Source organism: Sporosarcina cyprini, from assembly GCF_022048975.1.
Lineage (GTDB): Bacteria > Bacillota > Bacilli > Bacillales_A > Planococcaceae > Sporosarcina > Sporosarcina cyprini.
In genome coordinates, this window is sequence record NZ_JAKMHX010000038.1 from 1 (window position 1) to 57,671 (window position 57,671).

Genomic DNA, 57,671 nt, shown 5'->3' on the forward strand with positions numbered 1-57,671 from the left:
CATATCCATTCGCTAACCGCTCGTATAACCAGCCAACCGCTCATTTATTCCTGTAACCTCTCGTTTCTTCCTGCTAACCGCTCGTATCTGCTCTCTAACCGCTCGTATACTAATTAACTCTCCCATTCAACTATCTGTCACTTTCCTCTCCCCCTGCAGCTAATAAAAAGCAGCTCAGATGTTCTACGGACACCCCCCTGTTTATATTGCGAATCAAATGCCGTTTCTCGATTACAAAAAAAGACCGTACAGCAAACATGGCATTTCATCATGTTTGCTGACGGTCTCCTCACTATTAAATTGTTTCGCTTCTTTTGCTCCGTGCATAGAGACTGGCTGCCTTTTTGGCAGCTTCCTTAAAAAGCGCCTGTAATTGCTGGAATGCTTGTGGACTGCGCAGTTTTAATTTGACGAAATCAATCCGCTCTTTGCCGTTCATCGGTTCAATGGCACTTCTTTCATCCACTGCATCACAATATACGGCGAGCATTTCTTCGTATAATTGAATGGCTTGTCTCATCCATTGTCCGACGGATGGATTTTTCTCCGCTCGACCTTGATGGATGGTTTCCTGCAATGATGACCATGTCTTCATTGCATTGTCCACCTTACTTTTTGCAGCCTCTGCATTGTCATTCATTTTCTTTCATCCGTTTCTTTCCTTCTCTGCACATCGTGAGAAGTGGACATTCGGGACAATTCGGCTTTTGAGCCTTGCAATGATAGCGTCCGAAAAAGATGAGTTGGTGGTGGACATCACACCATCTTTCTCTCGGCGTCCAGCGCATGAGCTTTTCCTCCACTTGAAGAGGTGTGTCTTTCCAACGATTCATGGCGAGCCTTTTTGCTACCCGCTCCACATGGGTATCGACGGCTAACGCAGGAATGCCGAATGCATTGGATACGACGACATTCGCGGTCTTTCTTCCTACGCCTGGAAAGGTCGTTAGCAAGTCGCGATCTCCCGGGACAATTCCGCCGTATTCATCTACTAGCAACTTGCACAGTGCCTGGATGTTTTTCGCTTTATTTCGAAAGAGACCGATGGACCGGATATCATTTTGTAATTCTTCCAGCGGCACAGCCAAATAGTCTTCTGGCCTTTTATATTTCTGAAAAAGATCCGCTGTTACCCTGTTGACGAGCACGTCCGTGCATTGAGCGGATAGCAGCGTTGCAATGACCAGCTCGAAAGGGTTTTTATGAACCAGCTCACAATGGGCATCCGGGAACATTTTAGCAATTTCGTCCAGGCATACTTCCCATTGTTTTTTTGTTAACATGTCAGCATCACCCTATTCCCGTTCTTCCAACCAATTGTAAAAGTGAATTTTACCTGAAGTTGCCTCACGCTTTGGCATCGGCCGTCCGATTGAAGAACGGAACGGCTTCACATTGCGCTCGATATCCTCCAGTGATTTCACATTCTTTTTCTTCCATTCGAACAAAATACGGTCGATATAGCGCAAGCTCAATTTTTGCGCCAGCACCGCTTCTTTTAGTGCCGCTCGAATGACCTCCACGCGATGGCCATCTTGATCAAGCCACATGGAAATTGTTTCACATTCCATCGGCGAGAGAAGCCTGCCGAATTCCTGTTCAAACAGCGTAAAGATTTCTCCTTCTTCATTGCAATTATTCTGCTCTTCTGCCTGTCCCTCTTCTATAGCGATTTGCTCCATGATGCGGCTCCATAGTGGAAGCAGAGAGAACTTCTCATGAAGGACTCCTTTTTCGTCCTCACTTTGCTCAATCGCCAGGAAACCACGGCGCATGAGATGCTGAAGAATATCCGTCACTTCTTTTTCAGTTAGCTGCATCCGCTCTGCAAATGCGGGCGGGATTGGAAACATGACACCTGCCGATTGAAATGAAAGCATCTGCAGAATAAGCATGGCATCCACATCTTTTATGCCGAGTGATTTATAACGCTGAAAAAAAAGCTGGGAAATGGTTACATTTCCCTGCTCAATCCAAGTACGGAGCCGTTCTTCCTGTTGCATTGTCAGAACACCTCTCTTTATTATGGGTAAAGACGATTCAATAGACGTGGGAACGGAATGGATTCTCTGACATGTTCAGCGCCAGAAATCCATGCAACCGTCCGCTCCAAACCAAGTCCAAAGCCGGAATGGGGAACCGCCCCATATTTGCTAAGATCCAAATACCATTCGTAGGCAGTTTCATCTAGATTGTGTTCCTTGATCCGTTGCTTCATCAATTCATAGTCATGAATCCGCTCAGATCCACCAATGATTTCGCCATAGCCTTCTGGCGCGATCAAGTCGGCACATAGGACAACGTCATCACGGTCCGGATGAGGCTGCATGTAGAATGGTTTAATGCCGATCGGGTAATGCATGATGAACACCGGTTTGTCATAGTGTTCCGCAATTGCTGTTTCATGCGGTGCTCCGAAATCATCGCCCCACTGGATGTCGTCAAATCCTTTTTCGTGAAGGAATTTAATCGCATCATCGTATGTAATGCGTGGGAATGGAGCTTGCACCTTTTCAAGTTTTGAAATGTCGCGTCCGAGCCGCACCAATTCAAGCGGGCAGTTTTGAAGAACGGATTGAACAATATGCGTAACAAATTGTTCTTGAACCTCAAGGCTTTCTGCATGCTCAACAAACGCCATTTCCGGCTCAATCATCCAAAACTCGATCAAGTGGCGACGAGTCTTTGATTTCTCGGCACGGAACGTAGGACCGAATGAGAATACTTTTCCTAACGCCATGGCAGCAGCTTCCATATAAAGCTGGCCGGACTGGGATAGATACGCGTCTTCATCGAAATATTTAGTATGGAATAATTCAGATGTACCTTCAGGTGATGAACCCGTCAAAATTGGCGGATCAATCTTCACAAAACCATTCATATGGAAAAACTCATATGTGGCACGAATGATTTCATCACGGATTTTCATAATGGCATGTTGTTTTCTGGAACGCAGCCACACATGGCGGTGATCCATTAGGAATTCAGTGCCATGTTCCTTTGGTGTAATCGGATAATCAACTGCTTCATGTATCACTTCAATTTCCTTTACTTGCAGTTCATATCCGAACGAAGAACGCTCATCCGTTGTTATTTCACCGATAATATATAGGGAGCTTTCTTGCGTCAAAGACTTCGCTTTTGCGAACATGTCTTCTCCCACTTCTTCCTTCACTACAACACCTTGGACAAACCCGGAGCCGTCGCGCAGCTGCAAAAATGCAATTTTACCACTGGAACGTTTGTTGGCAAGCCATGCTCCCATTTTTACTGTTTCGCCTACATGATCAGGCATCTCGTGTATCATAATTGTTTTCATAAGGACCTCCAAATACTATTGCAGTTTTAGTGTGCTTTATTATTTACAGTTCTTTTCAACAAATTCACGCATCCGTTTAATTGCTTCCTCAATTAAATCGATTGATGTCGCATACGAAAGGCGGATTGTATCCGGAGAACCAAAACCGGAACCTGGAATGACGGCGACCTTTGCTTCTGTTAATAAAGCCGAAGCAAACTCATCGACATTTGAAAAGCCTGTTTTCTCAACCGCTTCCGATACTTCAGGCAGCAAGTAAAATGCCCCTTGAGGTTTTACGACTTTAAAACCTGGAATAGCGGCAAGTTGCGGATATACTTTTTCCAAACGTGATTCGAAATCTTGTCGCATTACTTCTACAGCATCTTGCGGCCCGTTATACGCTTCGATTGTGGCATATTGGGAAGTGGTCGTCGGATTTGATGTAGAGTGGCTTGCCAGGTTAGTCATCGCCGAAACGACTTCTTTATCGCCGGCAATATACCCAATTCTCCACCCTGTCATGGAGTGAGATTTGGAAACACCATTAATAATAAAAGTCCGCTGTTTTGCATCTTCTGATAGCTGGGCAATCGATGTATGCTTCGCATCACCGTAAATCAGTTTCTCATAAATTTCATCAGAAATGATCCAAACATCTTTCTCTTTGCAGACCTCAGCAATTTGCTTCAGCTCTTCTTCCGAGTAGATCATGCCTGTCGGATTCCCTGGCGAATTCACGATGACAGCCTTTGTTTTATCGGTGATGGCTGCTCGAATTTGCTCAGCCGTCACTTTGAAGTGCGCATCCGCTCCCGCTTCTACGAAGACAGGTTTACCGCCGGCAAGTTTGACTTGCTCAGGGTAGCTGACCCAGTACGGAACGGGAATGATGACTTCGTCACCAGGATTAATGATAACTTGAAATAATGTATAGAGGACATGCTTGGCGCCGACGCCTACCATGATCTCATTGCGGGCGTATGCAAGCCCTTGATCTCGCTGCAGCTTTTCAATGATGGCATCCTTTAGAGCGGGAAGGCCTCCGGAAGGCGTATACTTCGTCTTTCCGTCTTTCATCGACTCATACGCCGCTTCTAGGATGTTTGCCGGTGTATTATAATCCGGTTCGCCCGCTCCTAGGCCAATCACATCGATGCCGGCATCCTTCATTTCCTTTGCCTTCGCTGTAATAGCCAATGTTGTTGAAGGGGTTAATGTACTAACTCTTGATGCCAATTCCTTTGTCAATTTCATCCGCTCCCTTATGCCTCAAAGATTCAAGATACGTTTCCACCACTGTCCGTTTTCAAAAAACACATAGACATAATTCAACTTGCCGTTTTCACTGCGGAATGCCACTTCCCATATCGGGTGGTCTTCTTCCAAGCCTAACGTCACATGGAGAATCTTATCCACTTTCAATTCTTTTTTAACTGCCTCAATTGCTTTATCGGGTGAGATGCCATCTGCAAGTGCGACTTCGCCAACCACTTCCCCCTTATCGGTGCTGATGAAGACGGCCTTTTCTTTGCCTGCCTCATCTTTACCATACACGGTAACAAGAGAAGTTGTTCCATTATACGTTTCGGACCGTTCGGCAGTGGCCAATTTCCCCGAGGACAAAGCGACTTCAGAGCTTTTCTCGCCGACTGTAGCATACGGTTTGTTCGCATTATAGAAAACAAGGATAAAGATGGCGATTCCGAGTGCAAGCAAAAAAGCGGTAATAAATTTTATCCAATTCAGCAAAAACTTCCACATCCTGTCTCGGAAACATCTCGCAATTAATTATTTAATCCATAAGCTCTTTTGGATTCTTATTCATTATAACAATCTTCGAGCTCGTTCACCATACGTTCAAGCGACACTTTTTTTACGGGAACGGAAGGCAAGGAATTAAGAAAACGTCTGCCATACGACTTTGTTTCAATCCTTCGATCCAAAATGATGAAGAAGCCTCTTTCCCCAGAAGAACGGACTAAACGGCCAAACCCCTGCCTCAATCGCATGATCGCCTCTGGCAATGCATAGCCGGTGAAAGGATTAATACCCGAATCCGTCAATTTGTCCGCTCTCGCCTTGAATACAGGATCATCGGGCGAAGTGAATGGGAGCCGAACGATGATGATCGCTGATAACGCATCACCGGGAACGTCCACTCCTTCCCAAAAACTATTCGTTCCGAACAGGACGGACTGCTCAAATTGGCGGAATGATTTCAGCAGCTTCATGCGGCTGCCAGAGCTCACTCCCTGAGCAATTAACGCATATTCGGAAAGCAGTTCACTTTCCAAAATCAATTCATACGTCTGCCTTAGCATATCCAGTGAAGTAAATAACGCGAACAGCCTGCCGCCTGTCGCCATAACCGTCTGAACGATGGCATCCGCGACGGCTTCCACATATTCGCTTTGCGCAACCTGCTGGATGTCAGGCATATCTTTCACAATGAAGATATTCGCACCATCATAAAAATGAGGTGGTGCCTCAAATGTCATAAGCGGAACATTCTCTTCTATGCCAAGCTGGCGCAATACAAAACGTTTGTCCTCTTGAACAGACATTGTGCCGGAAGTCCACACAATCCCGACATGCTCTTTCTTTAGTTCCGAGATGAATTGGCTAATATGGGAGGAACCGTCGATCGGGCTTTTTACTACAGTCAAGCTGCCTGGGATGCTGCGTCGATCTTTTTCCAGCCAGATGGCGAAATTCTCCCTTTTTTCATCGAGAAAAATTTCGACCCAGTCCCCTGCTTTGATCGCTAATTCGCGAACCCAGTAGGCCCATTCGGAAAGATATGCCTTTTCCTTGTCTGTCATCTGATCCTGGACAGCAGATAAGGCACTCGTGTAGGACTCCGCAAATTTATAGTATTGATACATCGATTCTGCGACACGCGCCAACGGCTGGCTATCTATTTGCAAGGAAACCAGCGGCACCACAATGCGATTGCTCCTGGCACTGTTATGCTGCTCATTTGGTGATTCCGTCAACAGGCGGATCGCATCATCGAACGCATGCATGAAAGCATCATGCAATTCGAATAGCTGATCCTTAACATATTGGCTGAATGTCCCAAAACGTTTGTGCAGACGGTCGACTTCGAAAAGAAGCTGCCCCTCCGCGTCTGAACTGATTTGTCCGATGACATATTTCCAATTCGTATAGGAAAGGACCGTTTCATTCGAATGGTTAGCGATTTGAATCATCTGATGGGCTTCATCGACGATTAATCCTCCAATTGATTGGAATGCTTTTTTATCGCGATAGCTATCAGATAACAGCGTCGAGTGATTGGTAATGATCAGATCCGCATGTGGACAAGAAGCCAACATCCGATTGTGAAAATCGGCAATTTGTTCATCCGGCGAGAGAACAGAAGATTGCTTCCGTATCCTATCCAAGAACAATTGACCACCGCCGGAAACATTCAGTTCTGTTAAGTCACCCGTAGCGGTTTCGGTGAGCCATACGAGAATTTGCATGATTGCAAACGTCTCATCGTATGATTCATCGATGATCCGCATGAGTTCCTCAAGCTTCCCTAATGAAATATAATGTTCCCGCCCCTTTAGGATAGCAATGCGAAGATCGGCTTCCATCATCCGGCTGATCTTGTCGTAATCTTCAACCGCCATTTTGTCGATCAGATGATTCGTTCCCGTACTTATGACGACGGGTTTGCCCTTTTTCGCGGCATACATGGCAGCCGGAAATAAATAGCCTATCGTCTTTCCGATACCCGTCGGCACCTCCGTTGCTATTTCCTGTTTACCCTCCAAGGCATCCCAAACAGCATCCATAAATTGAAATTGCGCTTCCCTTTTATCTACTGGATGGAACACTTTTCCGAGAAGCTCCATTTTTGCTTTGTCGTCTTTGTAAGGAAAAGGCTTCACTGCAGCTTTGCTAAAAACCGAATAGGCTTCTTCCTGTCTGTAAGGAATTCCCCGAAAAACAGCAAGCTGAGTTGGAAGTTCTTGATCTCTGCTCTCGTTCAAGGCCTGGTACATCAGCATAGAAATATCGGATCGAAGTGAAAATGATCTGCGATGGAGCAGTTTCAATGTCAATGCAGGCAGCTTTCTCAATTTGTTAAGACAAGCTAAAAACAAATGGGCTGTCGCTTCCGCATCATCATCCGCACGATGAGCTACAGGCAAAGATATGCCCAGTTCTTCCGCAATATCTTGGAGCCGGTAACTTGGAGAAGTCGGAAATAGGATTTTCGCCAATTCAACCGTATCAATTTTTTTACCAGACCATTTGTTTACCCGGCATCGTGTAAATTCACTTTGCAGAAAGGACAGGTCGAAGTCCGTATTATGGGCAATAAAAACTTTACCCTCGAGCAACGCCGACACTTCCGATGCAATGTCGTCAAACAACGGTGCATCCTTTACATCTTCCTCTGTAATTGAGGTCAATTGTTGGATAAAGATCGGAATGTCCCTGCCTGGGTTAACAAATCGTGAATACTTGCTTGTTATTTTTCCATTCTCGATCAAAACAATCGCTATCTGGATAATCCGATCGCCTCTTGAAGGTGAATGGCCGGTCGTTTCCAAATCGACGACCGCATATGTATGTGTTGTCATTCCATCATCATCTTCCTGTTTGGATACTACACGGATTGTACCATACAAACGGTTCTGGATAGAGGATTTTGCTATATTAAAACTAAAAAAAGAGGACCGGCATTGTGGAAACCGCCTCTAATTGCCAGGTAAATCCGTCAATTGGAGGCTTACACACTGCCTGACATCCTCTACGCATCCGATTATACAGTCATGCTCGGTTTTTCCACAATTCGTTCTTTAATTCCATTGTTTTCGTCCATAATGAGGACGGTAGGCGCATGATGTTTTGCTTCTTCATCCGAAACATAAATATACGATATGACAATAATGATATCCCCCGGCTGAACAAGGCGTGCTGCTGCACCATTTACGCACATGACCCCGCTGCCGCGTTCACCTGCAATGATATACGTTTCAAATCGCGCGCCATTATTATTGTTGACGATATGCACTTTCTCGTTCGGAAGCAATCCTGCCGCGTCTAATAGATCCTGATCGATCGTAATGCTTCCAACGTAATTCAAATTTGCTTCCATCACAACTGCGCGATGCAGTTTGCTATTCATCATCATTCTGAACATGAAGTATCATCCTTTGTTGACATAATAATATTATCTATTAATCTTGTTTTGGAGAATTTTACAGCACAAGCTAAGATGAATTCAGTGACCTCATCACTTGCTGCGCCTAGATTTGGATACGACAGCACTTTGGCGTAATCGACTTTGCCGGATGTCTCATCTGTAATATATTCGGCCATCGCCTTTTCGATTTCATGTGGTGCAGCTGTGCCGACCATTCGCTGACCGAGCTGCAGTGCTTTATAGATGCTAGGAGCTTCGCTTCTTTCTATTTCACTCAAATTGACATTTCTTGAGCTTTTGGCGAGACCGTTTGCCTCTCGCACCGTCGGGACACGCACGATTTCTGTCCGCAGATTAAAGTCACGGACAAATGTTTCGATAATGGCAAGCTGCTGTGCGTCTTTCATCCCAAAATAGGACCGGTCAGGATCCACCATATTGAACAGCTTTAATAGGACTTTCAAAACGCCATCAAAATGGCCTGGCCTCGATGCGCCGCACAAAACATCCGCCTGCTGGCCGGGCAAAATACGGATTCCTCCGTCGGTCGGGTACATTTCCATAGCGGACGGTGTGAATAAGAAATCTACTCCCGCATCTTTGGCAAGCGCCATATCCCGCTCCAAATCCCTGGGATACGCTTCGTAATCCTCCCCTGGCCCAAATTGCGCCGGATTGACAAAGATACTCATGACTACGATGTCATTATCTGCTTTCGCCTTGGAAACTAGGGATAAATGTCCTTCATGCAAGAAACCCATCGTTGGCACAAAGCCGATTGACCTTCCATTACGATTATTTCGATCCAAGTGTTTTATGAGTTCGTTTTTAGTAGTGATTACATCCATCGCCTTTGTCCTCTTCTCTTTCAATTTCCGCCATACAAGGCTGCCAGCTCTTCTTCTTTCATTGTGAAACTATGCTTGGCTGCTGGAAATTCACCTTGTTTGACAGCGCGATTGTACGCCATAAGCCCATTCGTAATTTCGGAACCAATGCTGGCATATGCTTCAACGAATTTTGGCACATGGTGTTTTCCGTATTGGACGGTGTCATGGAAAACAAGCACCTGACCGTCAACCGCACTTCCTGCGCCAATGCCAATGACCGGCACAGAGACCGCTTTTGCCAGCTCTTCTGCAAGCTGGTGAGGAATGCATTCCACGACAATCATGCATGCACCAGCGTCCTCACACGCCTTCGCATCACGAATGAGTTGCTGCGCTGCTTCAGCCGTCTTACCTTGGACCTTGTAACCGCCAATGACAGCGGCCGATTGTGGAAGCAGGCCAAGATGCGCTACTACTGGAATACCTGTTGAAGTGAGCAGCCGAATGCCATCAATCACCTTGCCGGCCCCTTCCAACTTTAGTGCATTCGCACCCGTCTCCTGAAAAAGACGCATCGCGTTCTGAAGCGTGCGATCTTCCGAGCCATGGTACGTCCCGAACGGCATATCAACGACAATAAAAGTGTCCCTTGCTCCTCTGCGTACCGCTTTGCCGTGGTGGACCATATCTGCCACCGTCACAGAAACGGTAGAGTCGTAACCAAGAACGACCATGCCGAGTGAATCGCCAACGAGAAGAACATCCATTTCCGCCTCCTCTGCCAGTTGCGCAGATGGATAGTCGTACGCTGTCAGCATCACGATCTTTTCTCCATTTTGCTTCATTTTCAAGAAATCTGCCGTGCTCTTCATTTACTACCATCTCCCTCTCGATTAAGTTCAACACTGAAGGCCATGCGTTCGAACTGTCTCTTAGAGAAAACCGAAGTTGAATATCTATGCTGTTGTCTGCCAAAACAAATAAAAACCCTTCCAATCCAAAAAAGGACAGAAGGGTTGTGTTGTAAGCAGTAATGGTTTCCTCCGTCCCTGTCTTTTCCAAGATCAAGGCAGAACTTATAAAATTTCAAGACATGCCGGTTACTGGTGCAGTTCGGTGATGATACTGCCCTTCAGCCTAACTATAACAAAACGCATAATCGTTGTATACCGTTATTTTGCGATTTGAATATCTGCGGAATAAATTCCCCGAATTGTTCCATCATCGAGTTTCAGCTCCAACAGCCCTTCTTCGGAAATGCCGATTGCTGTTCCTTCAATCGTCTCATTCAACATGACGGCACGAACCCGTTTGCCAACTGTATTGGAATAGCTCTCCCAAAGTAATTTAATCGGCGCAAATCCATTCTTTACATACATTTTTGTATATAACTCCAAATAATAAAGAATGGCTGCAACCAAACGGGATCGATCGACCTTTTCGCCCGTTACCAAATGTAGCGACGTGGCAATTTCTTGTAATTCCTCAGGAAAGTCTGCCTGTTCCTGATTCGCATTAATGCCCATTCCAAGAATGATCGCTTTGACCCGGTCCATATCCGCCTGTAATTCCGTAAGGATGCCGGTCATTTTCTTGCCGTTTATCAGAATATCATTCGGCCATTTGATTGTCGGCTGCACTTCGGCCACCTCTTCCATTGCCCGGACAATGGCAACCGCCGCCACTAGTGTCATTTGCGGCGCTTGCTGCGGCATAATGGATGGCCGTATGATCAAGCTCATCCAAATCCCTTTTCGGGCCGATGAAGACCAAGGGCGAGACATTCTGCCTTTTCCGGCGGTCTGTTCCTCGGCAATGATCAACGTCCCGTCTGCTGCCCCATTTTGTGCTTCTTCATGCGCAATGGATTGTGTCGTAGGACAGCTCTCGAAATATTGGATATGCCGGCCGTAATCGTTTGCCTTCAAATGGCGCTGAATTGCCGCTGCATTCACCACATCCGGTGTATCCAGCAAATAATATCCTTTTTTTCGGACAGAACCGATTTGATAGCCGTCGGACTCCAATTCCTTTATATACTTCCACACTGCAGTTCGGGAAACACCCATTCGGTCTGCCATGTCCTGTCCTGAAACCGGTGTCCGGCCACTCATCATCAACTGTTTTAGTATTTCATCTTTGCCTCGTAAACTCATAGAGAAACCATCCCTTTATCTCTTCACTGTCGTTCCTGCAGTCACCCAGAATAACTGCCCGTTCGATTGTATCCAGCCACTCGCCGACCCAGCGGCCTCCCTTTGATTTGGACCAAGCAAGCAGGTCAGTACCTGTCACGGCCAGCTCTTGTTTTGACCGGATCGGCAATGCGGCAATCTTTTCCCGAATTTCATCCGGGCCGAGGAACGGATTATCCGGATGCAGGCATTGATAAATTGCTTCCGCTGCAAGGAGCACCTGCTCCCCCCATCGATAATAATCGATATTGGAATAAAATTGAGCCTCCCTTGTTTGGAGTACCGCATGTATAGATCGCAAAAAAGTTTTTTCCGCATTGGACATTTTATAGGCACGCGCTAGCTGCAACGGCTCCAAATCACCCGCCATCATCAAAGTAGCCCAACCTTCCAGCGAGGCTTGAAAAGGACCTTGCATACAGGAGGCTGCCCTGAACGTTTCAGGATAGGCCGGCAAATGCGCACCAATGCCCGTCTCACGAATGTACTCGAATGCCTTCGTCGGTTCCTTGCCAAGGAAAAGCTTGTCCCACTCGGCCTTTAAGCGCTCTGCTGCGATATGTTCGATCTCCTTAGCCAAAAGTCCAATTGCACCGCAAGTCGAATCTTCAATGGCAAAGCCAAGAACGGAGGAAAAACGGATTGCACGGAACATGCGGAGGGCATCTTCCTTGAAACGTTCCTCTGCTGCTCCAACCGCCCGGATCAAACGATTGTCGATGTCTTGTTTCCCTCCGAAAGGATCAATCAGTCTCCCGTCTAATGACAATGCCATGGCATTCATCGTAAAATCACGCCGTTTTAGATCTTCTTCGAGTGATCTGACAAATGTCACTTCGTCTGGCCTGCGATGATCCGAATAAGTACCTTCCGTTCGATAGGTTGTCACCTCAATCGGTTCACCTTCATACAGAACAAGAACGGTGCCATGTTGAATTCCAACATCTACAGTATTCGGAAAAACCTCCTTTACTTCTTCAGGAGTGGCAGACGTAGCTATGTCGATATCGGATGCCTCTTTTCCTAACAAGAGATCACGAACCGCACCGCCGACAAAAACCGCTTCATATCCCACAGAGAGCAGCTTCGAAACGACTCCTCTGCTGGCACTTGTCCCAAATGGATAGTTCATTTTCTTCCCGCCATTTCATAATAAAGGCTTTCATAACGTTCGACGATTGAAGCCGAATCAAAACGCCTTGGAACAGTTTGCAATGCATTCTGCCTGAATTCTTCGTGTAATGAGGCGTCCTGTAACAGGCTAAGTGCTTTTTCTGCAACACTTTTTGTATCGCCAAGCTCAACAAGAAAACCGTTCACCCCATCTTCTACTACTTCCGGAATGCCGCCAATATTTGTACCGATCGCAGGGACCCCGCATGCAAAGGCTTCAAGCAGGACAAGCCCGAATGCTTCCTTTTCAGATAGCAAAAGCATCACGTCGCTGATTGAAAGAAGCTCCGGCAAGTCATCTCGCTTCCCTGTAAAGACGACGTCTTCCAAAAGACCATGCTCCTTAACCAAGTCAAATATCGGTTTCCATTCAGGTCCTTCACCGACTAACAGGAGTTTCGCCTTTTCCTGCTGGCGTATCAGCCGGAAGCTTTCAATGATATCCGGTATTCGCTTTACCTTTCTGAAGTTCGAGATATGGATGAGCACCTTGTCCTCTTTGTCAATCCCAAGTTCCTCTTTTAGTCCAGGTGCATCAACCGGCTTGTATTTCTCTTCATCTATGAAATTGTAGATTGTGATTATTTCATTTGTTGGCTGAATCAGTTCCAGCGTCTCCTGCCGCAATGACGCGGATACGGCTGTTGTCACATTGGATTTGTCGATGCCGTAGCGCACCGTATTTCGGAGAGCAGGATCATGGCCAAGTACAGTTACGTCTGTGCCATGCAATGTTGTAATGACTCCGATATCCGAATTCGCCATATCCTTTGCAAGCGCAGCCGAAATCGCATGGGGCACCGCATAGTGTACGTGTAAAAGGTCCAGCTGTTCCGACTCGATTACTTGTGCAATCCGATTGGCAAGGGCAATGTCGTATGGTGGATACTTGAATACGGCGTACCCATCTATTTTCACTTCATGGAACTGGATATTCGGATGAATGTCCAGCAATCTGAATGGCTTGCTCGATGTAATATAATGCAATTCATGGCCTCGTTCCGCCATTTTCAAACCTAGCTCTGTCGCTACGACACCCGATCCACCAAGTGAAGGATAACAGATGACTCCCACTTTTAATTTTCTCAAATGACAACACCCCTCTCAAAAGCAGCTGGAACGCTTGCTTTAGTCTAAAATCTCTTCTAATCCATAAATTAAGCCGCTACTGCCGGCTACATGCCGGATGGCCATAATAATTCCAGGCATGAAACTATTCCGGTCAAATGAATCATGGCGAATCGTAAGCAATTCCCCTTCACCGCCAAGTAAAACTTGCTGATGGGCAAGCAGTCCAGGCAGCCGAACGCTGTGGATTTTCATGCCTTCCACATCTCCGCCTCTTGCACCTGCCAAGTGCTCCTGTTCTTCCGGATGTCCCTGGATATGACTCGGTCTGATGCTTTTTATCATGTTCGCAGTTTTTACCGCAGTTCCGGATGGCGCGTCCAATTTTCGGTCATGATGCATTTCAATGATCTCAACATCACCTAAGTATCGCGCCGCTTGTGCTGCAAATTTCATCATCAAGACCGCGCCGATTGAAAAGTTAGGAGCAATGATGGCACCAACGCCAGTTTCATTAACCAGTTCAGAAATGGAGTGCAGTTCCTCCTCGCTTAATCCAGAAGTTCCGACTACGGGATGGATGCCAAGCGAGATGGCTTCTTTCACATTATGAAAGACGGCGTCAGGATCCGTCACATCTAATAACACATCCGGTTGAACGTCCTTTGCCAATTCTGCTAAAGAGGTGTAAATTGGAATTCCGGCTGGGCCTTCACCGATGGAAGATCCGTTGATGTATTTCCCGCCGTGTTTATAATCTAATGCGGCAACTACCTCCGCATCCATCGCTTCCTCAATCGCTTTTCTGGCTGTAGTGCCCATTCTTCCTCTCGCACCTGCGATTGCTACTTTGATTGTCAATCCAATTCCTCCTTCTTCGTCCAGCGGTCTGCATCTCGATGTTTGAATTTATTTAAAACTGTTGTAAGGGAATCTTCCAGATCAATCCCTTGCGCATTAGCAAAGCAGATGAGGACAAACAACAGATCGCCCGTCTCTTCAGCTAGAGATTTTATGGCTTCCGTCTCTTTTTTCTTTTTCATGCCATACACATGCTGCACTTCCCTGGAAAGTTCGCCTAATTCCTCGGTCAGGCGTGCCAGTAATTCCATTGGCGGAAAATAGCCTTCCTTAAAACCGCTTATGTATTGGTCTACTTCATCCTGTAATTGTTTCATCGTTTTCAATTGTTCCATTTGCGTCTACTCCCTCCATTTGATATCGTATTCATTCAGGGGACTGTTGTCAAAATTTGAAGAATCATTGATAATAATATCGATAGTATTCAAAAGGAAAGGCGGGACAAGGGTTGTTGGCCGGCATAAAACTAAAAAATATCTTTTTCATCATCCTCGGAGCTGCCATATTCAGCTTTGGACTGGTTCATTTCAACATTCAACATGAGTTGGCCGAGGGAGGATTTACGGGTATTACCCTCATTTTGCTCTTTGCATTTAAATGGGATCCCGCCATTATGAACCTCGTCTTGAACATTCCGATGTTCCTGCTCGGTTGGAAGCTGCTCGGCCGTCGATCTTTTATTTATACGGTTCTCGGTACGGTGTCTGTTTCGGTATTTCTAAAGGTCTTTATGAAATACCAATATAACATTCATTTGGAAGGAGATATGTTCCTTGTCGCCCTGTTTGCCGGTGTTTTTATCGGCATCGGCCTCGGAATCATCTTCCGCTTTGGCGGAACGACCGGCGGAGTGGATATCATCGCCCGGCTTGGCCATAAATACAGAGGCTGGAGCATGGGGCGCACAATGTTCATGTTCGACGCAGGTGTCATTCTGCTGTCATGGATCGTCTACCTGGACCATCGTTCTGTCATGTACACACTCGTCGCTCTCTTTGTCGGGGCCCGTGTGATCGATTTTGTACAGGAAGGTGCCTACGCTGCGCGGGGAGCCTTTATCATATCAGATCATCAGGATGCCATTGCAACAAAAATTGCAGTTGATATGGATCGAGGGGTAACGGTTTTCAGAGGATATGGTCATTTCACCAAGTCCGACCGCGAAATTTTATATTGTGTCGTTGGCAAAAATGAATTGATGCGCCTGAAAAACATTGTCATTTCAGTCGACCCCCACGCGTTCGTATCCGTCACAGAGGTTCATGATGTGCTAGGTGAAGGATTTACTTTGGATGATCAGAAGCAACCATTGGAAAAGTAGTCAAAAAAACCGTCTTTACGAGTCGTAAGGACGGTTTTTCTGTGATCAGTCGTTCCGGTTCGTGAAAATCAACACAAGACGGAGCAATTCAAGCACAGCTACTGCAGTTGCCGCCACATATGTCATGGCTGCTGCACTTAGCACTTTCTTTGCGTGTGGCTCTTCTTCATTCCGAATAATGCCCAGTTCAACGATTTGATTCATCGCGCGGCTGGAAGCATTGAACTCAACCGGCAATGTGACGATTTGAAACAGCACACCGACAGCCATCAAAAGGATCCCAATACCCAATAAAGAGTTTAAGCTCGTTACAAACAAACCAATCATGATGAAAATCCAAGAAGCATTTGATGTGATGTTTGCGACCGGTGCTAACCGATGGCGGAATCGAAGGAAAGCATACGCCTCTTTGTCCTGTATAGCATGGCCAACTTCATGGGCTGCTACAGCAGTTCCCGCTACGGAAGCTTCATGATAGTTTTGTGGAGAAAGTGCGACAATTTTAGTGATCGGATTGTAATGATCACTTAGGAATCCTTGGCTTTCCACCACTTTTACGTCATGGAGACCATTATGATCCAATATCATGCGAGCCACTTCAGCTCCCGTCATACCGGAAGTTGAACGGATTCTCGAATATTTATTATACGTACTTTTCACTTTGAACTGAGCATAAAGCGGCAGCAAAATGATGATGCCCAGATAAACCAAAAACATCTTCGTTTCCTCCCCTTTCTCTATACTACTATTTTATATGCCACAAAGGCGGTCCGCAACTATTACGTCTATCCATTTACAAGGATGGTTCTTTTCTTCCAAACATAATAGGCTATGGATATACAGCCAATGGACAACCAAAAGGTGAAATAGCCGATTCGGTCCATATGACGCATCAAATCATGATAAATTGGCATTTGCCCAAATACATAGTCGATGACGTCATTATGTAATGTCCAAATAGCAGCGATGACCACATGCTTAAATTGAAAACGGTAGAACGGAATATAGAGGATAGCCTGCAGCGCCATGGCAGAATGTGACACAACCAACATCCAGCCGGCCCATCCGATCGATCCAGTTTCCACTAATGTTAGGAGATTCATGACTACTGCCCAAACTCCATATTTCACAAGTGTAATTAACGCCAGCGCTTCAATCAATTTAAAGTTTTTGCCGATTAGCCAAGCAAAAAGAGCAATACAAAAGAACAAGCTGGCAGTTGGGCTATCCGGCACAAAGATCCAAAAGATCGGCTTTGTTATTTCTAGCTGCCACATGTACCAATCATATCCGTATACCGTTCCAAGTATATTGACGAAAAGCAAAATCCATAAAAATGATCTATTTGACAATATGAGCCATAGCATATCTTTAAGCGTAGTCAATGACATCTCTCCAAACCGTCATTATATGTATATAGAGCAATTGTTTACGCGATCCTGCTCATTTAATCAACAATGGATAATAAAAAAAGAGTCAGTTTCCTGACTCTTTTTAATTATTCTTTGTTTAAGCCTTCGATGAATTCAGCAAGGACTTGCAAATCTTCATCAGATCCTGTCCATTGTCCTGCTGGCATGCCACCGATACCATTGTGAGCAATGTCTGCAATCTCATCAGCAGTTAAGCCAGTATTGACCAACGCAGGGCCGACGCCACCTTGGAACGCATCCCCGTGACAACCAATACAAGATGATCCCGCATAAATTTGGTATCCTTCAGAGTTCTCGTCAAATTCAACCTCTTCTACGATCGCACCTTGTGCTTTCGCTTTTTCCCAGTCATGGTTCACGACAGATTCCCAAGTCAAATAGAAAATAGCTGCGAAAGCTAGAAGCATGAATCCAGTAGGAAGCGGACGCTTGAATGGGCGACGCTCTTTTGAAGTATCCATAAATGGCACTAACATCAATGCTCCAACTGCAAGACCTGGTATGATAATAGCTCCGATGACGTTGTATGGTCCGGAAGCAAATTCATACTTCAGTAACTGGTACATGAAAAGGAAATACCAGTCAGGAACAGGGATGTACGTTGTATCCGTCGGATCGGCTTGACGCTCAAGCGGAGACGGATGGGCAACCGTTACAATAAGATATCCGATAAGGAAAACAGCTCCAACCATCCACTCCTTCAATAGGAAGTTTGGCCAGAAAGCTTCTGTTTTACCAGGATATTCTGAGTAGTCTTTTGGGACATTGGGTTTCCGATTTGCAGAAATCCGGGAATCCCCAACAAATTTCATACCTTTTCCGCGATGCATTTTGTCCCCTCCTTATTCTAAATATAAGACAAACAACATCTAAATCTTATAGTGGTCCAGAAATACCTTGTCTTCTGATCATGATAAAGTGCGCTGCAAGCAACCCAAGCAAAGCAGCTGGCAAGAAGAATACATGAATCGCGAAGAAACGTGTCAAAGTTTGTGCACCTAGGATTGTTGAATCACCCGCAAGCAGGATCTTGATCTGCTCACCAATGAATGGAACGGATGCTGCGATTTCGATACCTACTTTAGTAGCGAATAACGCTTTCATATCCCATGGCAATAAGTAACCTGTGAAACCAAGACCTAACATGACGACGAAAATAAGCACGCCGACGATCCAGTTAAGTTCACGAGGTTTCTTATAAGAACCTGTAAAGAATACACGCAGCGTATGTAGGAACATCATAACGATAACAAGCGACGCTCCCCAGTGGTGCATCCCACGCACAATTTCACCGAATGCAACTTCATTTTGAAGGTAGTAGACGGATTTCCATGCATTTTCGATATCCGGAGTATAGTACATTGTAAGGAACATACCGGATAAGATCTGAATGACCGTTACGAAAAATGTCAAACCTCCGAAACAATAAATGAATGCAGAAAAATGATGTGCAGGGTTTACGTGCTCAGGTACTTCATGGTCAGCAATATCACGCCATATAGGGGTGATATCCAACCGTTCATCAACCCAATCATAAATTTTATTTAGCACTTCGGTCGTACCCCCTTACATTTTAAACTAATGTGTTTGGAACAGTTTTTCCAAGATAAACGAAGCCATCCACTTCTTGGACTTGAAATTCATCAAGCGGACCTAGCGGTGGAGTTCCAGCTACGTTCTTTCCATTTTTCTCGTAACGTCCAGCGTGGCAAGGGCAGAAGAATTCGTTCTTATGATTGTCCCCTTCCCAGTTCACTGTGCATCCAAGATGCTTACAGACAGGAGAAAGCGCGATGACTGTATCGCCTTCTTTATAGACCCAAGCGGTATTCGAGACGTCGGATTTGTACCAAGCATCTTTCCGATCTTTGATCGTAAAATCGACACGTACTGGCACATCAGTCAATTCATCCACTTTTTGCGAGGTTGCAATAAAATCCCCGTCACTTTTCGCTTGCAATACCGGATCGATCGCAAAGCGGACCATCGGCATCACTGCTGCCGAAACCATGAATCCACCGACGCCCATCAAGGAATAGCTTAGGAATTGGCGTCTTGACACTTTGCTGCTCATCAGTTTCCCTCCTCTAACTCCAAAATCAGTCCAACGGACATACTATTGCTAATTGTAATACTAGGACATATCTATGATATATCAATATTGCCGTAAATTCAATCATGCATTCGACAGGAAAAACAGTTTGTGAACAAATGATGAATTTTGAAAAATGGCAAGACTGAAATGTCATCAAACAATCATTAACGCAATTCTACAACTGCTTGAAATTCAAGTTGAATTCACTTTTTTCAAGCATATCACAACTGGCGTGGAAAACGTTAAGCAGAAGCCCATTTTTCAGTGAACTTCGGCAAAACTTGCCGCAATTGGTCCTCCAAGATCGTTTGGCGAAGCTGGACATCCATACTTTCCACAGGAATCGAAGGCAGCCAGATGACTTGTCCATTGTCATCAGATGAAACCCATGCAGGATCGGTTGTCAGAAAGAAAATATGTTTAAATGGCGACTCCTTAAAAGAATCCAGTAAATCTGCCTTCAATTCAGTAATAGCTGTCGATCCGGTATAAGAAAACGGAGGGGCGAACATCATCCGTCCCTTGAATTGAGTCTCGATCATGGAAGACAGCAACATGGTGAACTCTGCAGCTGATGCACTCATCTTCATCTTTTCCAATGCCGGTTCGACTTTAATCAGGGGAATAACAAGCGTATCGATGTATTCTTTTTGCTGTAAATATGTATCCATATCTTTTCCGGTCCAATTCATAGACTATCTCTCCCTCATATCAATCATACATGCCCATCATAACATGAGGCGGACAATACCGTCCTTCACTAAGTATCCAAGGATTGCTAATGGTTCCATCAAGTCAAATGACCCCATCGGTGGATGGGGTCATTATTGTTTGGAAGTTTTCATTTCATTCAACATAGAAGACAGGACGAGGAACCGTTCGCGGTCGTTCTCATCGAGTGCTTCATCCACTCTTCTCATTAACATTTCCAATGACATGGTTGCAGCGCTTTCTTCCAGTAGCTGTTCCGCAATTTTCCGGTCTCGTTCACTGACCTGCAAATCATCGGGAAGGTACGGGTTCTCTTCCCGCACCATCGCATATTGAGGGCACGCATGACTGTTTGGAAAGTTTAATTGAATAAACATTTTTTCTTCCGGATGGAGACGTAAATCATGAAACGACTTCTCGGCATCAGCCGTCATCAAGTTTCCTTTATAGAAACGAAACGGAATACTTTCTGAATTAGTCGTGGAGATCACCATTGCTCTTGGACAATAATGTGCTTCGTCAGTAAAGTGGACGTTTTGAAGAAGCTGTTCATGGCTTAGAAGATAATTCAAAATCCAAACACATTCCCGGCGCTTTAATTTGTAGCGCTTTAGAAACCACCGTACAAAATCCTTTTTGGCAGCGACAGGAATCATGGCTGTCATATCACACCTCCTCGTCATTTGACAATTCAAGAAATGCGTCCCATTCATCATGGTGTTCGATTGCTACTAGTTGCTTTACTATTTCGATGGCTTCGCTCCGTTTTCCTTCTTCTAAAAGGAAATGTGCGTATCGATCAAGAAAAATCGGATCATCTTTCATTCCAACATATGCCTCACTATAAGATACGTATGCATCATCGAATTGTTCCACCCGCTCCAAAGCATATGCTTTGAAAGCTGTTAACATCGGCAGATCCATTTGTGCTTCGTCCGTTTCGGCCAATAGTGAAAGAAGTTCTTCATCTTTTTCTTGCTCGTTGTATAAAGAAGCTAAAGCGATTAGCGCATCGATATATTCCGGGTCTAACGCTAAGGCTTCACTAAGGTGCTCTTCCGCTTCATCAGTCTTTCCAAGTTTCAATGCGGATTTTCCTGCTGCCAATCTCAATTCTTTATCATATTCATCTCTAGTGATACCTCGTACAAATAATTCATACGCCTTCTCATCGTCACCTAACCTGGCAAAAGATTGACCTGCCAGCATGTAGGCAGAGAAATAGTCAGGATCGAGCTCAAGTAATTGTTCCATCAATTGAGTGGACCGTTTTGGCTGATCTGCTTGGAAATAAGCGAAGGCCGCCCCGAATAGATCATCAGGTGCCGATAAATCTTTTAGCAGCTGTTCATAATAGGGAATCGCTTCTTCATATGCAGCACCGGCACTATAGGTTTCAGCCAATCTGGAAACGATACGGATTCCACCGATATCGTTGACCCCTTCGTCATTCAATTCAGAATAGAGGGATGCCGCCTCGACATATTTCCCGCCGTCCAATAATAATTCAGCGTAGGCAAAACGAAGTACCGGTTCCTCCGGCATAAGGGCTAATGCCTCTTTCACTTTCATCACCGCGGCTTCGGACATGCCAGACATTTGGTAGTAATCCGCTAGAGACAATAAGGCTTGGACATATTCATCCTCATCGGGTGTGATAGAAGTTAAAAGTAATAACGCCTCATCTTCCTCACCCATTTCCAAGAGTGTTTCCGCCCGGTCGATTTTCAATTGCCCTTCTTCAGGCATCAGTTGAAGTAATTCTTCGTATAATGTATCAGCCAATTGCACATATCCATAGTCCATCATCATCCCAGCCAAATCATAAAGATTTTCTGGTTCCTCGGTTCCTTGCTGAAACATACTGATTATCTGTTCAACCTGCAGTCGCAGATCTTCTAGATTGCCTTCTCTGGCTGCCTGCATTAAATTCTCTAACTGACCCATATTTTCACCTGTTCTTTCGCTTTGTATACATGCGGGACATCGCACTTTTTAGGAACGGCCGGACAATCGATATAAGTCATCAAAGAAGTTTGGATAAGAGACCGCGATGCAAGAAGGATCCTCAATTTGAACCGGACCTTCCGAAACAAGAGCAGCAATGGCCGACATCATGCCAATACGGTGATCGCCATAGGATTGAAGTGTTGCCCCAGACAACTTGCTCGGTCCTGTAATGATCATGCCGTCTTCCGTTTCCTCGACTGTGGCTCCAAGCTTCTTCAGTTCGGAGGTGACGGCTGCAATCCGATCCGTTTCTTTTACACGCAATTCTTCTGCGTCTTTGATAACTGTCTTGCCAGTTGCTTGTGTCGCCATCAAAGCAATAATCGGCAATTCATCGATTAATCGGGGAATCATGTCTCCTCCGATTTCTGTGCCATGAAGTTTGGCGCTTTTCACAGTGACCGTTCCGTACGGTTCACCATTTTCCCCTTTTTGGTCAACAATTTCAACTGTCGCGCCCATCTGTCTCATCACATCTATCATTCCTGTGCGGGATGGATTTAAACCGACGTTGATGAAAGTTATCTCACTTTCCGGAACAATCGCAGCAGCGGCCATGAAGAATGCAGCAGACGAAATATCACCAGGAACGATAACATCACAACTTTTCAATGCTTGCTTGCCTTTTAATCGTATTTCATTGTCATTCGTCCCAATCTCTGCTCCGAACTGGCGCAGCATCCGTTCTGTATGATCCCGTGAACCTGTCTTTTCAATTACACTTGTTTCACCTTCAGCTTGTAGCGCTCCAAATAAAATGCCTGACTTCACTTGAGCACTTGCGATTGGCATTTCATACTGTATGCTTTTCAACTGATGGCCAGTAATTGTCAAAGGCAAATAATTTGCGTCTCCTTCCCCTGTAATGCGTGCCCCCATTTTTTCGAGTGGTGCAATCACTCTTTTCATCGGGCGCTTTGATAAATAGGCATCCCCGGTCAAAGTCGATTCCACTTTTGATCCTGCCAATATTCCAAGCATAAGACGGGCGGTCGTTCCTGAATTCCCTGCATAGAGCGGGCCGTCCGGTGTTTTCCAGCCGTCAATACCTGGGCTGTCGATGGAGACCTGGTCCCCTTCCCTTTCGATCGTTACCCCTAATTTACGGAAAATATCAATTGTGCAGAGACAGTCTTCTCCAGGGAGAAAACCAGATATTGTTGTTTTGCCAGCTGCAATTGATCCTAACATGACAGCACGATGGGAAATCGATTTATCTCCCGGTACCTTCAGTTCTCCACGTAACGTTGGATTCGTGAACTCTACTGTTTTCGTCTCCATAATGACGACCCCTCTTCTCAAATGATATGCATGCTATAATCTGTTGCTTTTGAAAGTACTTGTCTCGCTTTCTTTCGATCTTCCGCTGTTTGGAAACTGACGACTAATATACCGTACACGTCCGTCCGGGTCTCGACAATCCGAATATTCGTCAAACTGATCCGCTCGTCTGCAAGGATTTTAGTGATCTCCGAAATCACACCTGGATGATCAGGCACATCGATATGCAGATCAAACGGCATGTATAAGGCACCTTGAACTGCACCTTCCTTTGTAGAAGGCAAATGATCCCGATATTGTTTTGCTTCTGCAAAAAAATCAAAAATTCGTTCGGGTTCATTTGAAGTTAGCATGGACCGTACATTTTCCATTTCTTTCATCCAGCCATCGAGCTGATGTAAAAGCTCATCCCTATTCTGTATTGTGATATCTCTCCACATAATTGGATCTGCGGAAGCAATTCTCGTCAAATCTCTAAAGCCGCCTGCCGCCAAATTTTTCACAAAAGGTTGTCCTGCTTCCTGTTTTGCAAGCAACCCAACCATCGATGAGGCAACAATATGTGGGAAATGACTGACAATAGCCGTCATCCGATCATGCTGTTCCGCTTCGAGCACAACGACTTTTCCTTTGGTCGATGCTAAGATATCCTTCAGGGATTCCACTTTGGATGAATCCGTGGCCTCACGCGGAGTCAGTATATAATAGGCATTTTCAAATAAATGTGCTTTTGCTGCACTCACGCCACTTTTATGCGAGCCTGCCATCGGGTGCCCCCCGATGACTACAATGCCTCTATCTTCTAATTCTTTTGCCGCTTCCATGATTGGGAATTTCGTGCTCCCTGTATCAGTGATGATGACGTTTTCCTTAAATCCCCAATTTCTCGCTTCCTTCATCATCGAAACAGTAGTATTTACCGGTGTTGCGAAAAAGACAAAATCCGCTTGTTCGCAAGCGGACTCGGCAGATGGTGCGATCATATCAATAATTCCTCGACGATAGGCTTCATCTGCGGTTTTATACGAACGGTCAAACCCGGTAATATATAGATCCGGATTCCTTTTCATGGCCAATCCCAGTGATCCTCCGATCAGCCCTAAACCAATGATTGCAATGTTACGCTTCATGAGAACCACCTTTTTTCAGGAGCTCATCGAATGCCTCAAAAAACCCGTCATTTTGTTGTTCGGTGCCAATCGTCACTCTTATATATCCAGGAGTGCCAAGTGCATTGCCGCTCCGGACAATATAACCTTGCTGCAGAAGGAATTCGGATGCTTCATCTGCATCTACCGGCACTTGCATCAATACGAAGTTGGTTTGAGAATCAAACATGTGAAGACCATGTTGTTCCGCGAATTTAGCAAAGCGGTTCCTCTGTTGATCATTTAATGAACGGCATGTATCAATAAATTCTTCATCCAGTACCGCCACTTCAGCTACTGCTACTGCAAGCGAGTTATTGTTGAATGGATTTCTCACTTTATTTAACGGCGTTACAACTGCCGGATCTGCGATTCCATAGCCAAGACGCATAGAAGCAAGACCATATGCTTTTGAAAAAGTGCGCAGCACAATAATATTTTTATATTGCTCTAGCAATGAGATCGAATCGACATGTTGCTCATCCGTAATATATTCAAAATAGGCTTCATCCAAAACGACGAGCACATCTTCCGGCACTTTCTTCAAGAAATCTGCAACTTTGTCTGCAGGCATTAGATTTCCTGTCGGATTGTTTGGATTACAAATCCAGATGACTGCCGTGTCTTTCGTAACAGCATCCAAAAAAGCATCCAAATCATGCTGTCCATCTAGCAATGGGATTTCGGTTAGGGACGCCCCTTCGATTTTGGCATTGTGAGCATACTGGGGAAATGTTGGTGTTGCCATAATCGTATGTTTACCTTCATCCAATAAAGCTCTACAAATAATCGAAATGATTTCATCCGAACCATTGCCGAATAGGATGGACTCTTCAGATACACCATGTTTTTCCGCCAGCGTTTTGCGCAGGCGACTGGAATGGCCATCAGGATAGATTTCATATTGAAGCGGAGTTTGGTCCAAGTAATCCAAAACTTGCTGAGACGTGCCATAAGGGTTTTCATTGGACGCCAGTTTCACTATATTGGTCAGTCCATACGCACGTTTCACTTCATCAATTGATCTTCCCGGTTTATACGGTCTCATCTCTTCCAATACTGTCTTCCACTTCATATGTATCCCTCCAGTTAATTCGTCTGTAAATCCGGACGAAGCTTAATTGCATCATTATGATAAATATGCCGGATGTCTTTTTGAGGTGTTTCCAAATTGACATTCATCAATATTCTGATACATTGCGGCATAGAGCCTGGCACGTCCATTTCATGCGTACACATGACAGGGACGTATTTCCATCCATCGATCGATCGTATCGCCTTTGCCGGAAATACGGATTTTATATCTGGCGTCGTGGAAACAATGACGGATACAATATCTTCCGGTGGGAACTGATTCGCATTCGCCATTTCTAGAGCAAGTGCTTCTGTCTCTTTTAATATCGCATTTATATCATCGCAATGAACTGTTGTAGCTCCTCTGACTCCTCTAACTGTCATTCCTGCCTGCCCCCGTTCTATTCTTCAACTCTTCAAATACCAACTCGCATTCTTCTGCTGCAATAGGTTTTACATACGGTTTGCCAATTTCCTGAAGAAGTACGAAGTTCAACTGACCGTATGTTGCTTTTTTATCTTTCGCCATATAGTCCATGAATTGTGTAAAAGGATGCTGATGGATTGGTTCGAACGTGTAACCGTTACGTTGTGCAAATTCGATCAGACGATCCGCCATGCCAGCCGGCTGTAACCCATGACGCTCGCTAAGGATTAGACTGTACGCCATGCCGATCATGACACATTCCCCGTGGCTCAGCCCGCCGAAGCCGCAAACTGCCTCCACGCCATGGCCGAATGTATGGCCGAAGTTCAAAAACTTTCTCGTTGAATGCTCAAACTGGTCTTCCTCCACAATGTTTGCTTTCACTTCGATCCCTTTCATCAATTCAACAGAAAGCCATTCTGCCGAAGGGGAAACAAACTGTGGGTTCTCCAGAAGCTCTTCCGACCACGAAGCATTAGAAATGAGGGCGTGCTTGAGCAATTCCGCCATGCCCGAACGGATTTCCCTTGCAGGCAATGTTTGCAAAATCGGTGTGTGGAACAAGACGGCTGCCGGCTGGTGGAATGACCCAACCATGTTCTTTCCTTCCGGCATATTGATGGCCGTCTTCCCTCCAACCGCACTGTCATGCGCCAAAATGGTTGTTGGACATTGAATATAAGCAATACCACGCATGAAAGTGGCAGCGACAAAACCAGTCAAATCTCCGCAAGCCCCTCCGCCAAACGCAATCAGCAGAGAATTCCGGGTAAAGTGATTTTGGAGCAAGAAGCTATGGCAATCAAAAAAGACAGCCGGCGTTTTGCTCGCCTCCCCTTCCGGAATAATCTTGACGACGGGGTTCACTCCTAAAGAATGAATGGCGGCTGTTAATTTCTGCAAGTGAAGGCCCGCCACTTTTTCATCGGCAATGATGCCGATCTGATCCGCTTTTTTCAGTTGATCGGCATATGTCGTAGCTAACAGATCATAGGCTTGCTCACTAATATGAACGTCATATAGATGTCCAGGAATTTTAACTGTTAATTTCCCCATATTAAAACCCCTTTACATATTCTCTGTACTCGTCCAGCTCTTTCTTGAGCCCTTCCATTGTGAATGAACGGAATTCTTCCATAATCGCTTTCGCTAATTCCGTTGCGATTACATGCTCTGCTACGACAGATGCAGCAGGAACTGCACAAGGATCAGAACGCTCAATTGTCGCGACAAACGGCTCTTTCGTTTCAATATCGACACTTTCAAGCGGTTTATATAATGTCGGAATTGGCTTCATCACGCCACGAATGACGATCGGCATGCCAGTGGACATTCCGCCTTCCAAGCCGCCAAGACGATTAGATTTTCGGTAGTATCCCTCTTCCTCACTCCATGCGATTTCATCATGCACTTCACTTCCTGGGATTTTCGCCATTTCGAAACCGAGACCGATTTCGACCCCTTTGAACGCATTGATGCTCATCATCGCACCGGCCAGCTTGCCATCCAACTTCCTGTCGAATTGCACATAGCTTCCGATTCCAGGAGGACAGCCCTCGATGATTACCTCAACGACACCGCCAAGTGTATCTCCGCGTTCTTTAATGGAATCAATTGCTTCCACCATCTTGATAGAAGCCGCTGGGTCTGCGCAGTAAACTGGATCATTTTCAACAATTTCACGGAGTTTATCAGCAGAAAGACCGGCATAAGCAGCAGGATTCGTAGTAACACCACCAATTTCAGTCACATGCGAAACGGTATGTATCCCGAGTTCACTTAAAAATTGTTTAGCGACTGCTCCGACAGCTACGCGCATCGTCGTTTCACGGGCAGATGAGCGTTCCAAGACATTCCGCAAGTCCCGATGTCCGTATTTCATACCGCCAACAAGATCCGCATGGCCAGGGCGCGGCCGGGTGATACGGCGTTTAATATCACGCGGGTCCACATCTTCAGGCAAAGGCTCGATGCCCATAATGCCCGTCCAATGCTTCCAGTCATCATTCACGACCGTCAATGTGACAGGTGAACCAAGCGTCTTCCCATGACGCACGCCTGATGAGATAACGACTTTATCTTTTTCTATTTGCATTCTGCGGCCGCGGCCATGCCCGCCTTGCCGCCTCTTCAATTCTTTATTGATCATTTCTTCATGCAATTCCATTTGGGCAGGAAGCCCTTCAATGATGGCCGTCAATTGCGGACCATGTGATTCACCAGCAGTAAAAAATCTCATTTCCAAATTCCTCCTCAGCTAATCTAATCTCTGGATGATACAGTATCCGTTTATAGCACTTTACCAAACGAAAGGTTTTTTGACTATAGGCTATTATAAAAAAATATCCGGAAGAGTCCGGATAGGATGATATATTTTGAAGAAACTGAGCCATTTCGACCTTTTATATTTTCTTGTAGAAAAACGTATCTTCCGATTCAAAATGGTATTTCGAAGGATTGAATATTTGTTCCGTACTTCCAACAAAGAGAATGCCGCCTGGCCGCAAAGCTTTGGAAAAGTTCATATAGATTTGATCCTTTGCTTCTTCCGTAAAGTAAATCATGACATTTCGACAGACAATCAAATCAAAATCAGAGCCGTATGTATCATTCAATAAATTATGTTGTTTGAAGGTGACCGTCCGTTTGATTTCATCTTTGACTTGATAATATTGTCCTTCATTCACAAAATAATTTTGCAGAACCGGTTTAGGCACCTCTTTCAGCGAGCGATCGGAGTACAGACCGACTTTTGCTCGTTCCAGCACACCTTTATCCAAATCCGTTGCAAGAATGGAAATATCAGAACGCGGAACATGGCCGGACATGACCATCGCCAGCGAATACGGTTCTTCACCGGTAGAACAAGCTGCACTCCAAATCTTCAATTTCTTTTTATCTTGCAAGAGCATGGGAATGATCTTCTTATCCAGCACGTCCCATCTCTGCCCATTCCGATAAAACTCAGAAACATTGATGGTCATGCGATCCAGAAACTCATCCAGCAGCACATGATCCGTATGTATGGCTTGATAATAGTCGGAGAAATTCCGAAAACCTTTCTTCTCGTATAGCGAGGTGAGCCTTCTCTTCATCTGCGCCTCTTTATATAACGACAGATCAATGCCTGTCTTTCGTTTGATGTTCTTGATGAACTCATCATAATCCGCCAACTGAGACCCTCCGTTCATAAGTTGTACCTATTATATCGAAAAAGACGCCCGATATGTAGCAAATATTATTTATTTTATTGAAATGTTAACGCATGTGTCTAAACTTTTAACAGGTTTTATTTGTGCTAGGTGGTGGGAGCTGAACTGGGTGCAGCTATTTGCTGAAAGAAACTCCGGGTTACCGTGGTGTGCGCCAAATAAAGGAGAAATGGCGCCAAATTATGTTGGCAATGCGCCAAAATAATCTGGATAGTCGCCAAATACTGATGGAATGCGCCAAATAAATCGGATAGACGCCAAATAGTGTTGGCGATGCGCCAAAATACTCTGAGATCACTAGGGATGGAATCCCAATATGAGGATTAATTAACTGAGTTGGCTGGCGATAAGTGATTGATTGAAATGAGTTACAGTATTTTCCACCGAACGCCAGTTAAAGGAACGAACACCAGATTATCTCGCTGAACGCCAGATTATCTCGCTGAACGCCAGTTAAACGAAATGAACGCCAGATTATCTCGCTGAACGCCAGTAAAGCGAAACGAACGCCAGATTATCTCGCTGAACGCCAGTTAAACGAAACGAACGCCAGATTATCCCGCTGAACGCCAGTTAAACGAAATGAACGCCAGATTATCTCGCTGAACGCCAGTTAAACGAAACGAACGCCAGACTATCCCGCTGAACGCCAGTATAGCGAGACGAACGCCAATAACTCGAGTTGAACGCCATTAACTCCGGCTGAACGCCAATAAAGCGAAACGAACGTCAGAATAGAACAACCATCACCCCCCGATATACCTCGCACATACACTAGATCCATCGCCCGCCTCAAAATCGAGTAATCAAAAAAACAGCCATAGCGCAATAAGCGCGAGGCTGTTTTAGAAGAGTAATTAGTTGATCCAGCTAGTCATGGATTTGTCGTAAGAAACTAGCTCTTCGTCTTTGAAGAACAAGCCGATTTCACGGACAGCAGATTCTGGTGAATCAGAACCGTGGATGATGTTTTTGCCGACTGTTACTGCGAAGTCGCCGCGAACTGTTCCTGGTGCAGATTCTTTCGGGTTTGTAGCACCCATCATAAGACGAGCTGTAGAGATGACGTTTTCGCCTTCCCATACCATTGCGAAAACTGGGCCAGAAGTGATGAAGTCAACTAGTTCGCCGAAGAATGGGCGCTCTTTGTGTTCTCCGTAATGTTGTTCAGCAAGCTCTTGTGAAATTTGCATAAGTTTACCGCCGACCAATGTGAAGCCTTTCTTTTCGAAACGGCTGACGATTTCACCGATTAGATTACGTTGTACGCCATCAGGCTTAACCATTAAAAATGTTCTTTCCATTGATAACACTCCTTTGTGTATGTATCGGATTTTCTCCTTACTGATCGTACCACCACGATCACAATCTTTCAACTGCCAGCATAATTGTCAATAATTTCTCTTTCCTATGAAGGCGGCGATTTGAAGCAAAGCTTTCTTGGCATCCCCGTCTGGCAATGCTTCCAGCTCAGCTACAGCCTTCGATAGATACCTATCGCTGATGGCTTGCGCTTTCTCGATTGCTCCGGAATTTCGGATATAAGAAAGCATTTCGCCTCGTTCAGGTTCGGTCAACGAGCCGTCAAACGATTTCAGCATATATGGTTTGAAATCCGGATCATCTTTTATGTATAGGATCGGCAAGGTGACATGGCCGTTCATCAGGTCGCTTCCGGCCGGTTTGCCCAGCTGCTCGTCGGTAGCGGTGATGTCCAGAATGTCATCTACGATTTGATAGGCCATCCCGGCAAAGTAGCCGAAACGGCGCATTTTCCTTACGAGAGAAGAATCCGCACCAGACACGAGCGCCCCCAATTCACAACTTGAGGAGAGCAGCAGTGCTGTTTTCCTTTTGATGCGTCGCAAATAGTCACGCAATGATTGATCTAATTTTTGCTGGTAATCAATTTGAATGATCTCGCCTTTGCAAATTTCCAGCATCGTTTCGGCCAACAGACGGTGTACGCCTGCATGCTCGATTTCACCGATGGAAATGAGCGCTTTTGAAAAGATGAAATCTCCAGTGTACATGGCGATCCGATTATCCCATTTAGATTTCACCGTCTCAAAACCGCGTCGCATGTCGGAATTATCAATGACATCGTCATGGACAAGCGAGGCCATATGAATCAACTCAAGTGAAACGGCCACTTTTGAAACACGCTCCAATGAGTAATCGCCGAATTTGGATGCAAGGATGACAAAAATCGGCCGGATTCGCTTGCCACCTGCCCGTAACAGGTGGAGGGACGCTTGCCTGATAATCGGCGAAGAGGAATCGACGGATTTCTCAAGTTCCTTTTCTATATAAGCGAGATCCTTCCGGAAGTCTGCATAAAGCGATAATAACTTCAATTTCTCCAAAACGATTACCTTCCCTGCACTCATTATTTATAGGCGATATGTCCTGCAGCGGCACCACCGCTATATTTTTTATATGAAACTTCCCTAAATCCGGCATCGACAAATAGCTGTGCAAGCTCTTTTACGCCCGGGAAATCATCTGCCGACTCCTGCAGCCATGAGTATTCATTGTAGCTTTTCGCGAACAATTTGCCGAGCATCGGCATGATCGCTTTAAAATAAAATCGGAATACTTGGCGGTATACCGGAATTTCGGACTGTGACGTCTCCAGGCATGCTGCCATGCCGCCGGGTTTCAGCACACGTCTCATTTCGGCCAGCACCGTTGGATAATCAGGCACATTGCGCAAACCGAATCCAATTGTCACATAATCGAAAGTATTATCGGGAAAAGGCAGCTGCATTGCGTTGCCATGCAGCAATTGGATCGTTGGATAATGATCTACTTTCGGTTTGGCATTTGCCAGCATGCCTTCACTGAAATCCAAACCGATGACTTGTCCGTTCGGACCCGCCGCCTCTGCTAAGGCAATGGTCCAGTCAGCTGTACCGCAGCAAACATCTAAAGCCGCGGAGCCCGGTTCAACATTCATGCGTGCCATGATGTCCTGGCGCCATTTTTTATGTTGGTTGAAACTAATGACCGAATTCATCTTGTCATATTCGCCCGAAATTTTTTCAAATACATGATGCACTTTTTGTTCCTTTGATGTCGTCACTCGTCATTCATCTCCTATTCGAATCGGCATGCTCAGCGAAAGGAATTATCATTTCGGTTATTTTATTTTTTAAGGATATGGAGAGGAAAGATGCATTTTCCAGCGCTTGCTCTGCCCGTTGAATCAATTCACTATAGGCACGCTCCATATCCGGCTCATGTATATTTTGGCCGATTACCCGTTCCTGAACACCGACTGTTCCGCTTAGTCGCTCTCCAATCCATACTAGCGGCAAGACCAATTTTGCGATTTCCATATATGCAGTAAAACCATATCGTTGATAAAAATCAATTATACAACCCGCTTCAATGATTGCGATCTTGTGGATCACTTGATCCGAGCCGACGGGCGGTTTTTTCATCATATTCGTCTTCGTTTCATTAATCAGGCCGATTGTACCAGACAACGATCTAATAAACGGAAAATCCGGAAGTGATGCAAGTAAACGGTAATAGATGCCGCTAAAATGATCTCCGGAAAGCACGAGCAGCTGCTGGCTTTTCGGCGTCGCATCCATAACATCAATCCGATCGTGTACATCAAATGCTGCATGGACCGCTCCTACCGCAATTGCCGATGTTTGGAGATGACTGGACCACGCCTCTCCGTTCAACAGAGGGAGCAACAGGAAAAATGCTTTTTTTTCATCTACTATCGTTCCAGAAAAATGTCGATAGACAGTCGGTTCGTAGATGGATTGTTCAACTTCGTTTACATATTCTTTTACATATTGCATGTCTGCTCTTTCCATCTTCGAATCTCCATTCATAGACGGTCGTGCGAATCAGTCAAGTCTAATTCACTCTTTCCCCTCACTGGATACAACTCCGTGTGCTGAATGAATTTCGGCTTTCCCGCGAATTTTCATTGCCGACGTATGTTCGGTGAATTGTGCAATCATCACTTCACCTTTGTCGAGTTTCTCCGTATGGTGAAACTTCGTATCGTTCCCCCTCGTCAGACCAATGACGTTCACACCGTCCTCTTTCGCTTTTATGATAATAAAGTCAGGCTGCGTCATATTACCACTCCCCATTCATGTAAGGTATATCATATCATACAAACAAAGTGTACCGCAAAGGCGTCAAACCGATTTGATCAGTGACAGAATTTCGGCTCTTTTCACATCATCATGTTCGTAAATACCTTTTGCCACGGTCGTAACTGTCTTAGCACCCGGCTTTTTAATGCCGCGCATCGTCATGCACATATGTTCCGCTTCGATAATGACGTACACCCCGATCGGATTCAGCATTTCCATCATAGCGTTTGCCACAGTTGATGTAATTCTTTCCTGGAGCTGCGGTCTTCTGGCTGTCGTTTCTACCGCACGGGCCAGTTTGCTTAACCCTGCGACAACTCCATTTCTAGGTATGTATGCGATATGGGCATGTCCGAAAAACGGAACAAGATGATGCTCGCACATCGAGTGAAAAGGAATGTCTTTCACTAACACGACTTCATCATGGTTTTCATGGAATACAGTTTCAAAATATTGTCTCGGATCTTTATTCAGACCTTCAAAAACTTCGGCATACATTTTGGCCACCCGTTTAGGTGTCTCCAGTAGCCCTTCACGAGAAGGATCTTCACCGATTGCTTCCAGGATCATCGTCACAGCATTTTCTATTTTTTCGTGATCCACTTCCCTCATACTACGCATCCTCCTCAACACAAACTAATACTTCCCTTAAAAGATAGTAGCATACTACCTCATTTCCGTACAGTTCAGGGTTTCATCGAAAATACGAAGACAGACACATAAAAGGAGCCCGTCCTTTTTGCTCGCTGAACGAGCAGAAGGAACGGACTCCTATGTAAACTAAAAGATCACTTTACAGCGTCTTTAAGTGCTTTACCTGCTTTGAATGCAGGAACTTTGCTTGCTGCGATTTCGATTTCTTCACCAGATTGTGGGTTACGGCCTTTACGAGCTGCACGCTCACGCACTTCGAAGTTACCAAAACCGATCAATTGTACCTTATCACCTTTTGCAAGTGCCGATTGGATTGTATCGAATACAGCTTCCACTGCCTTAGTAGCATCCTTTTTCGTCAAACCTGCAGTTTCAGCAACTGAGTTGATCAATTCTGTCTTATTCACTCTATTCACCTCCTCTCAAAGGAAATGTAATTGCTTGTCCAGCTCCAGGTGGCAACTGTAAAGGTCCGTTGACAATAAACATCCGGAATAAAGCGCCTTCAATTTATATAACGCCTGTCACAGCAAAACGCCGCCCTCCGCTTTTCTTTCAACACTGTAAAAAGAGTAACATACTAAAAACCGCGGTGCAACAATATTCTTAGCCTGATCCCGCTACTTTCGGATAAATTGTCCAAAATAGCAAAAAGACCCGTGAGAAACGGATCTTTTTACATCATTTTGTATGTTTTTCCCAATTAAAAACGTTAGTATTCAGCATTTTCCTTCATGTTAGACGATAAATGTAATCATGCCCTTGTTTCCATTATTGACCATCTGCTCAATCGTTTCCCGCAGTCGTTTTCTGGCATTAGGCGGAACTGAGGAAGTTTTGAATCGGATGCTTTCCTTCATTACCTCATGGAGAGGGGTTCCAAATAACTGTGTTTGCCACAGGGCATCCCGGTCGTGCAAATAGGCGTTCTTCAGTTCCTTGAGCAAATGATGGCTATGGAACTCAGATCCAATTAACGGGGAGAACTCAGCGTCCATATCTATACGGATAATATGGAGCGAAGGCGCGGATGCTCTCATCCGTACCCCATAGAAATTATCCTGTTTGATCAATTCCGGTGGAGACGGCTGGAAGTCGGCAATGGTTGGTAGCGCAACACCATATCCTGTCTGTTTGGCTGTCTCGATTGCCTCTGCATACATATCGTAAGATTTTTTTGCTTTCACTGCATCCTGCACGAAGACAAGCCAATCCTTTTTCGTTCTCATTTCACGCTGCATAATTGATTCGCAAACTTCTTGGAATGCCTGTTCGTCCATTTCAATGTTAACAGTGGCCCGCCCTTTGCCTGCGTCGACTTCAACCACTTCCGCATGCCGCACATATTTTTCATCTTTCAGCCGTTCCGCCAGTTCTTGTACTTTACGAATCTTCGATACTTCTAGGAACCCTTCATTGATCACATTATCAATAGAGGAATTCAGCTCATGGTCTGCACCGAGCACATCCATCCAATCCGGCTTTTGTAAATCAATATGCGTAATTGGGAACTCGAACAGCGCTTCCTTTAAAATCAGCTGAATCTCCTGGGCATTTAGCTGATCTGCACTAATTGCAATAACAGGAACGCCATGACGTTCAATTAATTGCTCTTTTAGAGCGACCGTCCGGTCATGTGCAGGCATTTTAGAATTCAATACAATGACGAATGGTTTTCCGATATCCTTTAGCTTCGCAACAATCTCTTCTTCTGCGACCTCTGCCGCAGCTCTGGGAATATTATTGACTGTCCCATCCGTTGTCACCAAAATGCCGATTGTTGAATGATCACGTATTACTTTATCCGTACCGATCCGCGCAGCTTCCTCAAATGGAATCGGCTCATTATGCCATGGGGTATGGACGTATTTAGGCCCATCTTCATCCTCATACCCTCTTACGCCATCAATGACATAGCCGACACAATCTGCTAACCTCACTTGAAATGTCAGTTCTCCATCCCCGATTGACACGGCTGTTCCCTGGGCAGGAACGAATTTCGGCTCTGATGTCATAATAATAGGGCCAGGAGAGCTTTGTGGCAACTCATCCTGTGCTCTCGCACGATCACCCGCATCGAGCATGTTCGGTATGACGACTTCTTCCATCACCCTTTTCACAAACGTCGATTTCCCCACACGAACAGGGCCGACCACTCCTATATAGATATCCCCATCCGTACGTCTAGCCAGATTTTCATACAACTCCTCTTTCATACGTAGCCCTCCTTTTTTTGCGCATTCTAGTTTATGTAAAAGAAAAACGTTTCATGCTAAAAGCACGAAACGTTTTATCAACCTATTTTTTTTTGCGCAAAAAGATGACTTGATTCTCTTCATTCACCGTGTATGGAAGCGAGTAGGCAGGCAATATTGGATAATGGTCGGATAACAAATGACGAATATCTTCGCCTGGTTTGACATCCGGTTTTTCATTTTCAATAATACGTCCTAAGTCGATGGAATAGTCGATATAAAAGTTGCCATCCCCTCCGACAACGAGAGGTAATTGCGCATCGGAGTATGGGCTTGGAATTTGAATCGGCTCATCGTAGCCCATCTTTTCATAATCGATTTCGAATACAAATTCTCCTACTTCATCTTTGAAAAAAATTTTACCTAAAATCTGTTTTCGTAAATTCAATTCACGGATTCGTTCCGCTACTCGTAAATCAACCAATTTCACGGTAGGATTCTCTTCCACATCCGTCAGCACATATTGATAGATGCCTCCAACCTCATAGGCATTGGATGGAATTTTCTCCATATAAGCGGGAGCCAGCTTCGAAAATTCAACAGGATACTTGATGTAGAGATCTGTTTCTTGCTCACGTGTCTTAATTGGCAATAATCCACCATTATTATTCTGATAGGATTCTACCGCTTTTTGGACAGACTGCAGCTGCTCCTCGTACGGATTCTCTTTGGCGGCCTTTTCATCTCCAGGATACATACAGCCTGATAATAGTACAGTAACTGTAACGATTGCTGTCAATAGAATCCCTTTTGATAAATTCTTCATCGCGCACCTCCGGTAGGACCGCTGAACACGAGATAAATCATTGCGAAAAATGAGAAGATCAGTAAAGCATACGCTACAATTGCAAATAAAAACTTCAGCAGCCGATTGGAAAGCTTATGACGGCTTACAAAAATGAGACCCATGGAAATGGCCATGAAACCCATTGCATAGAACGACAGCCACATTTTATCCAGTGAGGACAAGGTGATTCATCCTTTCATCCAGTAAAATCTATTTCCCCAATTATTGCGACATCCGAGCTTCACCCGAAAATGTCTTCAATTTCTTGTTTTTTCATCCGGTTCATCAGTTTATCAACCGCTTCTTTAGCCGGAGTATCTTCAAACAGCACTGTATATAAGGCTTCCGTCAACGGCATGGAAACGTCCATTTGCTGCGCCAGCTGATGTGCCGCTTTCGTCGTGCGCACTCCTTCGATAACCATTCCCATACCAGAAGTGACTTCCTCAAGTGTCTTGCCTTCGCCGAGCATATGACCGGCTTTCCAATTTCGTGAATGCACGCTCGTACAGGTGACAATTAAATCGCCAAGCCCTGTCAAGCCAGAGAACGTCAAAGGATTGGCCCCCATCTTGACACCAAGGCGCGTGATTTCTGCCAGCCCTCTTGTTATGAGCGCCGCCTTTGCGTTGTCCCCATAGCCTAAGCCATCAGTGATCCCTGCAGCCAAAGCGATGACATTTTTCAAAGCGGCTCCAAGCTCGACACCGAGCATATCATTATTTGTATAGACCCTGAAATGATGATTCATGAAAAGGTCTTGTACTTTTTCCGCAGCTTCCAGATTATCTGAGGCCGCAGTGACTGTCGTCGGGTGGCGCAAGACCACTTCTTCCGCATGGCTTGGTCCGGATAAAACAACAATCGCCTGCCGATTTTCAGGATTGATTTCTTCTTCAAGCATCTCGGAAATACGCTTTAAGGAGTTCGGCTCAATGCCTTTTGAAACATGAACAAACAATTTAGGTTGTTCCACCATGCCATTAATTTCCTCACAGATTCCGCGTATCCCTTTTGTCGGCACTGCAATAATCAGAATTTCTGCATGGCGGACCGCTTTTTTCAAATCTGAAGTCGCCTGCAATGCTGTGGGCAGAGAAATGCCAGGCACATAGCGCTCATTTGTGTGGCGCTCATTAATTTCAGATGCCTGCTCTTCTCTTCTTGCCCAGATTAAACAATCATGTCCATTATCGGCTAAGACAAAAGCCAGCGCAGTTCCCCAGCTGCCCGCACCGATTACAGAAACTTTTTCCATTCAAACCATCCTCTCAACCATATGAACCATTAGCTTCGTGCTCTTGTAATCAACCGGATCGGAGTACCCTCGAATCCGAATGCTTCCCGAAGCCTATTTTGTAAAAATCGTTCATATGAAAAATGCATCAATTCGGGTTCGTTAACAAAAACGACAAAGGCGGGAGGCTTGACCGCCACTTGTGTCACATAGTAAATACGCAGTCTGCGTCCTTTGTCGGATGGAGCAGGATTCCTGGCAACAGCATCCTCTATTACCTCATTGAGTACGCTGGATTGGATACGAAGTGCATGATTTTCACTAATCAATTTGATCGTATCGAACAAAGTGCGGACACGCTGCTTCGTTTTAGCTGATACATATGCAACTGGCGCGTACTCAAGAAATTGGAACTCTTTTCGGATATCCTCCGTGAAACGGTTCATTGTCTTTTCGTCTTTCTCGACCGCATCCCATTTGTTCACGACAAACATAACACCTTTGCCCGCTTCTTCGGCATAGCCTGCAATACGCTTGTCCTGTTCACGCAATCCTTCCTCGCCATTCAAGACGATCAGGACGACATCCGATCGGTCAATCGCCTTTAAAGCACGCAATACACTGTATTTCTCTGTGCTCTCGTACACTTTACCTTTTTTACGCATGCCTGCCGTATCGATAATCTTATACTTCTGTCCCTCATATTCATACGAAGTATCGATGGCATCACGGGTTGTTCCTGCCACATCACTGACAATGACCCGTTCTTCTCCGAGCAATGCGTTGACAAGGGAGGATTTGCCAACATTCGGCCGCCCAATCAGCGAGAAGCGAATGACATCATCGTCCTCCTGCTCTTCCGATGGATCTGGGAAGCTGGCTGCAACAGCGTCAAGCAAATCCCCAAGACCGATCCCATGAGAACCCGAAATCGGATATGGATCACCAAAGCCTAACGAATAGAAATCATAGATCATTTCCCGCATATCTGGATTGTCGATTTTATTGACAGCCAATACAATAGGTTTTTTCGTCTTATATAACATTTTAGCGACTTGTTCGTCCGCATCTGTTACGCCGTCGCGTCCATTTGTAAGGAAAATGATGACATCTGCCTCGTCAATCGCAATTTCCGCTTGCAGGCGAATTTGCTCTAAGAACGGTTCATCGCCGATATCGATGCCGCCTGTATCAATTAAATTAAATTCATGTGCCAACCAGTCTGCAGAGCTGTAGATACGGTCGCGTGTCACGCCAGACACGTCTTCCACGATTGATATCCGCTCTCCCACTATCCGATTGAAGATTGTCGATTTCCCGACATTTGGTCTGCCGACAATCGCCACTGTTGGTTTCGTCATAATTAAAACATCCTTCCGACTCTATCTCTAGACATTATACAGAAAAAAGATGATGATGCCTATAAAAGCACCATCATCATCCAGAATGTTATTCACATTTTGTGTCCAAATGAGATTTCCATTCGTTATTCTGAGAATTTCTTCAGTTGATCACCGATGACATCACTTAAGGAGAAGCCTGTTTCCTCTTTCATTTCATAATCGCCATATGATTCTTCCTCTTCCTTTTCAATTAAATCTTTAATGCTTAAGGAGAGGCGTTTCTCATCTGCGTTTACATCGAGGACTTTCACTTTCACCTTTTGGCCTTCTTCCAGCACTTCATGCGGTGTACCGATATGCTCGTGTGCAATACGGGAAATATGGACAAGGCCTTCGACGCCAGGCAGTACTTCTACAAACGCACCATAGGAAACGAGACGCTTCACTGTACCTTCAAATACGGTGCCAACTGGAGCCTTCTCCTCAATATCTTCCCAAGGGCCAGGCAGCGTGTCCTTGATGGACAAGGAAATCCGCTCTGAATCACGGTCCACAGAAAGGACCTTGACCTTCACTTTGTCGCCCTCTTTCAATACATCGGATACTTTTTCAATATGCTCATGTGATAGTTGTGAGATATGGACCAATCCATCCACACCGCCGATATCGACGAATGCTCCGAATGAGGCGATTCGCTGAACTGTTCCTTCCAGCACGTCTCCTTCTTTCAGGTCATCGAGCACTTCCTCTTTTTTCTGAGACTTTTCTTCTTGAAGAACTGCGCGATGGGATAGGATCAAACGGTTCTTTTCCTTATCCATTTCAACAATTTTAAACGTCATCGTGCGCCCTTTATAATCGTCAAATGTCTCAACGAAGTGATCCTCCACCAAGGAAGCAGGAATGAATCCTCTGACACCAAGGTCGACAACCAAACCGCCTTTGACGACATCTTTCACTTCTGTTTCGATTGTTTCATTGTTGTTGAATTTTTCCTCAAGATCTCCCCATGCATCTTCCGCATCTACTTTACGCTTGGAAAGTACATAGTTATCCTCTTCCACTTTCGTGATGATGAGTTCAAGTTCATCCCCAACCGAAACAGCATCTCCCGCTTTTTCGATATGAAGACTGGACAACTCGCTGATCGGAATGACGCCATCAAATGGAGCGCCTGAAATTTCTACAGTTACGGATTTATCTTCGATCTTTGTCACCTTGCCAGTGACACGGTCACCCTCTTTGTATCCGTTCATTGCATCCAAATTCATCTCTTCAGTCATATGTAGTCCTCCTCCATAATGAATCCTACTTCTATATTATTCGAATCGGTGAGTAAAAACAAAAAATTACCCTTGCCATTTTATTTATTTTTTTCGAGCAATTGCCGAATCGCATCCATGATCACTTCTGTCACTTCATCGGCAGACGCTTTTCTTTCCCGGTATTCGGTCATATCGAGCGGCTTTCCATAAATAACCTTCAAACGTTTAAACGGCTTGTACGATCCTGCGATAGCGCAAGGGACGACCACTGCATTACCTTTTAATGCGAAGAAGCCGGCGCCTGCTAGCCCTTTGCCAAGTTCACCTGTCTTGCTTCTCGTACCTTCCGGAAACAGACCGACGACTTTCCCTTCTTTCAATAACTTCAATGTCGTCCGAAACGCTTCCCGATCACTCATTCCTCTTTTGACTGGATACGCATTCACGCTTGGAAGAATACTTTTTAAGACAGGGACCTTAAATAATTCTTCCTTCGCCATAAAGTGAACGGTGCGAGGACAAGTGATACCCACAACCGGCGGATCAAAATTATCTATATGATTCGCGCAAAGCAACACCCCGCCCTCGTCTGGAAAATTTTCTTTACCGATCACTTGGATACGGTATAAAGGGAAAAAGATCGTACTAACGAGAAATTTGCCTAAAGGATATAAGTTCATTTCTTCATCCTCTTTTCAGCAAGCCCGATGATCTCTTCTACAACTTCATCGATTGTCATAGAAGTTGTATCAATAACGACGGCGTTTTCTGCCTTTTTGAGCGGGGAGACTTTTCGCTCGCTATCAGCCCTGTCCCGTTCGGCAATCTGCGCCTTCAATTGTTCAACTGGTGTATGGATTCCACGTTTCTCGTCTTCCAGATGGCGACGTAAAGCACGTTCCTCTACAGATGCTGTCATGAATACTTTCAGTTCGGCATCGGGCAACACGGCTGTTCCGATATCCCGTCCATCCATGACAACTCCTGTTGCAAGGGCGAGGTTTCGCTGTTTATCGACCATCAGATGGCGGACATTTTCGTGTGCAGCTACTTCTGATACATTCGCTGTGACCCGAGGGGAACGAATTTCCTCTGTGCAATCCAAGCCGTCGATAAAAACGATCTGGCCAGCAGGAGATGGCTGAAGGCGAATTTCCGTCTGCTCCAAAAGTGAAGTCAGTTCTTGATCGCTAGTAATATTTATGTCATTGACAAGTGCTTTATGTGTTAATGCACGGTACATGGCACCCGTGTCAATGTACGTAAAATTCATTTTTTCTGCTATGCGTTTGGCAATTGTACTCTTCCCTGCAGCTGCAGGTCCGTCAATTGCAATCTTTATCCCTTTTGACATATCTTCTACCCCCGAATTCAATTCGAAAACATTGTAACATAACGAAGTGGGAAAAGTCCCTTCAAAAAGGACTTTCCCCACTGTTTCTTCCAACTCTATAAAGGTTATAATGCTTCTTTCCTTCTTTGCAATTGCCGTTCAAAGCAAAAACGGATAATATGCTGCCGGTCTGCATCCATCGTTTCAACAAATTGCAGCGAAGCCAGCCTTCTGCCGTCTTTTTCCCAAGTTCGGACAGCTATCGCTTCTGCACGCACATAATAGATGTCGTCATTGAGAAAAGGCAGTGCAATAAACAATGAAAGTCGTTGATTTTCTTCAAATTCTTCTTTTTGTCCAAGATGCAATGCAATTCCTCCAGCACTGATATCCTCCGCAACATATTGATCGAAGCCGCGGCCGTCGTTAACTGCTACATCAATTGGAGTTTCCACACGGACGTATTCTCTGCGCTGGATTTTGACCAACTCCTGGTCACCTGGATAGGAGAGCTGCAGCATCGGTATGCCCCGATTCATCCTGCCTTTTACTTCAGTTCGAAAGGCATATGACATTTTATGCTGGTCTACAAAAGTCACTAAGAGCTGGGTTCCATCCATGAAAAAAGCAGTACGGTCTGTTTCCATATGAATCGGATAATCAATCATGAAATAATCCGGTCCCAGGTCAACTACCTTGCTTTTATACTTCTCACTATTCTCCGTAAGATCTTTATCGATAATAATCGATGAACCGATCGAAAGTCTCATTTTCATCAACACCTACCATTTACTCATGCTACTTTTATTATGTCACGGTGAGGTGCGTTTTCCAATGATCAATTGAAGAAAATCAGAAAAGTTTTTCTGTCTTGATGACTTCTTTCGTTTCTGTATCTACTAGAACTTGGTAAGTGCCGATGCCACTTTCGTCTTCCTTCGTGACAGTTAAGAAGTATGCCAGCCTTTGCTTTAGTTGCTCATTTTCAACATATGCCAGTTCTTCTTTTTCTACTTTGACACCGTTATGGAAGAAGGTTTTCCAGTTAATTTTCACGATTGGCTGATCCTCGAGTTTTTCCTTTCGAATATACTCCGCTGCATTTAATCCAACGATTTCGCCAGTATCTTTAGCCGCTTTGATGTGGATGACATCTGAGAATACTTTCGCCTTGTGCAGAGGCTCGACTCTTACATAGACAAAATGCCAGGCATTTGAATTTTCTCTGGCTTCCTCAAATACGACATCCCTGTAGCCCGCCTTTTCAAGAAATTCCTCGGTTCTCTGTTTAATATCATCAAATGAAACAGCAGGTTCTCCGAATGGCCGATCTGCCAAGTAGGATAGAACATGTCCGCCTTTTTCTGTAATGTCAATATAACCGACAGTCTGATTCGATGCAAAACGGATATGATAAAATGGATACGGTGCGCCGGGCTGGCTTTTCTCCACGCCGATCACATCGTTTGTCACCTGCGGAAACACTTGTTTGAATATCGAAACCGCTTCATCTTTTGAAACTTCTGGATCCGTAATGTTTTGCAAGTCCTTTTTCTTCATGGCATCCGACTCGCTCGCTGTTAACGGGAAATCACTCTCTGTATATTGCTTCACTGAATTTCCTTTCTGCGACCAATCAACATCTGAACTCTTCGCATCTAACCGCTCAACCCATTCATTCATGGAATAGCGGCCATCCACCAGACCTGCTGTGGCAACTTGCCAATCCGTAGACATCAGCTGCAGATTTTTCGATGCTTTGCCCATCACCTTTTCAAAATCGCCTGAATTCGACAAACGGTCAGCCTCTTTTGCATAACTGCCGACCCTGCTTAAATAATTGCTCCATGCTGTGGAAAAACTCGCATCCAACGGAAGGGAATCAATCGAGCCACGAATATCAGAAGTCAGTCGCCAAATATCCTCCCGTGCTTTTTTTGAGCCATCGGATTCATTGAAAAGTAGAGACTTTTCTATCGCTATATTCAATTCATCCAGTTTTTCCGAAGCATCCGACATCCGCTTTGCGTACTGCCCGCTTAAAGCAAGAGCGAGTTTGTCATTCTCTTTTGCCTTATCATATGAAAAGACAGCCAAAGCGACGAGCGCAAATGATAATACAAATATTATTTTTTTCATATACTATGCAATTCGCCGAAACACTTGATCTCAGCAATATGCCAAACCTCCTTTAAAATGAAGTGCGATCAGTGACAGAATATATGCAGGCCGATTTTCTTGACTTGCGGCCTGGACCATATCCACTTACTCGTCGCAGTGATCGGGTTGAAGTAATAGATCGAGTTCTCACTCGGATCCCAGCCGTTTAGCGCATCAAGTACAGCTTCCTTTGCCCGTTCATTCGGTGTCAGCCAAATTTGCCCGTCAGAGACAGCTGTAAAGGCTCCCGGCTGGAAGATGACGCCGCCAACTGTGTTCGGAAAATCGGGATGCTCGACACGGTTTAGGATAACTGCCGCCACCGCAACCTGTCCTTCGTAAGGTTCACCTCTGGCTTCTCCGTACACCGCATTAGCCATCAACTTCAAATCTTGCTCTGAGTATTTAGAGGGAAGATGGGCTTGTTCGGTTTTGCCTCCTCCTTGTTTCACTTGCGCGGAAAGCGGGGTCCCTCCGTAATGCGTAAATTGATTACCCTTTGCTAAGTTGTCCATTACAAATTTCTCGTTGTACTCTGAAACAGAAGTAAGTTTCTTTTTCGTGTTCGCTCCTGCTATTCCGTCGATAGGCAGTCCATAGCTATCTTGGAAATTACGGAGCGCCCAATAAGTGCCATAACCAAACTTCCCGTCTATCGTTCCTTTATAAAAGCCGATATACTGAAGCCTGGCTTGTAATTCAATTACATCGTCACCCGTTGAGCCCCTCCCCAAGTCCCGTGCTGTGAACGCGCGAGATGAGTCCATTGATGAACCACAGAGAGCCATGATCAGCATGAAGAGAGCTATAGTTTTTAAAATGCTTTTTTTCACTGGTGATTCCTCCTTTCTGTCAGTGTGGTCCAAAATTAAACAAATTATGAGGGAATAAAAAAAGACCTGATTGTCTGAAGACAACCAGGTTCATTATTAAAGTTGAGCTTTTTTCCGGAACTGCTGCATGGCAAACGTATGAGCGTATTTTACTCTCGTTAAACCGAACCACCAGAGGAACAACATAAACGGAATGATCAAGTATAAGGAAAAATCGTTAACGGCCAGTATGCCATTGTATATGAAGTGAAGCATGAACGGAGCAAACAGTGCAAAGAGCAGCATGCCATTTTTATTGGAACGCGTTGTAAATTTGGCTCTTCCGAAATAATAGCCCATTACTACGCCGAATAACGCATGGCTTGAGACAGGCAATAATGCACGCAAAAAGGCGGTATCCAGACCGAATGTGAGCAAATACAGGATGTTCTCGACAGTCGCAAACCCTAAGGAAACACTCGCCCCATATAAAATGCCGTCATACGCATCTTCAAATTCAACATGCCTGAAGATGGCGATCAGCAAAATCAACCATTTGAAAAATTCCTCAAGCCAACTTGTAAACACCGCATTTCGAATGAATTCATTGGAAAATACATGTTCTTCCTCAAAAACATGCTGCATAAACAGGATCGGGAAAGTCATGACGGCGCCGTATATGAATGTGTGAAATAACGTCTTGGATGGCTCTGTAGCGATTTGTTTACGTAAATAAAGATAACTGAAAAGCGCCAAGCCAGGCGCTATTGCCACAGTAAGCAAAATAATCATGACCGGGCCCCCTTTCCCGCCATTATATCATGTTTCCATTGGAACAAGATGTGTGTTTACAATTATTTTACTAATCCATCCTTAGATGCAGATGACATGTTGCTGGCATCTCTTTTTGCCTTAATATCTCTTGCGATCAGCCCGCCATGTTCTCTGCCGTTCTCAATGAAAATCTCATTAGCATTGTTACCGGCTGCGATGACGCCTGCAATATATAACCCATCGACAGTCGTTTCCATAGTGACCGGGTCAAAAAGGGGCCGACCGCTTTCATCTTCAATCTGAATGCCGGCACGCCGTAAGAAATCATGATCCGGATGATACCCGATCATCGCGAAGACATATTCGTTATCGATGACAAATTGTTCTCCCTCTTTTTCGATTGTGACTGTATCCTCGGTAATCTCCATTACAGAAGAATTAAAGTGCATTTGAATTAAACCATTCCTTACAAGGCTATCAAAACCAGGTAAAATCCACGGTTTCACACTTGGTGAATAGGTGCTTCCCCGATAAACGACCGTAACTTCAGCGCCTGCCCGTTGAAGTTCCAGCGCTGCATCCACAGCTGAATTCTTACCGCCGATGACGACCACTTTCTTTCGAAAATAAGGGTGCCCCTCTTTAAAGTAATGAAAGACATTCGGTAATTCTTCACCGGGTATTCCTAGCTGATTCGGATTATCATAGTAGCCGGTCGCCACGACAACATAATCGGAAGCATACTCGCCACTGCTCGTAGAAACTTTAAATCCTTCTCCGACCTTCTGAATTCGTTCCACAGTCACATTACTGTGAATAGGCAAATTCGTTAATTCAGCAACCGTCCGATAGTACACAAGTGCATCCAACCGTTTCGGCTTCTCTTTCGCTGTAATGAACGGAATATCACCAATCGACAGCTTAATGCTTGAACTAAAGAAAGTTTGATGTGTAGGGTACCTGTAGATAGACTCTACGATATTCCCTTTTTCAATAATGACGATATCTAATCCGATTTTTTGCAACTCTATAGCCGCAGATAATCCGCATGGACCTCCCCCGACAATAATTGCATCTTTATTTATGACCATGTTTGACAACTCCTTCAGTTACCATCTTTCAGTCCATAATGTATGTGTAGAATATGACATTCGGGAGGTGCGCCAAATCGCAGTGGAAGTATGGACGTGCCATACCCATTGCTAATAAGCTGGGCTGTTTGGCCATGTATCGTAAAAGCCCCCTTGTCTTGCAGTCCGAAAGGCCCCAGCCGAATTTGTCCGCCATGTGTATGCCCTGCCAGCAGAACAGTCGGATTCGTTTGTTCCCTGACTTTACGGAATAAAGAGGGGGTATGCGTGACCCATAAGGAATACTTGTCTGGATCAAGTCCTCGTAGTGCTGCATTAATATCGACATTCTTACTGGAAGGGTCGTCTGTTCCGGCAATAATCCAATCTGGATGTCCTGGAATCAGAGCATTCTCATTGTCCAGAATATGGCCATGGCATGCTTCAAAAATTTGACGTATGGCCCCTTCTCCAACTTCCCTGTCATTGTTGCCCCAAATGTAATAGACGGCCTTGCCTAAAGCGGCCAATTTTTCGACATTCTGTTGCACACGTTTGATGGGGACCCCATTTTCGGCCAAGTCCCCTCCAATGATAACAACATCAACGTCCCCATGCTTCTTAATTTTCTTAATTAAACGGTTATCGATCACCCGCCGATGAATATCAGAAATAAAAAAAACAGATAAATTTTTCTGTCGATGGGTTCCCCCGGCAATATCCATTATGTGAAGCCTTACATTTCTCTGGCGTGCAGTCATGAACATCCAAAAGGCCATGCCGCTCACCGCCAGTGTAAAAATGCCGGTTCCTTTCAATAATCGCTTCATTTCACACCTGCCATAAGAAAGAGGCAAAGCGGTTTCGACTTTGCCCCTTTCGAGTTTTCACTTCACGCTGCTTACACCTAGTAAATGCAACGGTATTACGGAATGATCAGTTTTTGCCCGACCCGTATTTCATTAGAAGAAAGTCCATTCGCCTGCTTGATTTTTTCAACACCGATATCCGAACCATAATAATTGACCGAAATTCTGTATAGAGTCTCGTCTTTCTTTACAATATGGACCTTGCCGGATTGTTGACTCGCAACTTGGGTATTTTCCTGCTTTTTCTCTGGTTTTTTCTCAGGCTTCTTTTCAGGCTGCTGTTCCGGCTGTTTTTCCGGTTTCGGCGTTTCCTGTTTTACAGGCTTTTCGACAGGCTGATCTTTAGAAGCTTCGTTTTTTCCAGATTCCTTGTCATCTGCTGCTTGACCTTTTGATTCAGTATTGCCATCTTCTTTTTCCTCATCCTCAGCTCCAGCTGGTTTGGACGAATCACCGCTTCCAGGAGATGGAGAATGCACATCATACTGAAAACCATTATCTTCAATTTGTGCAGTATTGGATTTGTCATCTTGATTGTAGAAATTATAAATAACATAGCCAAAAATGACAATTGGAATTAATGTAAAGACACCCAAGATCGTATTGATCAAAGTGAAATTGGACTTCTTTTTAGAACGTCTGCCTCTTCCATGAACTTCTGAACGTGACGGCAGTTCGGAAATCGATTCCTTGTCCATTTCAATTTCTTTTCTATGCTCTTCAAATTCATATTGATAATCATTATTTTTCATCGACAATTTCTCCTATCGCCTCATGCTCTTCTTTATATTATGACGAATCATGTCGTAAATGTAAATGTACAAGAGTCTTATATTCCTAGAAGAACGTCAATTCTTTCTTCCCACGCATAGGTAAATTTACGTTGCGGTTCTATTGGAGCCACCTTCCGCAGCCAATCCATTTCAGTCAAGCCGCATATGGAGCAACACTGCATTCGGCTGTCGTCATATCGTTCTCCAAAGGCGTTCAATATCTTTTTTCTAATACATACTTGGGAGTGAACAATCTCTAGCATCTTTTGTAAATCTATTTCTTTATTCTGCCTTAATTCGTCCAACCTTGCGCATACTTCCTCAACCGGCATCTGTGATAGATAAAAGTCGACTACCCGCTGTGCCGTTTCTGACATACCTGCCATTTCAGCAGCTTCTGTTGGATTTTCCCCTGCTTGGAGCGACTCTGTGTAGTTTAAGACGCTGATCCGGTCGGGCATATCATTCTGTATTATGAACCTCGTGATGTTGACATCATCCGGTGCATATAGAAGAACAGCGCATGCAGGCTTTCCATCACGTCCTGCCCTTCCCACTTCTTGAATGTACGATGCCATCGTGTTTGGAAGATGTTCGTGTATTACTTGGCGGATATCATCTTTATGGATTCCCATGCCGAATGCATTGGTTGCACAAATCCATTCCACCTCGCCCCGGATATATTGCTCTTGGATAAGCGACCGGTCCACCTGCTCCTTGCCTGCGTGATACGCAGCTGCCGAGAACCCTTTTCCGGATAGAGTCGCCGCCAATTCATCCGCTCTCTTTCTGGAAGCAACATAAATAATGCCAGGTCCAGCCGTCTGTTCCAATCGATTTTCAATCCAAACAGTTTTATCATCAGATGCCATTTGCTCTACGACATAAGTAATGTTGGGCCTGTCCAGGGAATGCCTTTCCACAACCGGCATTTCCATATGTAAATACTTCGCAATGTCATCAATGACCTTTCGATCTGCTGTCGCTGTAAGCGCCAAAACAGGCGGCCGATTCCTGCCGAGCATCTCTCCAATCCGCAAGTAATCTGGACGAAAATCAAACCCCCATTGAGAAATGCAATGGGCTTCGTCCACTACTATTAAGGATAAATCCAGCTGTTTCAGACGATCTTCCACTTTTCGCTGCAATAACATCTCAGGCGAAACGAAAATGAACTTATATAAATGGATTTGGGAGAGGATCCGGTTTTTGTCTTGAAATGATAAAAATGAGTTCAAGGCCGCGACTCTCTTCTCACCATTCCTCCTCATGGAAGACGCTTGATCCTCCATCAGTGAAACTAGCGGAGATATGATGAGCGTGCTGCCATTTAACAAATACGAAGGCAATTGGTAACAAAGCGACTTACCTGTTCCGGTTGGCAAGATAGCGATTGTGTCCTTACCTTCCATTACCGATCGGATTACGTTTTCCTGTCCAGGCCGAAAATCACGGTAGCCAAATTTCTCATACAGCAACTTTTGCAAGTCTGTCATTTGCCGCCTCCCAACTTGGAGCCTAGTATTAGACGTAGTTGAAAATAACTCAATTCGCCAAACTCTTGTTTTAACATTCGTAATCTTCTAGTCCCCAATTCCTCTACTTTTAAAACTACCTCATTCACCTGCTCGGATGTCACAAAGTCTGTTAATGGGAAAGTCTTATCATTAATGGCCATTTCCACAAAATGATCCTCTATTGTACTCATTTTCAGGCCCCGGACTGCTGCAATCCGCTCGGCATTCATCCCTTTCGCAAACAGCCGTCTCGTTTGATAGGCAGATTCGGTCAAGTATAATGAACTTTTTACTCCGTCAGCAGCTTGTAATAAAAATGGGTATGCATGGTCTTCATGGATGACATCCAGCAGTCTATGCAACCCCTCGATAAACTCCAAATAGATGGATAGAGGCGACATTTGTAATTCCTCCGCTAATTGATCCCATGTTCTTCCTGTGATAGAAAAGCCGGACAGCCGGCTCACTAGTATCAGTTTTTGCTTATCATTCATCCCGCTTGCCTGAAGTGCTTTCTTTAACTCGACGGCAATCTTTCTTGGAAACTCTTTATTCTCAAGCGGTAAATGCCGTGCCATTCCTTTGACGAAAATTTGAACTTCCCGGTCTGTCTGGATCGGCATGAACGACTTGATCCCTTCCTTGAAATAAGAAATCGTTTGAATGGCGAGTGCCAACCGATTAAAGAAGACGATTTCATTTCCACGATAGTCCCATCCGTTAAAATAGCAAGGATCCAGTTCATTCACCTTGTGCAAGCCTGTTTTGGTAAGATAGAGCCTTCCGTCGGATTCCTTTACATAGGACTCTGCAAGTAACTTATGAAGCTGAGTTTCATATGTTTCCGCATCCAATTTAGTAAGGATTGAAAAGAACGGCTTCAAATTAAAATATTGGACGTCCTGTAATGTTTGACCAGATCTTTTTCCACGCAAGATATGCAAACATGCATTTTTCGAGCGTTCGCCATTCATTTTTGACACCATGAACAAGATGAGTGAAGATAACTCCATGCCCATTTCCCCTTTTAAGATGTTTTATTGTTGAAAACTACCCGAAACAGATTTAGAATGGTATGGGAGCAATGATAGTTAGCGCGGAGAAAAGAGGAGAGAACATCAATGTCTACTTGCAAAAAATATACAATTGTTGATCAAGATACATGTATTGCATGTGGTGCATGCGGCGCAGCAGCACCAGACATCTATGACTACGATGATGAAGGTATCGCATACGTTATTCTTGATGATAACATGGGGAATACAGAAGTTCCAGAAGAACTGCTGGAGGATATGGAAGATGCATTTGACGGATGCCCGACCGATTCCATTAAAGTGGCGGACGCACCGTTTGAAGGCGATCCATTGAAATACGAGGACTGATAAGATATTCGAAAGCTTCCAGGAGCTTTCGAATTTTTTATGAACAAAAACAACCGGCAAACTGGGATGATCCAGTTCGCCGGCTTGTTTGTTTTACGCCATTAATTGATGCTGTTGCTTGGAAATCCATTTATGCAGGCTCTTATACAAGAGCAGGAAAACAACCATCAACAAAGCGCCTTTTATAAGATTGAATGGTAAAATGCCTTTGACGATGACATCGAACATGGCATCTCCCACGTATGGTGGCATATTCAAGAAATACGAATACATTGGCAAAAAGACCGCATAATTCAATACACTCATGCCGACAGCCATGGAAACCGTTCCGATAATAAGTCCGGCTGTCAAACCTTTTGTCGATTGTACTCTTTTAAAAATATAGTATATTGGCATAATGAACAGGACGCCTGTTGTAAAGTTGGCAATTTCACCAACTGGAACTCCCGTAGGACTTCCGGACATAAACCAATACAATACATTTTTCAATAACTCTACCGAAATACCTGCTATCGGCCCCATTGTCATGATCGCCAATACAGCGGGAATTTCACTGAAATCGACTTTCAAGAATGGCGGTAATGCTGGTAAAGGGAAATTCAACTGCATCAGTACAGTCGAGATGCTCCCAAGCATTGCGATGAGAATCATCTTTCGCAATTTTTTGTTGCTCATTTGTTCCTCTCTCCTTTTGCGATTCACTTCAAAAAGAGGAAAGGCTGAACCGAATATTGTGTTGTCATAAAAAATCCCCTAAAGCGTTCGCTTCAGGGGAAGGCAAGTTTAAATAAAGGTATCCAAAAATCAAAAATGATTTGGACCCATACTTAAATAACCTCTCTTTTTGCGGACAACACAAAAAGACGGCCATACCTTCACCTTCTCCCATCCAGACTATACTGTCGGCTCCGGAATCTCACCGGAATCAGCTGTTACGCTCGCGGGCTAGGAAGTGACCTTCCATTTCCGCCGGTCGGGAATTGCACCCTGCCCCGAAGATGAATCAATATTTTATTACATCACTATTGTATACAAAAAAGAAGCTCTTGTAAACATTCCAGTTTACAAGAGCTTCTCGAGCTGTTACTCGGGCAGTATAACCGGATTGGCACCGACCGGAATCGGCAGCGGTTTTGTCAGATCATACTTACCAAATTGGGTTTGTATTGTATTTTTCAGTTGAATGGATATATTGAAATTGCTTCCTGTCAGCATGAACCCTTCAATCATTTCATTTAATACTGCGTGATCGATTGAATCTAAATTAAGTTGTTCAGTAAATGAAATGATGGCAACGTCTTTTTCTACTGAGACATTATAGTCCAATTGAGCAGGTACAACACTCTCAACAATATCATTTTGTGGATCTTTCATGGCGAGCAGCGCATCGGATACTGTACTGGTGTCACCATTTTCATATGGAATCAAATAAATTTCACCTGATGGCATCAAGTATTTGTAATACGGCAATTTCCTGTCAAGCGGCACTGGAGCTGCCTTTCCAACTGGACCGAGTTCAGCCGGCTTGCCTGCTTCATCCACGACTTGGAAAAACTTTTTATCTGTAAATGTCTCCTTCGCTGAATCGAAATAGTTAGCAATCGTCGCTTCCGCCAGATCATACCCGTGATCGGCAGGCACCTCATTTAGTACGGTATCACCGGACTCATAGATCTTTCCTTTGTATGGATGATAGTCATCAAATCCAAGATCAGTTTCAGGAACCTTTGCAGCGTACTGATTGTATAAGGCGACACTGTCAGGATTTTGGTCCTTCATGTCGTTCTCCACCTGTTCTGTTGGTAGAAGAACGGTAACAGGAATCACATTAGCCGAATGGATGAGGCCGATATGGAGCGGGTATTGATTAACCATTTCATCCGGCAACACAATATGGCTATGCATCGCAGAGGCCATTGTATAAAGCGTATCTGCTTTTTCCGCACTATCCATAGCCGCTTCACTTGTTTGCCCTTGATCGTCAGACATATCCATCGAACGTTTCTGATTAAAGAGCTCGACTTCCGCCTGCTCTGTTTCACTTTCCAGTGCTCCTTCGTTCTGCCTAAGCATGGAAGGGATCAACAGACTGACGACAAGCATGGCAGCAATGGCAATGAATGCCGGCACCCATTTACGTACTTTTCGTTTCCGTGATTTGGGTTCTATCAGTCGCTCATCTTTCTTTAACCGGGCTAAAATGTCTTCAGCAGATCGATGGTCTTCCATTTTCGGCATGGAGTGAAGGAGTTTTTCTAGTTTGTCGTCGTTCCAATTATTATTCGCCATTCATCTTCCCCCTTCTGCCGAAAGAGCTTGTAACTTCTTCTGCAAAGTTTTAATCGCCCTGTGCTGCGTCGTTTTTACTTTTCCTTCTGTCCACCCAAGCGCCTCCGCCGTTTCTGCAATCGAGAAATCTTGAAAGTATCGCATGACGATGACCATCTTTTGATCTCCCGTGCAGGTGTCCAAAGCTTTAAGCATTTGTTTCATTTCCTCATTCAACTCGGCAATTTCAACTGGGGACCGGTCTGAAGACATCAATTCGCTCTTTTCCCAATCAAACGTATCAAAAACATGTTTTTGACGGACAGTCTTCTTGCGAAAATGGTCGATCGCGACGTTTTTGGCAATGGAGAAGAGCCAGGTTTTTTCTGAACTCTTCCCTTCAAAGCCCGCGTACGCTTTCAATACACGAATATAAACCTCATGCATCAAATCCTCTGATTGGGATCGGTCACCGGTCAAATAGATTAAAAAATTGAAGACGTCTTGATGGTATTGATCATATAGCCTGTGGAAAACGGAGTCATCCACAAAATCCCCCCGTTCAATACATTAGTCGTAATTCAAGATGAAAAGTTTCATCCGTTTCATCTTTGAATAAAACATTACACTTCTTCCTGATCAATCGGTAACACACATCGGAAGATCGTCCCGTGAGTCGGGCCGAGTTCTGCACTGATTTCTCCGCCGTGCGAGTCGATAATATTCTTTGCAATCGCAAGGCCAAGGCCGGTACCGCCCTTCCCTCTAGTACGAGCTTTATCCGCCTTATAGAATCGTTCGAAAATATAAGGCAGGTCTTCCTTTGGAATGCCGCTTCCTGTATCGGAAACCGCAATCTCAATTACATCCTTCCCTTTTTCGACACAGATCGTAACTTCTCCTCCATCCGGCGTGTGGCGAATGGCATTATCGATTAAATTTGTGAAAACTTGTTCCAGCCGGTCCTCGTCTGCAACTATTTCAATTTCCTCCACCGGATGGAGCGTGAGCGACACGTTTGCATCCCTCGCCACCTGCATGAACTTATTGACGATTCGTTCCAAGAAATGAACAACATCGACAGGAGATTTGTAAAGCCGCATATGCCCTGATTCCATCCTCGCCAAATCGAGCAGATCCGTTACCAGTCTGCTCATCCGCTTGGACTCATCGTGGATGATCTGCATAATTTCATTCCGTTCCTCTTCACTCGAAGTGACTCCGTCCAGAATTGCTTCACTATATCCTTGCAGCATCGAAATCGGTGTTCTCAATTCATGGGACACATTGGCAATAAAATCGGAACGTAGTTTATCGAGCTTATGCTGGTCCGTCATATCCCGGAACACGGCGACCGCACCTCGAATACTGTTCTCACTATAAAGTGGGCTGATCGAAACCCCGTAAAACTGGCCATTCAGCTCCAATTCTTCCTCTACTTCCTCAGCAAAAGTGATGACATGTTCCAGCATATGAACAATTTCAGGTGGTAAGATCTTGTTGGAATCATTTGCAGCCTGGTACCATTTCTGCAAAATCCGCTCTGCCTGCGGGTTGTGAAGCAGGATTGAATAATCACTATTGAACGAAATGACAGCGTCCGTCATGGAGGTCAGAATACTGGAAAGTTGGCCTTTCTCCTGTTTAATCAATTCTACTTGAAATTTTAATTGTTTCCCCATCTGGTTGAAAGCGGTTGCCAATTGCCCAATCTCATCGTTTTGCAGGACTGGCAGACGGGTGTCAAAGTTCCCTTTGGATAATTCAAATGCCGCCTGTTTCATACCTCTTAACGGGGAAGTAATCCGGGTAGATAGGAAAAAAGCGAAGAATGTCGTCAATACAAAAGCGATAAACGCTGATAAGAAGACAATATGGGTTGTGCTTTTTGTCGTTCGGTGAACGGCATCCAGGCTTTGATAGAGAACAATCGACTGCTTGACATTTCCCGTTTCATAATAGGGATATGTCAATACAAGAAACTTCTCCATTACATCTTGCTCCCGTAAGGAAGGCAGAATCATTTCCTTAACGGACTTCCCATCCTTTTGCCCCGATTGAAATAAATTCGGCTCATCTAAAATCTTTCGTTCAATACGTTCTTCATTCAAGCCGTTATGGAATGAATACAGGACGTCCTTGTTGGAATCAACGATCAACGCATTTGTTTCATCTCCGAGCACATCCTGTATGATCAGCCGCATCGCAGTTTCATCATCGTGATCCACGATGATTTTTCCAATAGTGGCCGCTTCCCTTCTAAGCGAATCCTCCGCTTGTTTTGTATGGAAGTTATCAAGGAATTCAAGCAGCAGCACGGTCACAATGAATAATACAAATGAAACGAGAAGCAATATGGTTGCCCATAGCTTCCCGACGATTGAATTCCATATCTTAATCATTTGGTACCTCGAATTTATAGCCGACGCCCCAAACGGTCACAATCATTTTTGCCGCACGTTCAGATACCCTGCTCAATTTTTCGCGCAGGCGTTTCACATGCGTATCGACCGTACGAAGATCACCGAAAAATTCATAATGCCATACTTCTTTCAGCAATTGTTCCCGATCAAAGACTTTATCAGGCGCCTTCGCCAAGAAATAGAGAAGCTCATATTCTTTCGGCGTCAAGTTCACTTCGTTTCCTTCCGCTGTTACCCGATGAGCATCATGGTCGATCGTCAGCTGCGGGAAAACGACAAGATCCTTGGACGCGGTCGAAGAAGAAGTTGCGTTTTGGAAACTCGATCTGCGCAAAATCGCTTTGACACGAAGCACCACTTCTCTAGGACTGAACGGTTTGACAATATAGTCATCGGCCCCCGTCTCAAATCCGGTTACCCTGTCGGACTCTTCCCCTTTCGCTGTCAATAGGATGATTGGTGTCTGGTCCTTTTTATCACGGATTTCCTGCAATACTTCAAAGCCATCCTTTTCAGGCATCATTACATCTAGCAATATACAGTCATATCGATTTTCTTCAAATTTTTCAAGAGCTTCCGCCCCGTCCATCGCTTCATCAATTTGAAAGCCTTCTCTCGATAGATACATATTTAAGAGACGGCGAATTCTTTCCTCGTCATCAACGACTAATAACCTAACGTTTTCTTCCACAGGCTAAAACCCCTTTCATCTTGCTGCTATCTCCATTGTACAAGTCACGAAGGAAAAAGAAAAGCTTCGGACAACCGTTGTGCTGCAAGGTGTGAACAAGATTTGATAGTGTTGCTTTCTAACGGCGGACATTCCGTATATAGCTCCTTTTTCTGCTTACCGCCATGCACTCAGGCATAACGAGTTTCTTATAGCTGTAGATAAATTCTGGATTTTCTTCTACAGGATAAGTAATTCAAGGAAATGCTAATTCTCCATTGCAGCTGGACGTTTTTTTATTTTACAAGTTACTTTTTCAAAACTGGGGATATAAACAAGATGTTGCTTTCCGTTCCGGCGCTCGCTTTCCGCGGGCATGGCTTGAGCCTCCTCGTCCGCTTCGCTTCCTGCGGGGTCTCAAGGCTCATGCTATTCCCGCAGGAGTCGAGCGCCTCCACTCCTAGCAAGAGGTGCTTATGAATAACTAAATAAACCTTTAAAATATTTGTTTTTTTGAATAGCTAGATGTGCTGTTATTTGCATATCCAGTAACAAAGCTTCGGCAGATTCATTATGATACAAAATGTTGTAATTGATTAAGATGAAATGCAACCTTCAGAAATTTATTCATACATTGACCTCAAC

Annotated in this window: 61 protein-coding genes and 1 riboswitch; of the genes, 2 read left to right on the forward strand and 59 right to left on the reverse strand. The window is 44.7% G+C overall.

Annotation, left to right across the window (positions count from 1 at the left end):
• Positions 1 to 295: 295 nt before the first annotated feature.
• The 15 genes from L7D49_RS18530 to L7D49_RS18600 form a co-directional block, all read right to left on the reverse strand.
• Positions 296 to 640, reverse strand: coding sequence for a YpoC family protein (locus L7D49_RS18530; RefSeq protein WP_336246407.1), 345 nt, complete (start codon positions 638 to 640; stop codon positions 296 to 298).
• Positions 633 to 1,283 (reverse strand): endonuclease III, encoded by a 651-nt coding sequence (nth, locus tag L7D49_RS18535; protein WP_238083701.1) that lies wholly within the window; start codon positions 1,281 to 1,283, stop codon positions 633 to 635. Before nth ends, L7D49_RS18530 begins: the two co-directional genes overlap by 8 nt.
• Positions 1,284 to 1,295: 12 nt before the next feature.
• Positions 1,296 to 2,003 (reverse strand): DnaD domain-containing protein, encoded by a 708-nt coding sequence (locus L7D49_RS18540; protein WP_238083703.1) that lies wholly within the window; start codon positions 2,001 to 2,003, stop codon positions 1,296 to 1,298.
• Positions 2,004 to 2,023: 20 nt separating this feature from the next.
• A complete protein-coding gene (asnS, locus tag L7D49_RS18545) occupies positions 2,024 to 3,319 on the reverse strand; it encodes an asparagine--tRNA ligase (protein ID WP_238083705.1) in 1,296 nt (431 codons plus the stop codon).
• Between the two features lie 39 nt (positions 3,320 to 3,358).
• Complete coding sequence (locus tag L7D49_RS18550) at positions 3,359 to 4,549, reverse strand: pyridoxal phosphate-dependent aminotransferase (protein WP_272493184.1); 1,191 nt, start codon at positions 4,547 to 4,549, stop codon at positions 3,359 to 3,361.
• A gap of 21 nt (positions 4,550 to 4,570) precedes the next feature.
• Entirely contained in the window at positions 4,571 to 5,050 is a 480-nt protein-coding gene (locus L7D49_RS18555; RefSeq protein ID WP_238083709.1) for a cell wall elongation regulator TseB-like domain-containing protein, read from the reverse strand.
• Between the two features lie 68 nt (positions 5,051 to 5,118).
• Positions 5,119 to 7,902: an ATP-dependent DNA helicase DinG gene (gene dinG / locus L7D49_RS18560; protein WP_238083711.1), complete on the reverse strand. Its 2,784-nt coding sequence runs from the start codon at positions 7,900 to 7,902 to the stop codon at positions 5,119 to 5,121.
• Positions 7,903 to 8,084: 182 nt separating this feature from the next.
• Positions 8,085 to 8,465, reverse strand: a complete 381-nt coding sequence (gene panD / locus L7D49_RS18565; protein ID WP_238083713.1) for an aspartate 1-decarboxylase — start codon at positions 8,463 to 8,465, stop codon at positions 8,085 to 8,087.
• A complete protein-coding gene (gene panC / locus L7D49_RS18570) occupies positions 8,453 to 9,316 on the reverse strand; it encodes a pantoate--beta-alanine ligase (RefSeq protein ID WP_238083715.1) in 864 nt (287 codons plus the stop codon). The genes panD and panC overlap by 13 nt, the downstream gene beginning before the upstream one ends.
• A gap of 20 nt (positions 9,317 to 9,336) precedes the next feature.
• On the reverse strand, positions 9,337 to 10,170 hold the full coding sequence (gene panB / locus L7D49_RS18575) for a 3-methyl-2-oxobutanoate hydroxymethyltransferase (RefSeq protein ID WP_238083718.1): 834 nt from the start codon (positions 10,168 to 10,170) through the stop codon (positions 9,337 to 9,339).
• Positions 10,171 to 10,470: 300 nt separating this feature from the next.
• Positions 10,471 to 11,454, reverse strand: a complete 984-nt coding sequence (locus tag L7D49_RS18580; RefSeq protein ID WP_238083720.1) for a biotin--[acetyl-CoA-carboxylase] ligase — start codon at positions 11,452 to 11,454, stop codon at positions 10,471 to 10,473.
• Positions 11,432 to 12,625, reverse strand: coding sequence for a CCA tRNA nucleotidyltransferase (locus L7D49_RS18585; protein WP_238083722.1), 1,194 nt, complete (start codon positions 12,623 to 12,625; stop codon positions 11,432 to 11,434). The genes L7D49_RS18580 and L7D49_RS18585 overlap by 23 nt, the downstream gene beginning before the upstream one ends.
• A complete protein-coding gene (gene bshA / locus L7D49_RS18590; RefSeq protein WP_238083723.1) occupies positions 12,622 to 13,755 on the reverse strand; it encodes an N-acetyl-alpha-D-glucosaminyl L-malate synthase BshA in 1,134 nt (377 codons plus the stop codon). Before bshA ends, L7D49_RS18585 begins: the two co-directional genes overlap by 4 nt.
• 39 nt (positions 13,756 to 13,794) lie before the next feature.
• Complete coding sequence (gene dapB, locus L7D49_RS18595; protein WP_269136060.1) at positions 13,795 to 14,595, reverse strand: 4-hydroxy-tetrahydrodipicolinate reductase; 801 nt, start codon at positions 14,593 to 14,595, stop codon at positions 13,795 to 13,797.
• A complete protein-coding gene (locus tag L7D49_RS18600) occupies positions 14,592 to 14,930 on the reverse strand; it encodes a nucleotide pyrophosphohydrolase (protein WP_238083725.1) in 339 nt (112 codons plus the stop codon). The genes dapB and L7D49_RS18600 overlap by 4 nt, the downstream gene beginning before the upstream one ends.
• Positions 14,931 to 15,043: 113 nt before the next feature.
• On the opposite strand from L7D49_RS18600, the gene L7D49_RS18605 reads away from it, so the two are divergent.
• Positions 15,044 to 15,916, forward strand: coding sequence for a YitT family protein (locus L7D49_RS18605; protein WP_238083727.1), 873 nt, complete (start codon positions 15,044 to 15,046; stop codon positions 15,914 to 15,916).
• A 45-nt stretch (positions 15,917 to 15,961) separates the two neighbouring features.
• Here the strand turns inward: L7D49_RS18605 and L7D49_RS18610 are convergent, their stop codons facing one another.
• The 39 genes from L7D49_RS18610 to L7D49_RS18800 all read right to left on the reverse strand — a co-directional run bounded on the left by L7D49_RS18610 (position 15,962) and on the right by L7D49_RS18800 (position 51,296).
• Complete coding sequence (locus L7D49_RS18610) at positions 15,962 to 16,633, reverse strand: zinc metallopeptidase (protein ID WP_238083729.1); 672 nt, start codon at positions 16,631 to 16,633, stop codon at positions 15,962 to 15,964.
• Positions 16,634 to 16,701: 68 nt separating this feature from the next.
• Positions 16,702 to 17,307, reverse strand: coding sequence for a lipoprotein heptaprenylglyceryl N-acetyltransferase LhaT (gene lhaT, locus L7D49_RS18615; protein WP_238083731.1), 606 nt, complete (start codon positions 17,305 to 17,307; stop codon positions 16,702 to 16,704).
• Positions 17,308 to 17,414: 107 nt separating this feature from the next.
• Positions 17,415 to 18,179, reverse strand: a complete 765-nt coding sequence (locus tag L7D49_RS18620) for a menaquinol-cytochrome c reductase cytochrome b/c subunit (protein WP_238083733.1) — start codon at positions 18,177 to 18,179, stop codon at positions 17,415 to 17,417.
• Between the two features lie 46 nt (positions 18,180 to 18,225).
• Entirely contained in the window at positions 18,226 to 18,900 is a 675-nt protein-coding gene (gene qcrB / locus L7D49_RS18625; protein ID WP_184206442.1) for a menaquinol-cytochrome c reductase cytochrome b subunit, read from the reverse strand.
• Positions 18,901 to 18,922: 22 nt separating this feature from the next.
• Positions 18,923 to 19,426, reverse strand: coding sequence for a QcrA and Rieske domain-containing protein (locus L7D49_RS18630; RefSeq protein ID WP_272493187.1), 504 nt, complete (start codon positions 19,424 to 19,426; stop codon positions 18,923 to 18,925).
• A gap of 260 nt (positions 19,427 to 19,686) precedes the next feature.
• Positions 19,687 to 20,136 carry a YpiF family protein gene (locus L7D49_RS18635; protein WP_238083738.1) on the reverse strand — a complete coding sequence of 150 codons (450 nt, stop codon included), beginning with the start codon at positions 20,134 to 20,136 and terminating at the stop codon, positions 19,687 to 19,689.
• Between the two features lie 132 nt (positions 20,137 to 20,268).
• On the reverse strand, positions 20,269 to 20,820 hold the full coding sequence (locus L7D49_RS18640; protein WP_238083740.1) for a ReoY family proteolytic degradation factor: 552 nt from the start codon (positions 20,818 to 20,820) through the stop codon (positions 20,269 to 20,271).
• 1 nt (position 20,821) lies between these two features.
• Positions 20,822 to 22,102 (reverse strand): tetratricopeptide repeat protein, encoded by a 1,281-nt coding sequence (locus L7D49_RS18645; protein ID WP_238083742.1) that lies wholly within the window; start codon positions 22,100 to 22,102, stop codon positions 20,822 to 20,824.
• A 48-nt stretch (positions 22,103 to 22,150) separates the two neighbouring features.
• Positions 22,151 to 23,446: a 3-phosphoshikimate 1-carboxyvinyltransferase gene (aroA, locus tag L7D49_RS18650; protein WP_238083745.1), complete on the reverse strand. Its 1,296-nt coding sequence runs from the start codon at positions 23,444 to 23,446 to the stop codon at positions 22,151 to 22,153.
• A gap of 17 nt (positions 23,447 to 23,463) precedes the next feature.
• Positions 23,464 to 24,576, reverse strand: a complete 1,113-nt coding sequence (locus L7D49_RS18655) for a prephenate dehydrogenase (protein ID WP_238083748.1) — start codon at positions 24,574 to 24,576, stop codon at positions 23,464 to 23,466.
• A complete protein-coding gene (gene hisC / locus L7D49_RS18660; RefSeq protein ID WP_238083749.1) occupies positions 24,566 to 25,669 on the reverse strand; it encodes a histidinol-phosphate transaminase in 1,104 nt (367 codons plus the stop codon). The genes L7D49_RS18655 and hisC overlap by 11 nt, the downstream gene beginning before the upstream one ends.
• 14 nt (positions 25,670 to 25,683) lie before the next feature.
• The gene (gene aroH, locus L7D49_RS18665) at positions 25,684 to 26,052 is read right to left on the reverse strand and encodes a chorismate mutase (protein ID WP_238083751.1); all 369 of its coding nucleotides are present in this window, start codon (positions 26,050 to 26,052) and stop codon (positions 25,684 to 25,686) included.
• Complete coding sequence (aroB, locus tag L7D49_RS18670; protein ID WP_238083753.1) at positions 26,042 to 27,151, reverse strand: 3-dehydroquinate synthase; 1,110 nt, start codon at positions 27,149 to 27,151, stop codon at positions 26,042 to 26,044. The genes aroH and aroB overlap by 11 nt, the downstream gene beginning before the upstream one ends.
• A 1-nt stretch (position 27,152) precedes the next feature.
• On the reverse strand, positions 27,153 to 28,334 hold the full coding sequence (gene aroC, locus L7D49_RS18675) for a chorismate synthase (protein WP_238083755.1): 1,182 nt from the start codon (positions 28,332 to 28,334) through the stop codon (positions 27,153 to 27,155).
• Positions 28,335 to 28,497: 163 nt separating this feature from the next.
• Positions 28,498 to 29,268, reverse strand: coding sequence for a CheR family methyltransferase (locus tag L7D49_RS18680; RefSeq protein WP_272493185.1), 771 nt, complete (start codon positions 29,266 to 29,268; stop codon positions 28,498 to 28,500).
• Positions 29,269 to 30,164: 896 nt separating this feature from the next.
• The gene (gene ndk, locus L7D49_RS18685) at positions 30,165 to 30,611 is read right to left on the reverse strand and encodes a nucleoside-diphosphate kinase (protein ID WP_238083759.1); all 447 of its coding nucleotides are present in this window, start codon (positions 30,609 to 30,611) and stop codon (positions 30,165 to 30,167) included.
• 87 nt (positions 30,612 to 30,698) lie between these two features.
• Positions 30,699 to 31,673: a polyprenyl synthetase family protein gene (locus L7D49_RS18690; protein WP_238083761.1), complete on the reverse strand. Its 975-nt coding sequence runs from the start codon at positions 31,671 to 31,673 to the stop codon at positions 30,699 to 30,701.
• A gap of 23 nt (positions 31,674 to 31,696) precedes the next feature.
• On the reverse strand, positions 31,697 to 32,392 hold the full coding sequence (locus L7D49_RS18695; RefSeq protein ID WP_238083763.1) for a demethylmenaquinone methyltransferase: 696 nt from the start codon (positions 32,390 to 32,392) through the stop codon (positions 31,697 to 31,699).
• A 7-nt stretch (positions 32,393 to 32,399) separates the two neighbouring features.
• Positions 32,400 to 33,143 (reverse strand): heptaprenyl diphosphate synthase component 1, encoded by a 744-nt coding sequence (locus tag L7D49_RS18700; protein ID WP_238083766.1) that lies wholly within the window; start codon positions 33,141 to 33,143, stop codon positions 32,400 to 32,402.
• 48 nt (positions 33,144 to 33,191) lie between these two features.
• On the reverse strand, positions 33,192 to 33,413 hold the full coding sequence (gene mtrB / locus L7D49_RS18705) for a trp RNA-binding attenuation protein MtrB (protein ID WP_238083768.1): 222 nt from the start codon (positions 33,411 to 33,413) through the stop codon (positions 33,192 to 33,194).
• Positions 33,414 to 33,476: 63 nt separating this feature from the next.
• Positions 33,477 to 34,046, reverse strand: coding sequence for a GTP cyclohydrolase I FolE (gene folE / locus L7D49_RS18710; RefSeq protein WP_238083770.1), 570 nt, complete (start codon positions 34,044 to 34,046; stop codon positions 33,477 to 33,479).
• Positions 34,047 to 34,222: 176 nt separating this feature from the next.
• Positions 34,223 to 34,495 (reverse strand): HU family DNA-binding protein, encoded by a 273-nt coding sequence (locus tag L7D49_RS18715; RefSeq protein ID WP_184206482.1) that lies wholly within the window; start codon positions 34,493 to 34,495, stop codon positions 34,223 to 34,225.
• 330 nt (positions 34,496 to 34,825) lie between these two features.
• Positions 34,826 to 36,304 (reverse strand): stage IV sporulation protein A, encoded by a 1,479-nt coding sequence (gene spoIVA, locus L7D49_RS18720; RefSeq protein WP_238083772.1) that lies wholly within the window; start codon positions 36,302 to 36,304, stop codon positions 34,826 to 34,828.
• An 82-nt stretch (positions 36,305 to 36,386) separates the two neighbouring features.
• A complete protein-coding gene (locus L7D49_RS18725; protein ID WP_238083774.1) occupies positions 36,387 to 37,109 on the reverse strand; it encodes a hypothetical protein in 723 nt (240 codons plus the stop codon).
• Positions 37,106 to 37,312: a DUF2768 domain-containing protein gene (locus tag L7D49_RS18730; RefSeq protein WP_238083776.1), complete on the reverse strand. Its 207-nt coding sequence runs from the start codon at positions 37,310 to 37,312 to the stop codon at positions 37,106 to 37,108. Before L7D49_RS18730 ends, L7D49_RS18725 begins: the two co-directional genes overlap by 4 nt.
• Before the next feature lie 59 nt (positions 37,313 to 37,371).
• Entirely contained in the window at positions 37,372 to 38,388 is a 1,017-nt protein-coding gene (locus tag L7D49_RS18735) for an NAD(P)H-dependent glycerol-3-phosphate dehydrogenase (RefSeq protein WP_238083778.1), read from the reverse strand.
• 29 nt (positions 38,389 to 38,417) lie between these two features.
• The gene (gene der, locus L7D49_RS18740; protein WP_238083780.1) at positions 38,418 to 39,728 is read right to left on the reverse strand and encodes a ribosome biogenesis GTPase Der; all 1,311 of its coding nucleotides are present in this window, start codon (positions 39,726 to 39,728) and stop codon (positions 38,418 to 38,420) included.
• 125 nt (positions 39,729 to 39,853) lie between these two features.
• Positions 39,854 to 40,993, reverse strand: a complete 1,140-nt coding sequence (gene rpsA / locus L7D49_RS18745) for a 30S ribosomal protein S1 (protein WP_238083782.1) — start codon at positions 40,991 to 40,993, stop codon at positions 39,854 to 39,856.
• An 80-nt stretch (positions 40,994 to 41,073) separates the two neighbouring features.
• On the reverse strand, positions 41,074 to 41,655 hold the full coding sequence (locus L7D49_RS18750; RefSeq protein ID WP_238083785.1) for a lysophospholipid acyltransferase family protein: 582 nt from the start codon (positions 41,653 to 41,655) through the stop codon (positions 41,074 to 41,076).
• Positions 41,652 to 42,329 (reverse strand): (d)CMP kinase, encoded by a 678-nt coding sequence (gene cmk / locus L7D49_RS18755; RefSeq protein WP_238083787.1) that lies wholly within the window; start codon positions 42,327 to 42,329, stop codon positions 41,652 to 41,654. The genes L7D49_RS18750 and cmk overlap by 4 nt, the downstream gene beginning before the upstream one ends.
• Positions 42,330 to 42,433: 104 nt before the next feature.
• A complete protein-coding gene (locus L7D49_RS18760; RefSeq protein WP_238083789.1) occupies positions 42,434 to 43,078 on the reverse strand; it encodes a flagellar brake protein in 645 nt (214 codons plus the stop codon).
• Between the two features lie 82 nt (positions 43,079 to 43,160).
• Positions 43,161 to 44,447 carry a PepSY1/2 domain-containing protein gene (locus tag L7D49_RS18765; RefSeq protein ID WP_238083792.1) on the reverse strand — a complete coding sequence of 429 codons (1,287 nt, stop codon included), beginning with the start codon at positions 44,445 to 44,447 and terminating at the stop codon, positions 43,161 to 43,163.
• A 68-nt stretch (positions 44,448 to 44,515) separates the two neighbouring features.
• Positions 44,516 to 45,256, reverse strand: coding sequence for a spore cortex-lytic enzyme (gene sleB, locus L7D49_RS18770; protein ID WP_418895911.1), 741 nt, complete (start codon positions 45,254 to 45,256; stop codon positions 44,516 to 44,518).
• A gap of 141 nt (positions 45,257 to 45,397) precedes the next feature.
• Positions 45,398 to 46,072, reverse strand: a complete 675-nt coding sequence (gene prsW / locus L7D49_RS18775) for a glutamic-type intramembrane protease PrsW (protein WP_238083794.1) — start codon at positions 46,070 to 46,072, stop codon at positions 45,398 to 45,400.
• 62 nt (positions 46,073 to 46,134) lie between these two features.
• Entirely contained in the window at positions 46,135 to 47,145 is a 1,011-nt protein-coding gene (locus tag L7D49_RS18780) for a YpdA family putative bacillithiol disulfide reductase (protein WP_238083796.1), read from the reverse strand.
• A gap of 14 nt (positions 47,146 to 47,159) precedes the next feature.
• Positions 47,160 to 47,954, reverse strand: a complete 795-nt coding sequence (locus L7D49_RS18785; RefSeq protein ID WP_238083798.1) for a metallophosphoesterase — start codon at positions 47,952 to 47,954, stop codon at positions 47,160 to 47,162.
• A 95-nt stretch (positions 47,955 to 48,049) separates the two neighbouring features.
• The gene (locus L7D49_RS18790; RefSeq protein WP_238083800.1) at positions 48,050 to 48,745 is read right to left on the reverse strand and encodes a LysM peptidoglycan-binding domain-containing protein; all 696 of its coding nucleotides are present in this window, start codon (positions 48,743 to 48,745) and stop codon (positions 48,050 to 48,052) included.
• Positions 48,746 to 48,822: 77 nt separating this feature from the next.
• Entirely contained in the window at positions 48,823 to 50,262 is a 1,440-nt protein-coding gene (locus L7D49_RS18795) for a RecQ family ATP-dependent DNA helicase (RefSeq protein WP_238083802.1), read from the reverse strand.
• Positions 50,259 to 51,296 (reverse strand): YpbB family protein, encoded by a 1,038-nt coding sequence (locus tag L7D49_RS18800; RefSeq protein ID WP_238083825.1) that lies wholly within the window; start codon positions 51,294 to 51,296, stop codon positions 50,259 to 50,261. Before L7D49_RS18800 ends, L7D49_RS18795 begins: the two co-directional genes overlap by 4 nt.
• Positions 51,297 to 51,404: 108 nt before the next feature.
• Here L7D49_RS18800 and L7D49_RS18805 point away from each other — a divergent pair, with 108 nt between their 5' ends.
• Entirely contained in the window at positions 51,405 to 51,665 is a 261-nt protein-coding gene (locus L7D49_RS18805) for a ferredoxin (protein WP_238083827.1), read from the forward strand.
• A 93-nt stretch (positions 51,666 to 51,758) separates the two neighbouring features.
• Here L7D49_RS18805 and L7D49_RS18810 read toward each other — a convergent pair whose 3' ends face one another.
• The 5 genes from L7D49_RS18810 to L7D49_RS18830 all read right to left on the reverse strand — a co-directional run bounded on the left by L7D49_RS18810 (position 51,759) and on the right by L7D49_RS18830 (position 57,047).
• Positions 51,759 to 52,340, reverse strand: a complete 582-nt coding sequence (locus L7D49_RS18810; RefSeq protein ID WP_238083830.1) for an ECF transporter S component — start codon at positions 52,338 to 52,340, stop codon at positions 51,759 to 51,761.
• 198 nt (positions 52,341 to 52,538) lie between these two features.
• Positions 52,539 to 52,669: riboswitch (FMN riboswitch) on the reverse strand.
• Between the two features lie 79 nt (positions 52,670 to 52,748).
• Positions 52,749 to 53,954, reverse strand: a complete 1,206-nt coding sequence (locus tag L7D49_RS18815) for a hypothetical protein (RefSeq protein ID WP_238083833.1) — start codon at positions 53,952 to 53,954, stop codon at positions 52,749 to 52,751.
• Entirely contained in the window at positions 53,955 to 54,482 is a 528-nt protein-coding gene (locus L7D49_RS18820) for an RNA polymerase sigma factor SigX (RefSeq protein ID WP_238083836.1), read from the reverse strand.
• 74 nt (positions 54,483 to 54,556) lie between these two features.
• The gene (locus L7D49_RS18825) at positions 54,557 to 56,335 is read right to left on the reverse strand and encodes an ATP-binding protein (protein WP_269136061.1); all 1,779 of its coding nucleotides are present in this window, start codon (positions 56,333 to 56,335) and stop codon (positions 54,557 to 54,559) included.
• Positions 56,328 to 57,047 (reverse strand): response regulator transcription factor, encoded by a 720-nt coding sequence (locus tag L7D49_RS18830; protein WP_238083838.1) that lies wholly within the window; start codon positions 57,045 to 57,047, stop codon positions 56,328 to 56,330. The genes L7D49_RS18825 and L7D49_RS18830 overlap by 8 nt, the downstream gene beginning before the upstream one ends.
• Positions 57,048 to 57,671: the final 624 nt, after the last annotated feature.

Coding starts and splice junctions, on each gene's coding strand:
- L7D49_RS18530 (WP_336246407.1), bottom strand. CDS start 640: ATGAATGACAATGCAGAGGCTGCAAAAAGTAAGGTGGACAATGCAATG.
- nth (WP_238083701.1), bottom strand. CDS start 1,283: ATGTTAACAAAAAAACAATGGGAAGTATGCCTGGACGAAATTGCTAAA.
- L7D49_RS18540 (WP_238083703.1), bottom strand. CDS start 2,003: ATGCAACAGGAAGAACGGCTCCGTACTTGGATTGAGCAGGGAAATGTA.
- asnS (WP_238083705.1), bottom strand. CDS start 3,319: ATGAAAACAATTATGATACACGAGATGCCTGATCATGTAGGCGAAACA.
- dinG (WP_238083711.1), bottom strand. CDS start 7,902: ATGACAACACATACATATGCGGTCGTCGATTTGGAAACGACCGGCCAT.
- panD (WP_238083713.1), bottom strand. CDS start 8,465: ATGTTCAGAATGATGATGAATAGCAAACTGCATCGCGCAGTTGTGATG.
- panC (WP_238083715.1), bottom strand. CDS start 9,316: ATGGATGTAATCACTACTAAAAACGAACTCATAAAACACTTGGATCGA.
- panB (WP_238083718.1), bottom strand. CDS start 10,170: ATGAAGAGCACGGCAGATTTCTTGAAAATGAAGCAAAATGGAGAAAAG.
- L7D49_RS18580 (WP_238083720.1), bottom strand. CDS start 11,454: ATGAGTTTACGAGGCAAAGATGAAATACTAAAACAGTTGATGATGAGT.
- L7D49_RS18585 (WP_238083722.1), bottom strand. CDS start 12,625: ATGAACTATCCATTTGGGACAAGTGCCAGCAGAGGAGTCGTTTCGAAG.
- L7D49_RS18600 (WP_238083725.1), bottom strand. CDS start 14,930: ATGGAACAATTGAAAACGATGAAACAATTACAGGATGAAGTAGACCAA.
- L7D49_RS18610 (WP_238083729.1), bottom strand. CDS start 16,633: ATGTTTTTGGTTTATCTGGGCATCATCATTTTGCTGCCGCTTTATGCT.
- lhaT (WP_238083731.1), bottom strand. CDS start 17,307: ATGTCATTGACTACGCTTAAAGATATGCTATGGCTCATATTGTCAAAT.
- L7D49_RS18620 (WP_238083733.1), bottom strand. CDS start 18,179: ATGCATCGCGGAAAAGGTATGAAATTTGTTGGGGATTCCCGGATTTCT.
- L7D49_RS18635 (WP_238083738.1), bottom strand. CDS start 20,136: ATGAATTGGACCGGAAAAGATATGGATACATATTTACAGCAAAAAGAA.
- L7D49_RS18640 (WP_238083740.1), bottom strand. CDS start 20,820: ATGACAGCCATGATTCCTGTCGCTGCCAAAAAGGATTTTGTACGGTGG.
- L7D49_RS18645 (WP_238083742.1), bottom strand. CDS start 22,102: ATGGGTCAGTTAGAGAATTTAATGCAGGCAGCCAGAGAAGGCAATCTA.
- aroA (WP_238083745.1), bottom strand. CDS start 23,446: ATGGAGACGAAAACAGTAGAGTTCACGAATCCAACGTTACGTGGAGAA.
- L7D49_RS18655 (WP_238083748.1), bottom strand. CDS start 24,576: ATGAAGCGTAACATTGCAATCATTGGTTTAGGGCTGATCGGAGGATCA.
- hisC (WP_238083749.1), bottom strand. CDS start 25,669: ATGAAGTGGAAGACAGTATTGGAAGAGATGAGACCGTATAAACCGGGA.
- aroH (WP_238083751.1), bottom strand. CDS start 26,052: ATGACAGTTAGAGGAGTCAGAGGAGCTACAACAGTTCATTGCGATGAT.
- aroB (WP_238083753.1), bottom strand. CDS start 27,151: ATGGGGAAATTAACAGTTAAAATTCCTGGACATCTATATGACGTTCAT.
- aroC (WP_238083755.1), bottom strand. CDS start 28,334: ATGAGATTTTTTACTGCTGGTGAATCACATGGTCCGCAATTGACGGCC.
- ndk (WP_238083759.1), bottom strand. CDS start 30,611: ATGGAAAGAACATTTTTAATGGTTAAGCCTGATGGCGTACAACGTAAT.
- L7D49_RS18700 (WP_238083766.1), bottom strand. CDS start 33,143: ATGGAAAGAGCAGACATGCAATATGTAAAAGAATATGTAAACGAAGTT.
- mtrB (WP_238083768.1), bottom strand. CDS start 33,413: ATGACGCAGCCTGACTTTATTATCATAAAAGCGAAAGAGGACGGTGTG.
- folE (WP_238083770.1), bottom strand. CDS start 34,046: ATGAGGGAAGTGGATCACGAAAAAATAGAAAATGCTGTGACGATGATC.
- spoIVA (WP_238083772.1), bottom strand. CDS start 36,304: ATGAAAGAGGAGTTGTATGAAAATCTGGCTAGACGTACGGATGGGGAT.
- L7D49_RS18725 (WP_238083774.1), bottom strand. CDS start 37,109: ATGAAGAATTTATCAAAAGGGATTCTATTGACAGCAATCGTTACAGTT.
- L7D49_RS18735 (WP_238083778.1), bottom strand. CDS start 38,388: ATGGAAAAAGTTTCTGTAATCGGTGCGGGCAGCTGGGGAACTGCGCTG.
- der (WP_238083780.1), bottom strand. CDS start 39,728: ATGACGAAACCAACAGTGGCGATTGTCGGCAGACCAAATGTCGGGAAA.
- rpsA (WP_238083782.1), bottom strand. CDS start 40,993: ATGACTGAAGAGATGAATTTGGATGCAATGAACGGATACAAAGAGGGT.
- L7D49_RS18750 (WP_238083785.1), bottom strand. CDS start 41,655: ATGAACTTATATCCTTTAGGCAAATTTCTCGTTAGTACGATCTTTTTC.
- cmk (WP_238083787.1), bottom strand. CDS start 42,329: ATGTCAAAAGGGATAAAGATTGCAATTGACGGACCTGCAGCTGCAGGG.
- L7D49_RS18760 (WP_238083789.1), bottom strand. CDS start 43,078: ATGAGACTTTCGATCGGTTCATCGATTATTATCGATAAAGATCTTACG.
- L7D49_RS18765 (WP_238083792.1), bottom strand. CDS start 44,447: ATGAAAAAAATAATATTTGTATTATCATTTGCGCTCGTCGCTTTGGCT.
- sleB (WP_418895911.1), bottom strand. CDS start 45,256: ATGGCTCTCTGTGGTTCATCAATGGACTCATCTCGCGCGTTCACAGCA.
- prsW (WP_238083794.1), bottom strand. CDS start 46,072: ATGATTATTTTGCTTACTGTGGCAATAGCGCCTGGCTTGGCGCTTTTC.
- L7D49_RS18780 (WP_238083796.1), bottom strand. CDS start 47,145: ATGGTCATAAATAAAGATGCAATTATTGTCGGGGGAGGTCCATGCGGA.
- L7D49_RS18785 (WP_238083798.1), bottom strand. CDS start 47,954: ATGAAGCGATTATTGAAAGGAACCGGCATTTTTACACTGGCGGTGAGC.
- L7D49_RS18790 (WP_238083800.1), bottom strand. CDS start 48,745: ATGAAAAATAATGATTATCAATATGAATTTGAAGAGCATAGAAAAGAA.
- L7D49_RS18795 (WP_238083802.1), bottom strand. CDS start 50,262: ATGACAGACTTGCAAAAGTTGCTGTATGAGAAATTTGGCTACCGTGAT.
- L7D49_RS18800 (WP_238083825.1), bottom strand. CDS start 51,296: ATGGAGTTATCTTCACTCATCTTGTTCATGGTGTCAAAAATGAATGGC.
- L7D49_RS18805 (WP_238083827.1), top strand. CDS start 51,405: ATGTCTACTTGCAAAAAATATACAATTGTTGATCAAGATACATGTATT.
- L7D49_RS18810 (WP_238083830.1), bottom strand. CDS start 52,340: ATGAGCAACAAAAAATTGCGAAAGATGATTCTCATCGCAATGCTTGGG.
- L7D49_RS18815 (WP_238083833.1), bottom strand. CDS start 53,954: ATGGCGAATAATAATTGGAACGACGACAAACTAGAAAAACTCCTTCAC.
- L7D49_RS18825 (WP_269136061.1), bottom strand. CDS start 56,335: ATGATTAAGATATGGAATTCAATCGTCGGGAAGCTATGGGCAACCATA.